This window comes from Enterobacter soli ATCC BAA-2102, assembly GCF_001654845.1.
Taxonomy (GTDB): domain Bacteria; phylum Pseudomonadota; class Gammaproteobacteria; order Enterobacterales; family Enterobacteriaceae; genus Enterobacter; species Enterobacter soli.
On sequence record NZ_LXES01000003.1, the window covers coordinates 1 to 57671 of the forward strand.

General features: G+C 54.2%; 45 protein-coding genes, 3 tRNA genes and 1 pseudogene (1 of these 49 running past the window's edge). 17 read left to right on the top strand and 32 right to left on the bottom strand.

Annotation, left to right across the window (positions count from 1 at the left end; all coding sequences use genetic code 11):
* Together relA and rlmD are read right to left on the bottom strand one after the other, a co-directional pair.
* On the bottom strand, positions 1–1126 hold a 1126-nt coding region (relA, locus tag M987_RS00915; RefSeq protein WP_074392697.1), incomplete at its 3' end, for a GTP diphosphokinase.
* 134 nt (positions 1127–1260) lie between these two features.
* On the bottom strand, positions 1261–2601 hold the full coding sequence (gene rlmD / locus M987_RS00920) for a 23S rRNA (uracil(1939)-C(5))-methyltransferase RlmD (protein ID WP_014071565.1): 1341 nt from the start codon (positions 2599–2601) through the stop codon (positions 1261–1263).
* A 57-nt stretch (positions 2602–2658) separates the two neighbouring features.
* Here rlmD and barA point away from each other — a divergent pair, with 57 nt between their 5' ends.
* Positions 2659–5418 (top strand): two-component sensor histidine kinase BarA, encoded by a 2760-nt coding sequence (gene barA / locus M987_RS00925; RefSeq protein WP_014071566.1) that lies wholly within the window; start codon positions 2659–2661, stop codon positions 5416–5418.
* Positions 5419–5507: 89 nt separating this feature from the next.
* Here the strand turns inward: barA and M987_RS00930 are convergent, their stop codons facing one another.
* From M987_RS00930 to syd, 8 genes are all read right to left on the bottom strand, one after another.
* On the bottom strand, positions 5508–6647 hold the full coding sequence (locus tag M987_RS00930; protein ID WP_014071567.1) for a glycerate kinase: 1140 nt from the start codon (positions 6645–6647) through the stop codon (positions 5508–5510).
* 87 nt (positions 6648–6734) lie between these two features.
* Positions 6735–8072, bottom strand: a complete 1338-nt coding sequence (gudD, locus tag M987_RS00935) for a glucarate dehydratase (protein ID WP_014071568.1) — start codon at positions 8070–8072, stop codon at positions 6735–6737.
* A 3-nt stretch (positions 8073–8075) separates the two neighbouring features.
* On the bottom strand, positions 8076–9428 hold the full coding sequence (locus tag M987_RS00940) for an enolase C-terminal domain-like protein (RefSeq protein WP_014071569.1): 1353 nt from the start codon (positions 9426–9428) through the stop codon (positions 8076–8078).
* Positions 9428–10783: a galactarate/glucarate/glycerate transporter GudP gene (gudP, locus tag M987_RS00945; RefSeq protein WP_014071570.1), complete on the bottom strand. Its 1356-nt coding sequence runs from the start codon at positions 10781–10783 to the stop codon at positions 9428–9430. The genes M987_RS00940 and gudP overlap by 1 nt, the downstream gene beginning before the upstream one ends.
* Before the next feature lie 338 nt (positions 10784–11121).
* On the bottom strand, positions 11122–11571 hold the full coding sequence (locus M987_RS00950) for a flavodoxin (RefSeq protein WP_014071571.1): 450 nt from the start codon (positions 11569–11571) through the stop codon (positions 11122–11124).
* A gap of 21 nt (positions 11572–11592) precedes the next feature.
* On the bottom strand, positions 11593–12372 hold the full coding sequence (gene truC / locus M987_RS00955; RefSeq protein ID WP_014071572.1) for a tRNA pseudouridine(65) synthase TruC: 780 nt from the start codon (positions 12370–12372) through the stop codon (positions 11593–11595).
* Positions 12369–12698, bottom strand: coding sequence for a YqcC family protein (locus M987_RS00960; protein WP_014071573.1), 330 nt, complete (start codon positions 12696–12698; stop codon positions 12369–12371). Before M987_RS00960 ends, truC begins: the two co-directional genes overlap by 4 nt.
* Positions 12699–13317: 619 nt before the next feature.
* The gene (syd, locus tag M987_RS00965; protein WP_014071574.1) at positions 13318–13863 is read right to left on the bottom strand and encodes a SecY-interacting protein; all 546 of its coding nucleotides are present in this window, start codon (positions 13861–13863) and stop codon (positions 13318–13320) included.
* A gap of 69 nt (positions 13864–13932) precedes the next feature.
* On the opposite strand from syd, the gene queF reads away from it, so the two are divergent.
* The 5 genes from queF to xni all read left to right on the top strand — a co-directional run bounded on the left by queF (position 13933) and on the right by xni (position 20360).
* Positions 13933–14775, top strand: a complete 843-nt coding sequence (gene queF / locus M987_RS00970; protein WP_014071575.1) for an NADPH-dependent 7-cyano-7-deazaguanine reductase QueF — start codon at positions 13933–13935, stop codon at positions 14773–14775.
* 116 nt (positions 14776–14891) lie between these two features.
* Positions 14892–16256 carry a nucleotide 5'-monophosphate nucleosidase PpnN gene (gene ppnN, locus M987_RS00975; RefSeq protein ID WP_014071576.1) on the top strand — a complete coding sequence of 455 codons (1365 nt, stop codon included), beginning with the start codon at positions 14892–14894 and terminating at the stop codon, positions 16254–16256.
* A gap of 515 nt (positions 16257–16771) precedes the next feature.
* The gene (locus M987_RS00980; protein WP_014071577.1) at positions 16772–18061 is read left to right on the top strand and encodes an HAAAP family serine/threonine permease; all 1290 of its coding nucleotides are present in this window, start codon (positions 16772–16774) and stop codon (positions 18059–18061) included.
* A 63-nt stretch (positions 18062–18124) separates the two neighbouring features.
* Positions 18125–19492, top strand: coding sequence for an L-serine ammonia-lyase (locus M987_RS00985; RefSeq protein ID WP_014071578.1), 1368 nt, complete (start codon positions 18125–18127; stop codon positions 19490–19492).
* Between the two features lie 112 nt (positions 19493–19604).
* The gene (xni, locus tag M987_RS00990; protein WP_014071579.1) at positions 19605–20360 is read left to right on the top strand and encodes a flap endonuclease Xni; all 756 of its coding nucleotides are present in this window, start codon (positions 19605–19607) and stop codon (positions 20358–20360) included.
* Positions 20361–20458: 98 nt separating this feature from the next.
* On the opposite strand, the gene rlmM is transcribed toward xni, so the two are convergent.
* Genes rlmM through gcvA form a run of 3 tightly spaced genes read right to left on the bottom strand, consistent with a single transcriptional unit; the run spans position 20459 to position 22905 of the window.
* Positions 20459–21559 carry a 23S rRNA (cytidine(2498)-2'-O)-methyltransferase RlmM gene (gene rlmM / locus M987_RS00995; RefSeq protein WP_014071580.1) on the bottom strand — a complete coding sequence of 367 codons (1101 nt, stop codon included), beginning with the start codon at positions 21557–21559 and terminating at the stop codon, positions 20459–20461.
* The gene (locus M987_RS01000) at positions 21552–21947 is read right to left on the bottom strand and encodes a DUF423 domain-containing protein (RefSeq protein WP_014071581.1); all 396 of its coding nucleotides are present in this window, start codon (positions 21945–21947) and stop codon (positions 21552–21554) included. The genes rlmM and M987_RS01000 overlap by 8 nt, the downstream gene beginning before the upstream one ends.
* Before the next feature lie 40 nt (positions 21948–21987).
* Positions 21988–22905, bottom strand: coding sequence for a glycine cleavage system transcriptional regulator GcvA (gcvA, locus tag M987_RS01005; protein ID WP_014071582.1), 918 nt, complete (start codon positions 22903–22905; stop codon positions 21988–21990).
* Positions 22906–23346: 441 nt separating this feature from the next.
* Between gcvA and csdA the strand changes: the two genes are divergently transcribed.
* Positions 23347–24552, top strand: coding sequence for a cysteine desulfurase CsdA (gene csdA / locus M987_RS01010; protein ID WP_014071583.1), 1206 nt, complete (start codon positions 23347–23349; stop codon positions 24550–24552).
* The gene (gene csdE / locus M987_RS01015; protein ID WP_014071584.1) at positions 24552–24998 is read left to right on the top strand and encodes a cysteine desulfurase sulfur acceptor subunit CsdE; all 447 of its coding nucleotides are present in this window, start codon (positions 24552–24554) and stop codon (positions 24996–24998) included. Before csdA ends, csdE begins: the two co-directional genes overlap by 1 nt.
* Here the strand turns inward: csdE and tcdA are convergent.
* Together tcdA and mltA are read right to left on the bottom strand one after the other, a co-directional pair.
* On the bottom strand, positions 24989–25795 hold the full coding sequence (gene tcdA / locus M987_RS01020) for a tRNA cyclic N6-threonylcarbamoyladenosine(37) synthase TcdA (protein WP_014071585.1): 807 nt from the start codon (positions 25793–25795) through the stop codon (positions 24989–24991). The two genes, csdE and tcdA, sit on opposite strands and share 10 nt — an antisense overlap.
* A 76-nt stretch (positions 25796–25871) precedes the next feature.
* Positions 25872–26969 (bottom strand): murein transglycosylase A, encoded by a 1098-nt coding sequence (mltA, locus tag M987_RS01025; protein WP_014071586.1) that lies wholly within the window; start codon positions 26967–26969, stop codon positions 25872–25874.
* A 208-nt stretch (positions 26970–27177) separates the two neighbouring features.
* Between mltA and M987_RS01030 the strand changes: the two genes are divergently transcribed.
* The 3 genes from M987_RS01030 (at position 27178) to M987_RS01040 (ending at position 27562) form a co-directional block, all read left to right on the top strand.
* A tRNA-Met gene (locus M987_RS01030) sits at positions 27178–27254 on the top strand.
* A gap of 112 nt (positions 27255–27366) precedes the next feature.
* Positions 27367–27443: transfer RNA gene (locus tag M987_RS01035), tRNA-Met, on the top strand.
* A gap of 42 nt (positions 27444–27485) precedes the next feature.
* Positions 27486–27562 (top strand) — tRNA-Met (locus tag M987_RS01040).
* 86 nt (positions 27563–27648) lie between these two features.
* Here the strand turns inward: M987_RS01040 and amiC are convergent.
* On the bottom strand, positions 27649–28902 hold the full coding sequence (gene amiC / locus M987_RS01045) for an N-acetylmuramoyl-L-alanine amidase AmiC (protein ID WP_014071587.1): 1254 nt from the start codon (positions 28900–28902) through the stop codon (positions 27649–27651).
* Positions 28903–29128: 226 nt separating this feature from the next.
* On the opposite strand from amiC, the gene argA reads away from it, so the two are divergent.
* A complete protein-coding gene (gene argA / locus M987_RS01050; RefSeq protein WP_014071588.1) occupies positions 29129–30460 on the top strand; it encodes an amino-acid N-acetyltransferase in 1332 nt (443 codons plus the stop codon).
* 36 nt (positions 30461–30496) lie between these two features.
* Here the strand turns inward: argA and recD are convergent, their stop codons facing one another.
* The 12 genes from recD to rppH all read right to left on the bottom strand — a co-directional run bounded on the left by recD (position 30497) and on the right by rppH (position 48821).
* On the bottom strand, positions 30497–32317 hold the full coding sequence (recD, locus tag M987_RS01055; protein WP_014071589.1) for an exodeoxyribonuclease V subunit alpha: 1821 nt from the start codon (positions 32315–32317) through the stop codon (positions 30497–30499).
* A complete protein-coding gene (gene recB, locus M987_RS01060) occupies positions 32314–35856 on the bottom strand; it encodes an exodeoxyribonuclease V subunit beta (RefSeq protein WP_014071590.1) in 3543 nt (1180 codons plus the stop codon). Before recB ends, recD begins: the two co-directional genes overlap by 4 nt.
* Positions 35853–38735 carry a pitrilysin gene (gene ptrA / locus M987_RS01065; RefSeq protein WP_014071591.1) on the bottom strand — a complete coding sequence of 961 codons (2883 nt, stop codon included), beginning with the start codon at positions 38733–38735 and terminating at the stop codon, positions 35853–35855. Before ptrA ends, recB begins: the two co-directional genes overlap by 4 nt.
* 140 nt (positions 38736–38875) lie before the next feature.
* Positions 38876–42250 carry an exodeoxyribonuclease V subunit gamma gene (gene recC / locus M987_RS01070; protein ID WP_014071592.1) on the bottom strand — a complete coding sequence of 1125 codons (3375 nt, stop codon included), beginning with the start codon at positions 42248–42250 and terminating at the stop codon, positions 38876–38878.
* A gap of 12 nt (positions 42251–42262) precedes the next feature.
* Entirely contained in the window at positions 42263–42586 is a 324-nt protein-coding gene (locus M987_RS01075; protein WP_014071593.1) for a prepilin-type N-terminal cleavage/methylation domain-containing protein, read from the bottom strand.
* Positions 42571–42975, bottom strand: coding sequence for a DUF2509 family protein (locus M987_RS01080; RefSeq protein ID WP_041162116.1), 405 nt, complete (start codon positions 42973–42975; stop codon positions 42571–42573). The genes M987_RS01075 and M987_RS01080 overlap by 16 nt, the downstream gene beginning before the upstream one ends.
* Positions 42972–43532 carry a prepilin peptidase-dependent protein gene (locus tag M987_RS01085; protein WP_014071595.1) on the bottom strand — a complete coding sequence of 187 codons (561 nt, stop codon included), beginning with the start codon at positions 43530–43532 and terminating at the stop codon, positions 42972–42974. The genes M987_RS01080 and M987_RS01085 overlap by 4 nt, the downstream gene beginning before the upstream one ends.
* Positions 43523–43987 carry a prepilin peptidase-dependent protein gene (locus M987_RS01090; RefSeq protein WP_014071596.1) on the bottom strand — a complete coding sequence of 155 codons (465 nt, stop codon included), beginning with the start codon at positions 43985–43987 and terminating at the stop codon, positions 43523–43525. Before M987_RS01090 ends, M987_RS01085 begins: the two co-directional genes overlap by 10 nt.
* Before the next feature lie 183 nt (positions 43988–44170).
* Positions 44171–44965 carry a thymidylate synthase gene (thyA, locus tag M987_RS01095; RefSeq protein ID WP_014071597.1) on the bottom strand — a complete coding sequence of 265 codons (795 nt, stop codon included), beginning with the start codon at positions 44963–44965 and terminating at the stop codon, positions 44171–44173.
* A gap of 6 nt (positions 44966–44971) precedes the next feature.
* Positions 44972–45847 carry a prolipoprotein diacylglyceryl transferase gene (lgt, locus tag M987_RS01100; protein WP_014071598.1) on the bottom strand — a complete coding sequence of 292 codons (876 nt, stop codon included), beginning with the start codon at positions 45845–45847 and terminating at the stop codon, positions 44972–44974.
* Positions 45848–46031: 184 nt separating this feature from the next.
* Positions 46032–48278, bottom strand: coding sequence for a phosphoenolpyruvate--protein phosphotransferase (gene ptsP, locus M987_RS01105; protein WP_014071599.1), 2247 nt, complete (start codon positions 48276–48278; stop codon positions 46032–46034).
* A 12-nt stretch (positions 48279–48290) separates the two neighbouring features.
* Complete coding sequence (rppH, locus tag M987_RS01110; protein WP_014071600.1) at positions 48291–48821, bottom strand: RNA pyrophosphohydrolase; 531 nt, start codon at positions 48819–48821, stop codon at positions 48291–48293.
* 442 nt (positions 48822–49263) lie between these two features.
* On the opposite strand from rppH, the pseudogene M987_RS24965 reads away from it, so the two are divergent.
* From M987_RS24965 to M987_RS01125, 4 genes and pseudogenes are all read left to right on the top strand, one after another.
* Positions 49264–49350, top strand: a pseudogene (locus M987_RS24965) (hypothetical protein); the annotation flags it as partial.
* A 154-nt stretch (positions 49351–49504) separates the two neighbouring features.
* Positions 49505–50197: a DNA mismatch repair endonuclease MutH gene (gene mutH / locus M987_RS01115; protein WP_014071601.1), complete on the top strand. Its 693-nt coding sequence runs from the start codon at positions 49505–49507 to the stop codon at positions 50195–50197.
* 129 nt (positions 50198–50326) lie between these two features.
* Complete coding sequence (locus M987_RS01120; protein ID WP_014071602.1) at positions 50327–50545, top strand: YgdI/YgdR family lipoprotein; 219 nt, start codon at positions 50327–50329, stop codon at positions 50543–50545.
* A gap of 123 nt (positions 50546–50668) precedes the next feature.
* Complete coding sequence (locus tag M987_RS01125; RefSeq protein ID WP_014071603.1) at positions 50669–51709, top strand: NADP(H)-dependent aldo-keto reductase; 1041 nt, start codon at positions 50669–50671, stop codon at positions 51707–51709.
* A gap of 162 nt (positions 51710–51871) precedes the next feature.
* On the opposite strand, the gene lplT is transcribed toward M987_RS01125, so the two are convergent.
* Positions 51872–53065 (bottom strand): lysophospholipid transporter LplT, encoded by a 1194-nt coding sequence (gene lplT / locus M987_RS01130; protein WP_014071604.1) that lies wholly within the window; start codon positions 53063–53065, stop codon positions 51872–51874.
* A complete protein-coding gene (aas, locus tag M987_RS01135) occupies positions 53058–55217 on the bottom strand; it encodes a bifunctional acyl-ACP--phospholipid O-acyltransferase/long-chain-fatty-acid--ACP ligase (protein WP_014071605.1) in 2160 nt (719 codons plus the stop codon). The genes lplT and aas overlap by 8 nt, the downstream gene beginning before the upstream one ends.
* Before the next feature lie 623 nt (positions 55218–55840).
* On the opposite strand from aas, the gene galR reads away from it, so the two are divergent.
* Entirely contained in the window at positions 55841–56857 is a 1017-nt protein-coding gene (galR, locus tag M987_RS01140; RefSeq protein ID WP_014071606.1) for an HTH-type transcriptional regulator GalR, read from the top strand.
* Here galR and M987_RS01145 read toward each other — a convergent pair.
* Positions 56818–57294, bottom strand: a complete 477-nt coding sequence (locus M987_RS01145) for a GNAT family N-acetyltransferase (protein WP_014071607.1) — start codon at positions 57292–57294, stop codon at positions 56818–56820. The two genes, galR and M987_RS01145, sit on opposite strands and share 40 nt — an antisense overlap.
* On the bottom strand, positions 57291–57671 hold the 3' portion of the coding sequence (locus tag M987_RS01150; protein WP_014071608.1) for a GntR family transcriptional regulator. The gene runs 393 nt beyond the window's last position; the window shows 381 of its 774 coding nt (coding positions 394–774); its start codon lies off the right edge, out of view; it ends in the stop codon at positions 57291–57293. The genes M987_RS01145 and M987_RS01150 overlap by 4 nt, the downstream gene beginning before the upstream one ends.

Consider the following 57671-nt stretch of genomic DNA (forward strand, 5'->3'; position numbering starts at 1 on the left):
GCCAGGCAATGCGATCTTCATGGCCAGAACGTGCGCCACCGGTTGTGCCCTCTTTATATTTCCAGTGCGCGGCAACGCCCAGCTCGGCGTCTTCATGCATCTGTTTGGTTCGGATCTGGATTTCAACCGTTTTGCCGCCAGGGCCAAGTACCACGGTATGAATAGACTGGTAGCCATTCGGCTTTGGGTTCGCGACATAGTCATCAAACTCATCCGGCAGATGGCGGAAGTGGGTGTGCACTATCCCCAGCGCGGCATAGCAGTCCTGCAAGCGCTCGGCCACGATACGCACCGCACGCACGTCAAACAACTCGTCAAAGGCGAGGTGCTTCTTCTGCATTTTGCGCCAGATGCTGTAGATGTGTTTTGGCCGACCGTACACTTCAGCACGCACATTCTCTTCTTTCATCGACTGGCGCAACCCGCCGACAAACTCATCGATATAGTGTTCACGGTCAATGCGACGTTCATGCAGAAGCTTGGCAATACGCTTATATTCCGCCGGATGCAGGTAGCGGAAGCAGTAATCTTCCAGCTCCCATTTCAGCTGCCCGATACCCAGACGGTTCGCCAGCGGCGCATAGATGTTTGTACACTCTTTGGCCGCCAGCACGCGTTCATCTTCCGGCGCATCCTTCACTTCGCGCAGATGGGCAATACGCTCGGCAAGCTTGATGACCACGCAGCGGAAGTCATCCACCATGGCCAGCAGCATCCGACGGACGTTATCGACCTGTTCAGAGGAGACAGAATCAGTATGGGCAGCTTTCAGTTGGCGGATTGCCGCCATATCACGTACGCCATGAATCAACGCCACAACGGGTTTGCCGACGCTCTCAACCAGTACATCCTCAGAAACCACGTCTGCATCTGCCAGTGGGAACAGGAGCGCCGCCTGTAGCGTTTCGATATCCATGTTGAGCATGGAGAGGATTTCGACCATCTCAATACCGCGCCACAGCAGCAGCTCAGCATCAGAATGCCCTTGCGTGGTGCGCAGACAATAAGCCCAGGTTTCGGTTAAGCGTTCACACGATTGCTGGCTGGAAATCCCCAGACTTGCTATCCATTTTTGTGGGTCAAACTCACCAGCTTTATTGAGATGTGCACTTCTTACCGCAACCATTGTCCTCTCCTTTAGGGACCAGGGCCTGTCGAAGTCGACAAGCCAAACTAATTATACCCGTCATACTTCAAGCTGCATGTGCGTTGGCTGCGCTCGCTCACCCCAGTCACTTACTTATGTAAGCTCCTGGGGATTCACTCTCTTGCCGCCTTCCTGCAACTCGAATTATTAAGGGTATCGATATGTTCGAACAACACCATTGATTCCAGATGCCCAGTGTGCGGGAACATGTCCAGCATTGCCAGACGCTGAATTTGGTAACCCGCCTGGGTTAATGTCTCGCTATCTCTGGCAAGCGTGGCCGGGTTACAGGAAACATAGACCACGCGCTTGGGTGCGAGTTTAATAATATGCTGCATCACGCCCGGTGCGCCAGCGCGCGCCGGGTCGAGTAAAATCTTGTCAAAACCCTGCTTAGCCCACGGCTGCCGGGTGACATCTTCCTCCAGATTTTGATGAAAGAATGTCACATTTTGCAACCCATTCAGTTGAGCGTTCTCCTGCCCTTTTGCCACCAGCGCGTCGACACCTTCCACGCCCACGACGTTTAACGCTTTCTGGGCCAGCGGCAGCGTGAAATTACCCATACCGCAGAACAGATCAAGCACCCGGTCAGTGGGTTGAACATCCAGCCACGCCAGCGCTTTTTCTATCATTTGCTGGTTCACGCCGTCGTTTACCTGAATGAAATCACGCGGACTGAACGTTAAGCGTAGCCCGTTTGACGCATACCAGGGAGCCTCTCCTGTAACCTGCTCAAGTATCTCGCTTTGTGGCGCGAGGAAAAGCGCAAGCTCGTGAGAATGCGAAAAGCGTTCCAGTTTTTCACGGTCTTTTTTCGACAGTGGTGCGGTATGGCGCAGCACCATGAGCGGCCCGTTGTTTGCCAGCACCAGTTCAACGTGCCCCAGATGGCGAATACCATCCAGCTCAGACAGGCAGGAACGTACTTCCGGGAGCAATGCCTCAAGTTGGGGCACCAAAATGGGGCACTGCCGGATATTCACGATATCGCTGGACCCCGCCTTGCGAAACCCCATTTCCAGCCGTTCTGTTTTGGGCTGATAGCTGAGGCTCAGGCGCGCACGACGGCGGTAACCCCAGGGCATACCGGCAATGATGTCATTAACCTCATGCCTGATAAGACGCGCCAGCGCGTGACTTTTACTTTTTTGCTGCAGGGCGACGCTGGCGTGCTGCTGCTGGCAACCGCCACATACGCCATAATGAGGGCAACGGGGTGCAACACGTTCAGGGCTTTCACTCAGGCGACGTTTGACCTGGCCACGGGCATACTGGCGTTTATCTTCCGTCAGGGTAATTTCTGCTCGTTCATCAGGCAGCAAACCTGTTATAAACAAGGCTTTACCATTGTGACGAGCGACCCCCTGACCAAAGGGATCGAGGTCAGTGGCTTCAACAGTTATGATCTGACGCGTCGTCACGCGTCGCTTTGCAGAGTAGAATTGCGCCATCGCCGAGATTGTTCTCACATAAACATAATTAGCTTAATTGTCCCATAACGGAACTCCATGACCAACTACAGCCTGCGTGCGCGCATGATGATTTTGATCCTCGCCCCCACCGTTCTCATCGGTTTGCTGCTGAGTATCTTCTTTGTGGTGCACCGCTATAACGATTTGCAGAGACAGCTGGAAGATGCCGGTGCCAGCATTATCGAGCCGCTGGCGGTGTCCAGTGAATACGGCATGAACCTGCAAAACCGTGAGTCTATTGGTCAGCTCATCAGCGTGCTCCACCGGCGTCACTCCGAGATTGTGCGCGCGATATCGGTCTACGATGAACACAACCGCTTGTTCGTCACCTCTAACTTTCACCTCGATCCGGCCGAGCTGAAAATCCCGGATGGTACGCCGTTCCCGCGCCATCTCAGCGTGCTGCGCCGGGGGGATATCATGATCCTGCGCACGCCTATCATTTCGGAAAGTTATTCGCCTGATGAATCCGCTATGTCAGATGCCAAATCCAGCAGCAATATGCTGGGATATGTGGCGCTGGAGCTGGATCTCAAGTCGGTGCGTCTACAGCAGTACAAAGAAATCTTCATTTCTGGCGTGATGATGCTGTTCTGTATCGGCATTGCGCTGATATTTGGCTGGCGCCTGATGCGCGACGTCACGGGGCCTATCCGCAATATGGTGAATACCGTCGACCGCATTCGTCGCGGGCAGCTCGACAGCCGCGTGGAAGGCTTTATGCTGGGCGAGTTAGATATGCTGAAAAACGGCATTAACTCGATGGCAATGTCGCTGGCAGCCTATCACGAAGAGATGCAGCATAACGTTGACCAGGCGACCTCCGATCTGCGCGAAACGCTGGAACAGATGGAAATTCAAAACGTAGAGCTGGATCTGGCGAAAAAACGCGCCCAGGAAGCGGCACGTATCAAATCAGAATTCCTGGCGAACATGTCGCACGAGCTGCGTACGCCGCTGAATGGCGTTATCGGCTTCACCCGCCTGACGCTGAAAAGCGAGCTGAATCCAACCCAGCGCGATCACCTGCACACCATTGAGCGCTCCGCCAACAACCTGCTGGCAATCATTAACGACGTGCTGGACTTCTCCAAGCTGGAAGCCGGGAAACTGATTCTGGAGAGCATTCCTTTCCCGCTGCGCAGCACGCTGGACGAAGTGGTGACGCTGCTTGCCCACTCCTCGCATGATAAGGGGCTGGAGTTAACGCTTAACATTAAGAATGACGTGCCGGATAACGTGATTGGCGATCCCCTGCGTTTGCAGCAGGTGATCACGAACCTGGTGGGTAACGCCATTAAATTCACCGAAAGCGGTAACATTGATGTGCTGGTGGAAAAGCGGGCGCTCAGTAACAACAAGGTGCAGATTGAAGTTCAGATCCGCGATACGGGCATTGGTATCCCGGAACGTGACCAGTCGCGCCTGTTCCAGGCCTTCCGTCAGGCGGATGCCAGCATTTCCCGCCGTCATGGCGGCACAGGGCTTGGGCTGGTTATCACGCAAAAACTGGTGAAAGAGATGGGCGGGGATATCTCCTTCCATAGCCAGCCAAACCGCGGTTCAACCTTCTGGTTCCATATTAGCCTCGATCTCAATCCAAACGTGCTCACGGATGGCCCGGTCACTGACTGCCTGAAAGGGATGCGTCTGGCCTATGTTGAGCCTAACGCCGCAGCGGCCCAGAGCACGCTGGACGTTTTAAGCTCTACGCCGCTGGAGATAATCTACAGCCCGACTTTCTCCGCCCTGGCGGTGGAGCATTACGATATCCTGCTGATGGGTATTCCGGTTACCTTTACCGGCGAGCTGACCATGCAGCAGGAGCGCCTGGCGAAAGCCGCATCGATGACCGATTACCTGCTGCTGGCGCTTCCGTGCCACGCCCAGATTAATGCCGAAGAGCTGAAAAACGACGGCGCGGCCGCCTGCCTGCTTAAACCGCTCACCGCCACGCGACTCCTGCCGGCGTTGACGGAATACTGCCGCCTGAGCCAGCACGCTCTGCCGCTGGTTAATGATGAACAGAAGCTGCCAATGAGCGTCATGGCGGTGGACGATAACCCGGCGAACCTGAAGCTCATCGGCGTATTGCTCGGGGATCAGGTTCAGCATGTTGAGCTCTGTACCAGTGGTGCACAGGCGGTTGAGCAGGCGAAACAAATGCAGTTCGATCTGATCCTGATGGATATTCAGATGCCGGGCATGGACGGCATTCGCGCCTGTGAATTAATTCGTCAGCTTCCGCACCAGCAGCAGACCCCGGTGATTGCCGTTACGGCGCATGCGATGGCGGGCCAGAAAGAAAAACTACTGAGCGCCGGAATGAATGATTATCTGGCAAAACCTATCGATGAAGAGAAGCTGCACAACCTGCTATTGCGCTATAAACCGGGCCATATCGGCGGAACGTACACACCATCAGCAGAAACCGTTGAGAGCACAATAAACCAGAACGCCACGTTCGACTGGCAGCTGGCGCTGCGCCAGGCGGCGGGCAAACCCGATTTGGCACGCGAAATGCTGCAAATGCTGGTGGCGTTTTTGCCGGAAATCCGCAACAAGATCGAAGAACAACTGGTGGGCGAACATCCCGAAGAGTTGCTGGAAGCTATCCACAAACTCCACGGCAGCTGTGGTTATAGCGGCGTACCACGGCTGAAAAACCTGTGTCAGCTGGTGGAGCAACAGCTGCGCGCCGGAACACCGGAATCAGAGCTTGAACCTGAGTTTCTGGAACTGCTGGATGAGATGGATAACGTGACGCGGGAAGCAAGGAAGATGCTGGGAAGCTAACGCAAAAGCCCGGTGGCACTATGCTTACCGGGCCTACAGGAGCAAGAACGTAAGCCGGGTAAGGTGAAGCCACCACCCGGCAATCAGAGTTAAAAACCCTGCCCCACTTTCAGTACCGCGGCAATGTTTCTTGCTGCCATGCGGACGTTCTCACCCGCATTTTCCAGCGCATCTTCCAGCGAGCAGATGGTATAAATCACGCTGAATACCGCGTCGATGCCGTGATCATGTACCACACCCACATCCGCAGTCAGGCTTCCCGCAATCCCGATAACCGGTTTGTTAAAGCGTTTCGCGACCTTCGCCACGCCAACGGGCACTTTACCGTGTATGGTCTGGCTATCGATACGACCTTCACCGGTGATAACCAGATCCGCATCGGCAACCTGCTCATCGAGGTGCAAGGCATCAGTTACAATCTCGATACCCTGGCGCAGCTGCGCGCCGCAAAATGCGTACAGGGCGGCTCCCATTCCGCCCGCGGCACCACCGCCAGCCAGATGTAAGACATCGATATCCAGATCCCGGGCGATCACTTTCGCATAGTGAGCAAGCGCATTATCCAGCATGACGATCATCTCTGGCGTGGCGCCTTTCTGTGGCCCAAACACCGCCGATGCCCCCTCTTCACCGGTTAACGGATTGGTGACATCGCAGGCGACTTCTATCCGGCAATCAGCAAGGCGTCTGTCCAGGCTGCTTCTGTCTATTTTCGCCAGCCGCTCCAGCTCGCTGCCGCCAGGACCAATAACGTGGCCCTCAGCATCAAGCAATCTGGCACCCAGCGCCTGCACCATGCCAGCACCGCCGTCGTTGGTCGCGCTGCCGCCAATGCCAATAATAATATGTTTAACCCCCACATCCAGCGCATGACGGATGAGTTCACCGGTTCCCCAGGAGGTTGTTTTTAATGGGTTGCGTTGAAAAGGGGCGACCAGCTCCAGGCCGCTTGCCGCCGCCATTTCAATAAACGCGCTTTGTTCGTCGCCGGATAACCCGTAGAACCCTTCCACGCGTTCACCCAACGGGCCGGTGACGGGTACGTGAACAATTCGCCCACCGGTGGCTGCAACCATCGCCTCGACGGTACCTTCGCCGCCATCGGCGACCGGCAGTTTGACGTACTGCGCCGACGGGAAGATCTCGCGAAAACCCTGCTCTATCGCTGTCGCTACCTCAAGAGCACTCAAACTTTCCTTATACGAGTCCGGTGCGATAACTATTTTCATAAGCCATCCTTACGCATGTTAACTACGCTAAGCATACACCCGCCAGGTTGTCGAAAATGCCGATTCCCTCAGGAACCGGCGATACGCTTAACGCACCATGCAAGGGCGTTTGTTGTTGAAGGTCCAGTTCGGGATCAGATACTGCATCGACATGGCGTCATCACGCGCGCCCAGTCCGTGCTGCTGGTACAGCTCATGCGCTTTCATCACCTGATCCATATCCAGCTCAACGCCCAGACCTGGCGTTGAAGGCACTTGCACCATACCGCCTTTGATTTCGAACGGCTGTTTGGTCAGACGCTGGTTACCTTCCTGCCAGATCCAGTGGGTATCGATCGCGGTAATATTACCCGGTGCGGCGGCAGCGACATGGGTAAACATCGCCAGCGACACGTCGAAGTGGTTATTGGAGTGTGAGCCCCAGGTCAGGCCAAACTCATGGCACATCTGTGCGACGCGCACAGAGCCCTGCATCGTCCAGAAGTGCGGGTCAGCCAGCGGAATATCGACAGATTGCAGAGAGAGCGTATGCCCCATCTGACGCCAGTCGGTCGCAATCATGTTAGTTGCCGTTGGCAAGCCGGTGGCGCGACGGAATTCCGCCATCACTTCACGACCGGAGAACCCTTGCTCAGCGCCGCACGGGTCTTCTGCATAGGCCAGCACGCCTTTCAGCTGCTTGCCAATTTTAATGGCTTCGTCGAGCGACCATGCCCCGTTTGGATCCAGCGTCACACGCGCCTGCGGGAAACGTTTTGCCAGGGCAGAAATAGCTTCAGCCTCTTCCTCTCCCGCCAGTACGCCGCCTTTCAGTTTGAAATCGTTGAAGCCATATTTTTCGTAAGCGGCTTCTGCCAGGCGTACAACCGCATCCGGGGTCATTGCCTCATCATGGCGGACGCGATACCAGTCGCATTTTTCATCCGGCTGGCTCTGGTACGGCAGTGGCGTCAGCTTACGGTCACCGACAAAGAACAGATAGCCAAGCATTTCTACTTCACTACGCTGTTGCCCCTCGCCCAGCAGTGACGCCACGTTCACGCCCAGATGCTGACCAAGCAGATCCAGCATCGCCGCCTCAATACCCGTGACAACGTGAATAGTGGTGCGCAGATCAAAGGTTTGCAGACCGCGCCCGCCGGCATCCCGATCGGCGAAGGTGCTACGCACCGCGTTCAGCACGTTTTTATACTCGCCCAGGGTTTTACCCACGACCAGAGGAATGGCATCTTCCAGCGTCTTACGGATCTTCTCACCGCCCGGAATTTCGCCCACTCCAGTGTGGCCGGAGTTATCTTTAATAATCACAATATTGCGGGTGAAGAATGGGGCATGTGCGCCACTCAGGTTCATCAACATGCTGTCATAACCCGCAACCGGAATGATCTGCATGGAGGTAACTACAGGGGTAGAAAATGTGCTCATCGTTCAATCCTTTTCATTGTGACGTCCAAAAACAGGGCGTTTGCGGTCAAATGTCCAGCCAGGGATAAGGTATTGCATTGGGCCTGCGTCATTACGCGCGCCGCCCGGCAGTTTTTTATACGCTTCATGCGCTTTGTGGATCTGATCCCAGTCAAGCTCCACACCCAATCCTGGCGCATCGGGTACCGCGATTTTGCCATTTTTGATTTCCAGCGGGTTTTTCGTCAGACGGGCTTCACCCTCCTGCCAGATCCAGTGAGTATCAATCGCGGTCGGGTTGCCCGGAGCCGCTGCGCCCACGTGGGTAAACATCGCCAGGGAAATATCGAAATGGTTGTTAGAGTGGCAACCCCATGTCAGGCCCCAGTCATCGCAAAGCTGCGCAACCCGCACCGCACCGGACAGCGTCCAGAAATGCGGATCTGCCAGAGGAATATCGACTGAATTCAGCATGACCGCATGGCCCATTTCGCGCCAGTTGGTCGCAATCATGTTGGTCGCCACCGGCAACCCAGTGGCACGCCGGAATTCCGCCATGACTTCACGACCGGAGAAACCCTGTTCTGCGCCGCACGGATCTTCCGCGTAGGTCAGCACATCACCCAGGCCTTTGCACAAGGCGATAGCTTCATCGAGCAGCCACGCGCCGTTTGGATCGACGGTGATACGGGCATCCGGGAAGCGTTTTTTCAGCGCGCGGGCGCTTTCAATCTCTTGCTCGCCCGGCAATACGCCGCCTTTCAGTTTGAAATCTTTAAAACCGTAGCGATCCTGCGCTGCTTCAGCCAGGCGAACCACAGCCTCACTGGAAAGCGCCTCCTGATGACGCAGGTGATACCAGTCGTGGTTACCCGGCGAACGCGCCAGATAAGGTAAGTCCGTTTTGTTTCGGTCGCCGACATAGAACAGATAACCCAGAACCGTTACCGCATCGCGCTGCTTGCCTGGCCCTAACAGTTCGCACACCGGAACATTCAGCGCCTTGCCCAGCAGGTCCAGAAGCGCGGCTTCCAGGGCGGCCACCGCATTTACACGCAGTTCAAATGTCCAGGCACCTTTGCCGAAGGTATCAAAATCGGCAGACTGGTTACCCTTATGCACTCGTTGAACCACTTTATTCAGACGGGCCACTTCCTGCCCCACAACCTGTGGAATAGCATCGACCAGCGTCTGGTAAATCACTTCACCACCCGGCGCTTCACCGACACCTGTATTACCAGCGCTGTCGGTCAGCACCACGATGTTGCGGGTAAACCAGGCATTATGCGCGCCGCCGATATTGAGCAGCATACTGTCTTGCCCCGCCACCGGGATGACCTGCATTTCCGTGACGATTGGGCTTGATTGCGTTGTCATTATCCACGCTCCGCAACAGGTTTCAGTTCGATACGTTTGATATCACCCACCAGCACCAGATAACTCAGTACGGCAACCAGCGCATGGACACCCACGTAAATCAGCGCACCGTTAAAGGAGCCCGTAGTACCGACGATGTAACCGATGGCGATAGGGGTAACAATGCCGGAAATGTTGCCGAACATGTTGAACAGACCGCCACTCAGGCCGCTGATCTCTTTTGGCGCCGTATCCGCCATCACCGCCCAGCCCAGCGCACCGATGCCTTTGCCGAAGAATGCCATCGCCATAAAGCCGATAATCATCCATTCCGCACTCACGTAGTTACAGAACACCATGGTCATCGAGAGCAACATACCGAGCACGATGGGTGTTTTACGGGCGATATTCAGTGAACCGGTACGACGCATCAGCCAGTCAGAAATCACGCCCCCCAGCACGCCGCCGACAAATCCGCAGACCGCCGGGATTGAGGCAACAAACCCCGCTTTGAGGATAGTCATCCCACGCGCCTGAACCAGATAAACCGGGAACCAGGTGATGAAGAAGTAGGTTAAGGCGTTGATGCAGTACTGGCCCAGATAGATGCCGATCATCATGCGCGAGCCAACCAGCTGCTTGATCTGCCCCCACTTCTGGCTGAACGGCACTTTTGTTTGTGTGTTCTTCTGATCCATGTTGATCAGCGCACCGCCTTCGGCAATGTACTCCAGCTCTTTCTTGTTCACGCCGGGATGCTGATTTGGTTCGTGGATGACTTTCAGCCAGATGAAACTGATGATGATCCCAAGCCCGCCCATAAAGAAGAAGACGTGCGACCAGCCCACCTCCTGCGTCAACCAGCCCATAATCGGGGCGAAGATCACCGTGGCGAAGTACTGTGCGGAGTTAAAAATGGCTACCGCCGTTCCCCTCTCCTGCGCCGGGAACCAGGCCGCGACTATACGGCTGTTACCGGGGAAGGAAGGTGCTTCGGCTAACCCTACCAGGAAACGCAGGGTGAAGAGCGCAACGATAATGCCAAAGCCGCTGAAGATATCGACGAAACCCTGCAACAGGGTAAACATCGACCAGATAAAGATGGACCAGAAATAGACACGCTTGGAGCCAAAGCGATCAAGCAACCAGCCGCCCGGAATCTGACCTATAACATAGGCCCATGAAAATGCAGAGAAAACGTAACCCATGCCAACCGGATCAAGCCCGATATCTTTTGCCATTTCAGACCCGGCAATCGACAGCGTGGCGCGGTCACCATAGTTAAAGGACGTGACGATAAACAACATCACCACAATCCAGTAGCGAGCATTCGTGCGCTTCTCAGCGCTGCTGGCAGCCTGGCTTAATGTACTCATAGTTGCACTCCTGAATCCTGGCTTTCGCCGGTTCATTCTGTACAGCACCTGTAGGGTAATCAGAATGAGGTTAGTGTTTAGCAGTTTTGGTACGGCTTAACGCCGTTTTATAGTGAAGCACTGCCTTTTTAGTAACTGACGGGGAAAGTATATGAAGGAGTCACGCGTTCCCTCACCGTGCATGAACACAACATTGACGACATGGTAAGAGGTTGTTTGTGGCATAAGCCCAAACCACTGGAAGGTACTTCACGGAAATGAGGATTTTGAGAGGTGGGTCTCGCCGGGTGGCGGTAGCGCCTTACCCGGCCTACAAAACCTGTCGGCCAGGCAGGGTATTATTTTAACAGTGTCGCCCAGTGTTCAACCCACGGGTTTGATTCGCTTTCCGGCTCCGGATGTTCACCGGCGTCAATCAGCAGCATCTCACCCACGCGCTGAGCGCTTTGCTCCTGCAACAGGGCGTCGAACTGCTTACCGCCGCCGCAGAAATTGGCGTAGGAGCTGTCGCCCAGGGCAATGATGCCGTAGTGAACGTCAGGCTGATAGCCAAGCTGATCTTTGATCCCCTGGAAAAGCGGAACGATACTGTCCGGCAGATCGCCCTGCCCGGTGGTCGAGGTTACCACCAGGATGTATTTATCCTGGTACTTTTTCCAGTCGTCCAGCTCCGGGTCTTCATACACGGTGGCCTTATGGCCCTGGTTTGCGAGGATCGCTTCGGCTTCTTCCGCCACCAGCAGTGAGTTACCGTACATCGTGCCAACAAAAATGCCGACTTCAGCCATGTGTTACTCCGTTAATTTTTGCTATTGCTGCTCATCCTGAACGCTGCCTGACACAAACTCAACCCTTTCATTTTCGGGGAGTTGCCCTATCCAGCCAAACTGTGACAATGCCTGCATCCAGACCTCGTCCAGCCCAGCACGTATTGTCAGCGGTTCACCCGTAAACGGGTGTGTAAGGCTCAGTTCGCTTGCGTGCAACATCAGACGATGGCAACCAAAGTGCTCAGCCGCGCTGCGGTTCTGGCGCAAATCACCGTGCTTGCTGTCGCCAATAATCGGATGACGCAGATGCGCAAGATGGCGGCGCAGCTGGTGTTTGCGCCCGGTTTTGGGCAACAGCTCAACCAGGCTGTATCGCGTGGTCGGAAACTTGCTGGTGGCCACCGGCATTTCCGTGGTCGCCATGCCGCGATAATCCGTCACCGCGGGCTGTGGGCCTTTGTCATCACGGGCAAATTTATCGGCAATTTTGTCCAGTTCTTCCACCAGCGGATAATCCAGCCGGGCGGCATCTGTCAGCCAGCCGCGCACGATAGCGTGGTAACGTTTCTGGATCTGATGCTGTTCAAACTGCTGCGACAGCAGACGCCCTGCCTCGCTGGAAAGCCCCATCAGCAACACGCCGGATGTCGGCCTGTCCAGGCGATGCGCGGTAAACACATGTTGACCAATCTGGTCACGCACGGTCTGCATCACCACCACTTTTTCGTCGCGATCGAGCCAGCTACGGTGAACCAGCCAGCCTGAAGGTTTATTCACCGCCACCAGCCATTCATCCTGATACAGGATTTCAAGCGTCATTCAGCATCACCTGCAAACAGCGTATCCAGACGTTCCAGCTCAATCAGGAGTATTTCGCGCGCCGGGTGTGTGGCATCCAGCGCCATTTCAAAATACGGCGACACGGCAAAAGCCTGAGGGAGCGAATGACCACCGTCCAGCAAAGCGTGCATACGCGGAACAAGAACCCATTGCAGCCATTCGAAAGGCTCAAGCGTATCCAGGCAAAAAGGCTGTGTACTTGCGAATGCTTCCGGCTGCGGAGAGACCGCCTGCCAGAGCTGATGCTGACGTAATACTGCTTCGATGGCGTGCAGCTGGGCACGCACGTTGTCGTGACGCGTCATGAAAACCTCGACCGAAAAACACAATGGCGCGAAGCATAACACTGCCGAAGGGGGAAATAAAAAAAGGGAGCACTGTATAAACAGTGCTCCCGGTTCGTTTCGCAGCATTCCAGCTACAATTCGTGCTCCCTGCTCATCCGTGACAACTTTTCCTGAAGCCCGAAGGCCTGGTCATCCGTAAACCTTTGCATCCTGCTCACATCATCCTGACGTGAATGTTTCATCCTGAAACGTCCCGGTATTCCTGACCCACCGCCCATCCTGACCGGCTCTCATTCTCCTTCCTGGAGGTGTCCCTTACGCGTCCTGCGTGATCCTTTTGCTTCATCCTGAAGCCTTCCTGAAGCGCCATCCTGACGTGTCCTGTGTGAGAAACGCCATCATCCTGATGTTCGTTTCTCGTGTCGGCATCCTGTCGACAGAGATAGAATCCGCTATTCCGCTTCGTCTTACAACCCACTCTGTAGGCGCTGTAAGACTCACCTCAACACGAAAAATTAAGCATCTTATTGAAAATAATGAAGTTAACAGCAAAAGGTGGATGAGATTTAACTTAACGACGCGCCGATCTCTCACAAACCTTGTAAGAGATCTCTCACACGCGCTATAGCAAGATGGATTACAGAAGAGGCTCAAGCCGGGTAAGGAAATCCGCAAGTGAAGGGGCGAGAACGTCGCGATTGCGGGTGCCGAGTGTCTCTTTAATCACTTCACCAGACAGATTGCAGACGGAGATAACGTCCAGTTCACTGTCGAGCGTGGCAATAAAAAGTGTCGGAGAAAGTTTAAGGCGCTTTTGCGTGACCAGATGACCAATCAGGTTTTCCTGAACGCGCTGGAGATCGTCTTCGCTCCAGGTTTGCAGCAATGTTAGCGATATGTCGGCAAAGCGCGCGGTCATATCCCCTGCAAATTGCGTGGTGTAAAACGCATGAGCCGCTGGTTGTACCACAAGGTCCATTGCGCGTTCAACCGCATTTACATTTGGCTCCCCACTGAACGGCTTCGGCTGCCAGATAACGCAATCGTCCAGAGTCGAGATGACGCATGGTGAAGGAACACCATATAAGTCAGCGCTTTGCGGCCATGTTCCTTTCGCTTCTTGCCATGCATCGCAGTAGCGAGTTGTCAATGTGGTCAGGGCATTTGCAGTTTCGATATCCACCGATTTCTCTCTTCTCGTAAGACAGGATAAACTCAGCCCTTAAGTGTACCTGCAAAGTGGCAATGAAACATGTCTTACGAAAATCATCAGGCGTTAACGGGCTTAACGCTGGGGAAATCGACCGATTACCGCGACACCTACGATGCAACCCTGTTGCAGGGTGTGCCGCGCAGTTTGAACCGCGACCCGCTCGGACTGCACGCCGATGCACTGCCATTCGTGGGCGGTGATATCTGGACACTGTACGAACTCTCCTGGCTGAATGCGCGCGGCCTGCCACAGGTGGCAGTAGGCCATGTGGAGCTGGATTACGCCAGCCTTAATCTGGTGGAGTCCAAAAGCTTCAAGCTGTACCTCAACAGCTTTAACCAGACCCGTTTCGACAGCTGGGACGATGTTCTGCACACGCTGGAGCGCGATTTACGCGCCTGCGCAAAAGGCGACGTCATGGTATCGTTGTATCGTCTGCATGAGCTGGAAGGCCAGCCCATTGCCCATTTCAATGGAACCTGTATCGACGAACAGGATATTGACATTGATAACTACGAGTTCAGCACCGACTACCTGGAAAACGCAGCCGGTGGCAAAGTGGTGGAAGAGACGCTGGTCAGCCATCTGCTGAAATCCAACTGCCTAATCACCCATCAGCCAGACTGGGGCTCGGTGCAGATCCAGTATAGCGGGCCGAAGATCGACCGGGAAAAGTTGCTGCGCTACCTGGTGTCATTCCGCCATCACAACGAATTCCACGAACAGTGCGTAGAGCGCATCTTCAATGACATTCAGCGTTTCTGTCAGCCCGAGAAGCTGAGCGTTTATGCGCGCTATACCCGCCGTGGCGGCCTGGACATTAACCCGTGGCGCACCAATACCGATTTTGTGCCTGCTACCGGTCGTCTGGTGCGTCAGTAATATAAATATTTTCACAATATGCGGGCGGTATTCCGCCCAAACTGTTGTGAAACTTCATAAGCCAGGGCTATTGTAATCAACAGGGAAAGACGATAATCGTCCCGTAAGGAGCTCACTTGATTACACATATTAGCCCGCTTGGCTCAATGGATATGTTGTCGCAGCTGGAAGTGGACATGCTTAAACGCACGGCCAGTAGCGATCTTTATCAACTGTTTCGTAATTGTTCACTTGCTGTACTGAACTCCGGAAGCCTGACAGACAACAGTAAAGAACTGCTGTCCCGTTTCGAAAGCTTTGATATCAACGTGCTGCGCCGTGAGCGCGGTGTAAAACTTGAAGTCATCAATCCGCCGGAAGAGGCCTTTGTCGACGGGCGAATTATTCGCTCACTGCAGGCCAACCTGTTCGCGGTGTTGCGCGATATCCTGTTTGTTAACGGGCAAATCCACAACGCGGGCCGTTTCCAGCACCTCGACCTGGAAAGCTCTGTTCACATCACTAACCTGGTCTTCTCTATCCTGCGTAACGCCCGTGCCCTGCACGTGGGTGAAGCGCCGAATATGGTCGTTTGCTGGGGTGGTCACTCAATTAACGAAACCGAATACCTCTACGCCCGTCGTGTAGGGACCCAGCTCGGTCTGCGTGAACTGAACATCTGTACCGGTTGCGGCCCGGGCGCCATGGAAGCGCCAATGAAAGGGGCGGCGGTCGGCCACGCTCAACAACGCTATAAAGAGGGGCGCTTTATCGGGATGACCGAGCCGTCCATCATTGCGGCCGAGCCACCGAACCCGCTGGTCAATGAACTGATTATCATGCCGGATATCGAAAAACGTCTTGAGGCGTTTGTCCGTATCGCCCACGGGATAATCATCTTCCCTGGCGGTGTGGGTACGGCGGAAGAGCTGCTTTATCTGCTGGGTATACTGATGAACCCGGCCAACAAAGATCAGGTATTGCCGTTGATCCTGACCGGGCCAAAAGAGAGCGCCGATTACTTCCGCGTTCTGGACGAATTCATTGTGCATACGCTGGGCGAATCTGCCCGCCGTCACTATCGCATTATCATTGATGATGCGGCGGAAGTGGCGCGTCAGATGAAGAAAGCCATGCCGCTGGTCAAAGAGAACCGTCGCGATACCGGTGATGCTTACAGCTTCAACTGGTCAATCCGTATTGCGCCGGATCTGCAAATTCCGTTCGAACCTTCTCACGAGAATATGGCCAACCTGAAACTGTACCCGGATCAGCCGGTTGAAGTTCTGGCGGCCGATTTACGACGCGCCTTCTCAGGTATCGTTGCGGGTAACGTGAAAGAGGTGGGCATCCGCGCTATCGAAGAGTTTGGCCCGTATAAAATTCACGGTGACCGCGAGATGATGCGCCGCATGGATGACATGCTACAGGGCTTTGTTGCTCAGCATCGTATGAAGCTGCCGGGTTCCGCCTATATTCCTTGCTACGAGATTTGCACCTAACCCCCGCAAGTCACCTCTATCGAGCCGGAGAGTGCTGAAGCGCTATCCGGCTTTTTTATTACCTTTACAACTCATACTTATCTCTTATGTGATTTACATAATTGAACCGTACGCAAACGATTACCTCAATTTTCAGACCGTAAATTATCAGCCTTAATCCAAATTACTCGTCAGAAAACACTAAAAAGCCTCTTCTTTACAGCGTAAGACTCCTATCTTACTGGTCAGCCTTTCAGGATACATGTTGTTAATGCTAGCCTTCGCGCCCGTAAATTCTCTTTGATGTTTTTTTAACAGATAAATGGTCTAAACATACCCACATAGAGAGTGGATTATTGCATTTGGGATCAGGATCACTGAAGGATTCATAACTAGAATGTATCTTTCCGCCCGCCAATAGTTACGGGCAAAAATTATTAAAAAACCGTCACTGAACGAATTTCATATTACCGTCAGGCACTTTTTCATCGGATTTGACTAAAAACCTGACAATTTGCTTCCTCCAGGAGATACAGATGGAAACCACTCAAACCAGCACCGTTGCTTCGATTGAATCCCGAAGTGGTTGGCGCAAAACGGATACCATGTGGATGCTTGGCCTTTACGGCACAGCAATCGGCGCTGGTGTACTGTTCCTTCCTATCAACGCAGGTGTCGGCGGTCTGATCCCGCTAATCATCATGGCCATCATCGCTTTCCCGATGACCTTCTTCGCACACCGCGGCCTGACCCGTTTTGTGCTGTCCGGTAAAAATCCGGGCGAAGACATCACTGAAGTGGTTGAAGAGCACTTCGGTGTTGGCGCAGGTAAACTGATTACCCTGCTCTACTTCTTCGCGATCTACCCAATTCTGCTGGTGTATAGCGTGGCAATCACCAACACCGTTGAAAGCTTCATGACGCACCAGTTGCACCTGACGCCACCACCGCGCGCCATTCTGTCGCTGATCCTGATCGTTGGTATGATGACCATCGTGCGTTTCGGTGAGCAGATGATTGTTAAAGCGATGAGCATTCTGGTGTTCCCGTTTGTGATTGCACTGATGGTGCTGGCCTGTTACCTGATCCCACAGTGGAACGGTGCGGCGCTGGAAACCCTGTCCCTGAGCAGCGCATCTGCAACCGGTAACGGCCTGCTGTTAACCTTGTGGCTGGCAATTCCTGTGATGGTGTTCTCGTTCAACCACTCGCCAATCATCTCCTCCTTTGCGGTGGCGAAGCGTGAAGAGTACGGCAATGGCGCAGAGAAAAAATGCTCCAGCATCCTGGCTCGCGCTCACGTGATGATGGTTCTGACTGTGATGTTCTTTGTCTTCAGCTGCGTGCTGAGCCTCTCCCCGATGGATCTGGCGGCGGCAAAAGAGCAGAACATCTCTATCCTGTCTTACCTGGCAAACCACTTTAACGCACCGGTTATCGCCTGGATGGCGCCAATCATCGCGATTATCGCTATCACCAAATCCTTCCTGGGCCACTACCTGGGCGCACGTGAAGGCTTCAACGGTATGGTGATTAAATCTCTGCGCGGTAAAGGCAAGAGCATTGAAATTAACAAGCTGAACAAAATCACTGCACTGTTCATGTTGATCACCACCTGGGCGGTAGCAACCCTGAACCCAAGCATTCTGGGCATGATTGAGACCCTGGGCGGCCCGGTTATCGCGATGATTCTGTTCCTGATGCCGATGTACGCGATTCAGAAAGTGCCTGCGATGCGTAAATACAGCGGCCATATCAGCAACGTATTCGTTGTGATTATGGGTCTGATTGCCATCTCTGCCATCTTCTACTCGCTGTTCAGCTAATACCTCCTGCGCCGTCCTCGGGCGGCGCACTCCTCCCTCCTGACTGATAGCAATGGACGCATCATGATTAGCGTATTCGATATCTTCAAAATCGGTATTGGTCCTTCCAGCTCTCACACCGTCGGACCAATGAAAGCCGGTAAACAATTCACGGATGACTTGATTGCACGCGGCATTTTGCACGACATCACCCGCGTGGTTGTCGATGTATACGGTTCCCTTTCCCTGACGGGTAAAGGCCACCATACCGATATTGCCATTATCATGGGCCTGGCGGGAAACCTGCCGGATACCGTTGATATTGACGCGATCCCTGGTTTTATCCAGGACGTAAATACCCACGGTCGTTTGCTGTTGGCAAATGGCGAGCACGAAGTGGAATTCCCGGTTGATCGGTGCATGAACTTCCATGCCGACAACCTCTCCCTGCACGAAAACGGGATGCGTATTACCGCACTGGCCGGCGATAGCGCCGTCTATAGCCAGACTTATTACTCTATCGGCGGCGGTTTTATCGTCGATGAAGACCATTTTGGTCAGACCAACAATTCTGCTGTTGAAGTGCCGTATCCGTACAAAAACGCGGCGGATTTACAGCGCCACTGCCAGGAGACGGGTCTGTCGCTCTCTGGCCTGATGATGAAAAACGAACTGGCACTGCACAGCAAAGAAGAGCTGGAGCAACACTTCGCTAACGTCTGGGAAGTGATGCGCGGCGGTATCGAGCGCGGGATCACCACCGAAGGCGTTTTGCCGGGCAAACTGCGCGTACCGCGCCGTGCGGCAGCGCTGCGCCGGATGCTGGTCAGCACCGACAAAACCACCACAGACCCGATGGCGGTTGTTGACTGGATTAACATGTTCGCGCTGGCGGTAAACGAAGAGAACGCCGCAGGTGGCCGCGTGGTTACAGCACCGACTAACGGTGCGTGTGGTATTGTTCCGGCCGTGCTTGCCTACTACGACAAGTTCATCCGTGAAGTTAACGCCAACTCTCTGGCGCGCTACATGCTGGTTGCCAGTGCCATCGGCTCGCTCTACAAGATGAACGCCTCCATTTCCGGTGCGGAAGTGGGCTGTCAGGGGGAAGTCGGTGTGGCGTGTTCAATGGCTGCTGCGGGCCTGGCTGAACTGCTGGGCGCGAGTCCGACACAGGTATGCATCGCCGCCGAAATCGGCATGGAGCATAACCTGGGGCTGACCTGTGACCCTGTCGCCGGGCAAGTTCAGGTACCGTGCATCGAGCGTAACGCGATTGCGTCCGTTAAGGCAGTCAATGCGGCACGTATGGCGCTGCGTCGCACCAGCGAGCCGCGCGTGTGTCTCGATAAAGTTATCGAAACCATGTACGAAACGGGTAAAGATATGAACGCCAAATACCGTGAAACCTCTCGCGGTGGTCTGGCAATGAAGATCGTGACCTGCGATTAAGCCGCTTAAGAAGCCTCGTTTTGCGAGGCTTCTTCCTGTTTTCCCCCACACTATTCGTTTCATCCTGCCGACAGTGTTACCCTTTACCCAGTAGATTTAAGGGAGATTATCTGTGGCTGTTCATTTGCTTATCGTCGACGCACTTAACCTGATTCGCCGTATCCATGCGGTGCAGGGCACCCCCTGTAAAGACACCTGCCTGCACGCTCTTGAGCTGCTTATCCGCCACAGTGAGCCAACCCATGTGGTTGCAGTGTTTGACGACGAAGCCCGAAATACAGGCTGGCGCCACCAGCGGTTGCCGGACTACAAAGCCGGACGCGCGCCGATGCCGGACGATCTGCACGCCGAAATGCCCGCAATCCGCGCCGCCTTTGAACAGCGTGGCGTGCCGTGCTGGGGTGCTGAAGGCAGTGAAGCCGACGACCTGGCGGCGACGCTTGCGGTGAAAGTCGCCAGCGCCGGGCATCAGGCGACAATTGTCTCAACCGACAAAGGCTACTGTCAGCTGCTCTCCCCTACGATCCGCATTCGTGACTACTTTCAAAAGCGCTGGCTTGATGCGCCGTTTATCGCCAGCGAGTTCGGCGTCTCGCCTGAACAACTTCCTGATTACTGGGGTCTTGCGGGGATCAGCAGCTCGAAGGTGCCCGGCGTTGCCGGTATCGGGCCAAAGAGTGCCGCACAGCTACTGAATGATTTTCAGGATCTGGAGGGGATTTACGCCCGGCTGGAAGACGTACCAGAAAAATGGCGTAAGAAGCTGGAAGCGCATAAAGAGATGGCATTTATCTGCCGGGATGTGGCGACATTACAGACGGATTTGCAGCTGGACGGGAATTTGCAGCAGTTAAGGTTAGAGCGGTAACCCCCTCACCCTAACCCTCTCCCCATAGGGGAGAGGGGATTGTTCGGTGCTGTCTTTTCTCCCCCGCCCCTTTGGGGAGAGAGCCGGGGTGAGGGGAACTATCGCTCGTCGCGACGCCCGCCCACAGCCGCCCACCAGCGACGAATGTGCACCGTCACCTCTTCGCGGTCGTGATACAGCTGACGCGCCTGAATGACCACGTTAATACCGTGCTCATCCATCTGCTCCTGAATGTACGCCAGGTTCTGAGAAACTTCCTCATAGCGCTTTTTCATCGGCAATTTGAGGTTAAAAATCGTTTCGCGACACCAGCCGTTCACCAGCCAGGATGCCATCAGCGCAGCGACTTTCGCTGGCTTCTCCACCATATCGCACACCATCCAGGAGATGTTGTTACGGGTTGGACGATAGCGGAAACCGTCTTCGCGCAGCCAGGTTACCTGCCCGGTATCCATCAGGCTTTGCGCCATCGGGCCGTTATCGACAGAAGCAACCCACATGTTGCGTTTCACCAGCTGATAGGTCCAGCCACCCGGACACGCGCCGAGATCGACGGCGTGCATCCCGTTTGCCAGACGCTCGTCCCACTCATCCGCCGGAATAAAGACGTGAAACGCCTCTTCCAGTTTCAGCGTCGAACGGCTTGGAGCGTCGGACGGGAACTTCAGACGCGGGATGCCCATAAAGAACGGCGAATTGTTCGTGGTGTAGGAATAGCCCGTATAGCAACAGCCCGGCGCAATAAAGAAGATATGCACCACCGGGCGTTTCGGGGTCTCGTAGTTCGTCAGGATCCCGGCCTCGCGAAGTGCAGCGCGCAGCGGAACGGTGAACTTGCGGCAGAACTTCATCAGCTCTTTGCTTTCGTTAGTGTCTGCCATTTCAACGCGCAGGTCACCGCCCTTCTCGACGACGCCCTGCAACATCCCCACAACCGGTGTAATGCGGTCTTCAGGCGGAAGATCTTTAAGCAACTCACCCGCAACAAACATCTGACGCGCAAAGATAAGTGAACTGAACGGCAGCTCACGTGCCAGCTTGTCGGCATCTTCAGGCTGATAGCATTCAAACACCACGTAGCCCGCGTTCTCTTTTACGCGAGCAAAACCGAACACTTCGCGGCGTGCAGCCTTATCAGTAATTTCCGCGGCGCACTCTTTCTCAAACCCCGGGCGACAATATAAAACAACCTTATTCATGAACAACGCCCTTGCGTTTCAGACGGATAGCTCCGATAAACATTAATACCCAACCGGCCAGGAAGCATACGCCGCCGACAGGTGTAACAAACGCCCACAGGCGTAAATGCGAGAGCGCCAGGCAATACAGGCTGCCACTGAACAGCACCGTGCCCAGCGCCAGAAAGACGCTGCTCCAGTAAAACCAGATACTAATCCGGCGCTGCATCGCCACGGCCAGTCCGAAGATAGCCAGCGTGTGGAACGCCTGATATTCGAGGCCGGTCTGGATCCAGCCCATTTCTACAACCCCTAAGGATTTACTTAACACATGCGCGCCAAAGGCGCCCAGTGCGACAAAAATAAAGCCACTCACCGCGGCAAAAATCAGCATGAATCGGCTGGTCATGTTTTGGTCCTAAAGTTATGCGTGCCCTGCACACAAAAAGTTATTGTTCATATCTGAAGCGGAATTTTTCTTGCTCGCTCGCCGCTTTCGCCAGGATCCACTGCCGGAAGGCGGCTATTTTACCCAGTTCTGCCTGGCTGTCATGGCAAACCAGATAAAACGCATTCTTGCTGACCAGAACATCATTAAAAGGGCAGACCAGACGGCCTGCCTCAATTTCGGACTGAGACATGACGTTGTTTGCCAACGCCACACCCTGCCCGTGAATCGCAGCCTGTAACACCATCGCACTGTGGCTAAAAATGGGGCCTTGCTGCACGTTTATATGATTAAGACCTAACTGGCGGGTATAAGTTTGCCAGTCCCGACGAGAAGCATCGTGTAAAAGGGTGTGTTGCGCCAAATCTGCTGGCGTTTTCAATGCCTTATCGCCGGTAAGTAAAATTGGGGAACATACCGGAAGCAGATATTCTGCGTATAATTTCTCGACGCGTAAACCCGGCCAGTTACCACGACCATAAAAAATCGCCACATCGACATCATCCGCCAGTTTATCCTCCTGACGGTCGACAGCCTGGATTCGGACATCAATTCCCGGATAAGCTGAGTTAAAGCTTGAGAGCCTGGGCACCAGCCATTGAATCGCAAAACTGGGCAATAAACTTACGGTTAGCGCGCCTTTTGCGCTCCTTGCCTGTAGCTTGCGAGTGGCTTCGGTGAGCTGGGAGAAAATCTCTTTAATATCCTGAAAATAGCTCTGCCCCTCTTCCGTCAGAAGCAACGAACGGTTGCGTCGACGAAATAGCTTAAGCCCCAGGAAATCCTCCAGAGACTTGATTTGGTGACTTACTGCGGCCTGTGTCACAAAAAGCTCATCTGCTGCGCGGGTGAAACTCAGGTGACGTGCTGCTGCATCAAAAACACGTAATGCATTTAGGGGTGGCAATCGCTTCGACATGGTTATCTGGCTTAGATGTTAACGAGATTTAACATATAGGAAACAACGTTTAACCTATTAGTTTTTTTTATCTGAGACATTATAATTTGTCCGTTGAGGAACTACCAGCAAATACCTATAGTGGCGGCACTTCCTGAGCCGGAACGAAAAGCTTTTTTTGGAATGCGTGTTCTAAAAGGCTTTTGGCTTACGGTTGTGATGTTGTGTTGTTGTGTTTGCAATTGGTCTGCGATTCAGACCACGGTAGCAACGCTACCAATTTTTCACTTCCTGTACATTTACCCTGTCTGTCCATAGTGATTAATGTAGCACCGCCGATTTGCGGTGCTTTTTTTTGTCCATTTTTTACCTCCCTGCTTTCTCAACCCCTGCGTTTCCTCTAACGACCTTGCCCTGCCGCCAAAATTGCGCGACGATCTAAGGACAGAAATGAGGAATACCATGAACGCTTTCAGTCCCGCACATTTTCGCGAACAGTTTCCGGCGCTGGCCGATGCCGGTGTCTACCTTGATAGTGCTGCAACTGCACTCAAACCGCTGGCGGTTATCGAGGCAACAGAGCAGTTCTATAGCCTGAGTGCCGGTAATGTCCACCGCAGTCAGTTTGCCGAAGCACAACGCTTAACCGCGCGCTATGAAGCCGCCCGCGATCAGGTGGCGCGCCTGCTGAATGCCGAAAGCGGTAAAAGTATCGTCTGGACGCGCGGAACCACTGAAGCCATCAACATGGTTGCACAGTGTTACGCCAGGCCACTTCTGCAACCCGGCGACGAGATTATCGTCAGTGAAGCCGAACACCACGCCAACCTGGTTCCCTGGTTAATGGTTGCCGGGCAAACCGGGGCTCGCATCATCAAGCTGCCGCTGGGTGCCGATAACCTGCCCGATGTGGCACGTTTACCTGAGCTTATCACCTCCCGCAGCCGGATCCTGGCGCTGGGGCAGATGTCTAATGTCACAGGTGGCTGCCCGGATTTAGCCCGTGCCATATCAACCGCCCATGCCAGCGGCATGGTGGTAATGGTGGATGGCGCGCAGGGTGTGGTGCACTTTCCGGCAGACGTCCAAAAACTTGATATCGACTTCTACGCGTTTTCCGGCCACAAACTCTACGGGCCGACCGGCATTGGTGCCCTGTATGGCAAACCTGAACTGCTGGCGCAGATGACGCCGTGGCTTGGCGGCGGAAAGATGATTACTGAAGTCACGTTCGATGGTTTTAAAACTCAGGATATCCCTTACCGTCTGGAAGCTGGCACCCCCAATGTGGCGGGAGTCATTGGGCTGAGCGCAGCGCTGGAGTGGCTTGGCGAAACGGACATCGTCCAGGCTGAAAGCTGGAGCCGTGGGCTGGCTACCCTTGCGGAAGAAGAACTCAAAAAGCGCCCGGGATTCCGATCGTTTCGCGTTCAGGACTCAAGCCTGTTAGCCTTTGATTTTGAGGGTGTTCATCACAGCGATATGGTGACACTGCTTGCCGAATATGGCATTGCCTTACGCGCCGGACAGCATTGCGCACAACCCTTACTGGCCGCTCTGGGCGTTAGTGGTACGCTGCGTACCTCTTTTGCTCCGTACAATACAAAAAGCGATGTCGACGCGCTGGTTGCAGCCGTCGACCGCGCCCTTGAATTACTGGTGGATTAATGACTAGCCCCGCTTTAGCCGGACACCCGTTTGGCACCATCATCACAGAAGAGACGCTGAAACAAACCTTCGCCCCGCTCACCCAGTGGGAAGATAAATACCGTCAGCTGATTATGCTGGGCAAGCAGTTACCTGCGCTTTCTGATGCGCTTCGGGCACAGGCAAAAGAGATTGCCGGGTGTGAAAATCGAGTCTGGCTGGGGTTTAGCGTCTCAGGCGAAACGCTGCATTTCTTTGGTGACAGCGAAGGCCGCATTGTTCGTGGCCTGCTGGCAGTACTGCTGACCGCAGTTGAAGGTAAAAGCGCCGCGCAGCTGCTGGCGCACTCTCCCTTAACGCTGTTTGATGAGCTGGGCCTGCGTGCGCAGCTTAGCGCTTCGCGCAGTCAGGGGTTGACCGCGCTTAGCGAAGCGGTGCTGGACGCGGCGCGACAGGCTCAGGCCTGACGTTCCGCCTTCGCCATCATTTTCTTCAGCGCGTGTGACACCGCAATAAAGCCGAAGGACGCGGTCACCATGGTGGCCGCACCAAATCCGGAGGCACAATCCATCCGTTTTGGCCCTTCTGCTGTGCTTTTCATGGCACAAACAGACCCGTCAGCCTGCGGGTAAACCAGTGCTTCTGTCGAAAACACACAATCCACGCCCAGCTTACCTTTGCTGTTTTTCACCACGTTAAAGTCGCTTTTTAATCTTTCGCGCAGTTTGGCCGCAAGAGGATCCTGAATCGTTTTCGCCAGATCGACCACCTGGATCTGCGTCGGGTCGATTTGCCCGCCCGCGCCACCGGTGGTCACCAGCGGAACCTTGTAGCGACGGCAGTAAGCAATCAACGCCGCCTTTGGACGTACGCTGTCGATGGCATCAATCACGTAGCTATAGCCTTTGCTCATGTACTCGGCAACGTTATCTGCCGTCACGAAATCATCAATCACCGTGACCTGACACTCAGGGTTGATCAGTCGAATGCGCTCGGCCATCACCTCAGATTTGGCAAGACCGACGTTATCCCGCAGCGCGTGGATTTGTCTGTTGGTGTTGGTGACGCAGACATCATCCATATCAATCAATGTGATGGCACCAATACCGGTTCTGGCCAACGCTTCTGCCGCCCAGGAGCCGACACCACCGATCCCCACCACGCACACGTGCGCCTCTGCAAACAGTTGCAGGGCTTTTTCGCCATATAAACGTGCCGTACCGCCAAAACGCTGGCGCCACGCATCGCTGATTACCACAGACATAACACCTCAGATGTAAAAAGGGTGAGGTTATCCCTCACCCTGAACAGTAATCCGTATTCCGCTCAGAATACCATAATCAGCCGCTGAATACGTTGCCGCCCGGTGCTGCCGCTTTCAGCACCCAGACGCGTCCATAGTGGTTATACCAGCCAGCACGGTGACCAGCATCCGGGCCAATACCCTGATAAATATCGAAATGCTGGCCTTTGATCGCGCCACCGACATCCAGGGCAACCATCAGGCGTAATTCATACTGGCCGCTGAATTTCCCGTTGTTATCCAGCAGAGGCACTTCAGCCAGTAGCGTGGTACCCGCCGGAATAATAGAACGATCTGATGCCACAGAGGCGCGGCCAATCAACGGTACCGCACTTGCCCCTTTCACCGGCGCATAGTTTTGTGGTTTGAAGAAGACGAAGGATGGGTTTTGCTCCAGCAGCTCGCGCACTTCGGCTTCGCTGTGTTTTTCGCCCCACTCGCGGATCGCCTGCATCGACATATCTTCTTTCTTCACTTCACCACGATCGATCAGCACTTTGCCGATACTGCGGTAGGCATGTCCGTTTTTGCCGGAGTAGCTGAAGAAGTTAAGCGGAGAACCATCACCAAAATCGATATAACCGCTGCCCTGCACGTCCATGATGAAGTTGTCCATCAGGGAGTTACTGTAGGCCAGCACATAGCTGTCACTTAAGCCACCTGAGTAGATCTCTGCGCGGGATGGTAAACGCCCGCGTTTTGGCGGCATCCGGTAAATTGGGTACTGGAATTCACCCTGACGGGTGTGTCGCGCCTGGATGACTGGCGTGTAGTAGCCGGTAAACTGGACGTTGCCGTAGTTGTCTGCACCTTCCATCTGCCAGGCATCAATACCAAACTGGCGCATATTGCGCGTATCGCCGCCCGAGCGCAGCCAGTCCTGTACTGCGCTGTAAACGTTATTCTGTGAGCCATACAGGCGCGGCGACGCACTGCGGATCTGATAGACCTGCTCGGAGAAATCCCCGGCATTAATCGGTGCGCCTACGGCATCAGGTTGGTTAACTAAAGAGAAAGGCTGGGACAATTTCCCGTCTTTATACTGTTGACCGCGATCGGTCGGTTTAGAGGAGCACGCAGCAAGAATGGCTACCATCGCCCCTGTCATCAGATACTTCGCCCAACGTCCTTTCATTATGTCTCGTCTTTAAGTTGCTCGTTTCCGCGAGATGAAGATAACAAACCGCCCGTTCTAAAGAAATGCAATCGCACACCCTTTGGCAAATTTTGCGCAAAAAATAGTCCACAGGATGCGATGTCGTTCAATTTACATACAAATTTCATCAATTGTGTAAAAAGGGGTTGCATCACAAAGCTATCCGCGTATAGTGCGCATCCACGGACGCGGGGTGGAGCAGCCTGGTAGCTCGTCGGGCTCATAACCCGAAGGTCGTCGGTTCAAATCCGGCCCCCGCAACCAATTAAAATTTGATGAAGTATCTTCTACGATAGAAGAGATTTTTGTTAAGTAGTTCGAATCACAGCAAGGCGGCGACGCAGATGTGATTTGAAATACGAAGCAAAAAGACGGACGCGGGGTGGAGCAGCCTGGTAGCTCGTCGGGCTCATAACCCGAAGGTCGTCGGTTCAAATCCGGCCCCCGCAACCAATCAAATTTGAAGAAGTAAGTTCTGCAAAAGCAGAAGACGGACGCGGGGTGGAGCAGCCTGGTAGCTCGTCGGGCTCATAACCCGAAGGTCGTCGGTTCAAATCCGGCCCCCGCAACCAACACTTCTAAAACAATAAACACCCTTATGGGTGTTTTTTTGTATCTGCGATAAGTGAATTTGCCGGGTAGCGCCCCGGCATCATCACTACCCTCTTCTGGCGAGCGTTGCGCTGTCAGAGAAATAGGCTTTAATTCCCGACAATATCGATTCCGCCACTTCCTGCTGGAACTTCGCTGTTTTGAGCTTACGCTCCTCTTCAACGTTACTGATAAACGCCGTTTCAACCAGAATAGACGGTATTTCGGGTGCCTTCAGCACCGCGAACCCTGCCTGCTCCACGCTGTTTTTATGCAGTTTGTTGACGTTGCCAAGCTTGCCGAGTACCGCTTTACCAAATTTCAGGCTGTCGGTAATGGTCAGGGATTGCACCATGTCGAACATGGTGTGATCGACATAGCGATCGCCGCTTTTGCTCACGCCGCCAATCAGGTCAGAGGCGTTCTGCGTGTCGGCCAGGTATCGCGCTGCGGTACTGGTTGCCCCTTTGGTCGACAACGCAAATACAGAGGAACCACTGGGCTGACGGCTGGTAAAGGCATCGGCGTGGATAGACACAAACAGATCCGCACGCTGTTTTTGCGCTTTGGCTACACGCACCTTCAGCGGAATAAAGATATCTTCATTACGCGTCATGTACGCGCGCATGTTGCCCTCTTTGTCGATCAGGGCCTTCAGACGACGCGCAATTTGCAGCACCACATCTTTTTCACGGGTGCGATACTTCCCGACCGCACCGGAGTCCTCTCCACCGTGCCCCGGATCAAGCATGATCACAATCGGACGATCGCGCCCGGCTTTACCCGGTTGCGGCCCGCTTTGCGCAGGCGGAACCTGACGCTGGAGATCGCCTTTATTGTAATCTTCCAGCAGTGCCAGCAGCGGATCCTGGATATCCGTGGCATTTGACGGATAGAGATCCATCACCAGGCGCTCTTTAAATGCCGCAACCGGCGCCAGAGCAAAGAGCTGCGGTTTAACGTTCTGTTTAAGCTCAAACACCATACGCACGGTCTGCGGATCAAACTGCCCCACTCGCGCAGATTTAATAAAGGGATCGTCACCGCGGATCTGCGCGCTCATCCCTTTCAGGACGGAGTTCAGGTTAACGCCTTCGAGATCCACCACGACACGTTCAGGGTTGCTTAACGCAAACTGCTTATACTTCAGCACCTGATTAGATTCGACTGTCACACGTGTATAGGTTGACGACGGCCAGACACGTACCGCCACCACCTGACTGACAGCAGCAAACGCGACCTGACTGACGCTAAGCAACCACATCGCCCCGGCCCCTTGTAACAAGCGGCGGCGGCTTATTGTTGATTTGGATCCCGACATGCTTCTCCCGAGCAAGAAATCAAATTGATAAATAAACGCCCAAATTGACCGAAAACTTTAACGAATGACGCATAAACTGTCATCTATAAAAGGGTAAACAATCATACGTTAACGCACGCATTACTTATAAATTTCTATGCTTCGCGGAAAATTTAGGCTTGCGCGCGCGGTCACAATCGAATAAAAATACAGAAATTACGAATAAACATTCATTAAGGGTTGTGTCATGGTGAAGGAACGTAGAACCGAACTGGTCCAGGGATTCCGCCATTCTGTTCCCTATATCAATGCCCATCGGGGAAAAACGTTTGTCATCATGCTGGGCGGTGAAGCCATCGAGCATGAAAACTTTTCCAGTATTGTCAATGACATTGGCTTACTGCACAGCCTCGGCATTCGTCTGGTTGTGGTCTATGGCGCGCGTCCGCAAATCGACGCCAATCTGGCCGCGCATCATCATGAGCCAATTTACCATAAACACACCCGCGTAACGGATGCGAAAACCCTCGAGCTGGTCAAACAGGCCGCCGGGCTGTTGCAGCTGGATATCACTGCGCGTTTATCCATGAGCCTCAACAACACGCCATTGCAGGGCGCACATATTAACGTTGTCAGCGGCAATTTTATCATCGCGCAGCCGCTTGGCGTGGACGATGGCGTGGATTATTGCCACAGCGGTCGTATTCGTCGTATCGATGAAGAGGCCATTCACCGGCAGCTGGACAGCGGCGCTATCGTGCTGATGGGGCCGGTGGCAGTTTCCGTGACCGGTGAAAGTTTTAACCTTACGTCAGAAGAAATTGCCACTCAGTTGGCTATCAAACTGAAAGCGGAAAAAATGATTGGTTTTTGCTCCTCACAGGGAGTTGTTAACGATGAAGGCGTGATTGTGCCGGAATTATTCCCGAACGAAGCGCAGGCCCGGGTCGAAGAGCTGGAAGCGAAAGGTGATTACCATTCCGGTACAGTGCGTTTTCTGCGTGGGGCTGTAAAAGCCTGCCGCAGCGGCGTGCGTCGTAGCCATCTCATCAGCTACCAGGAAGACGGAGCCCTGTTGCAGGAACTGTTCTCCCGCGACGGTATCGGGACACAGATTGTCATGGAGAGCGCCGAGCAAATTCGTCGCGCCACTATCAACGATATTGGCGGCATTCTGGAGCTGATCCGCCCGCTGGAGCAGCAAGGCATTCTGGTGCGTCGCTCTCGCGAGCAGCTGGAAATGGAGATCGACAAATTTACTATTATTCAGCGCGACAACCTGACCATCGCCTGCGCCGCGCTCTATCCCTTCCCGGAAGAGAAGATCGGTGAAATGGCCTGTGTTGCCGTGCATCCTGACTACCGCAGCTCATCACGCGGTGAAATGCTGCTGGAGCGCATTGCGGTGCAGGCACGCCAGATTGGGCTGAGTAAATTGTTTGTCCTCACCACCCGCAGCATCCACTGGTTCCAGGAGCGTGGTTTTACGCCTGTGGATATTGATTCCCTGCCGGAAAGTAAGAAAGAGATGTACAACTATCAGCGCCGTTCAAAAGTGCTGATGGCCGATCTGGGATAGCCCATGTAGCCCTCACCCGAAAGTGAGGGCCAGCCTTTAGCTTGCCTCAAATATTGCGCTTAACCCACTACGACGCTCTGTGCGGGTAGCAATTGCCTGCACCAGTACACGCTCATCGGTATACAGCGACAGGCGCTTACGCGCACGGGTGATCGCGGTATAAATCAGTTCACGGGTCACCACCGGCGAAAGCTGCGAAGGCAAGATCAGCGCTGCGTGGTTGAACTCAGAGCCTTGCGATTTATGCACCGTCATCGCCCAGGCCGTTTCATGTTCGGGTAAACGGCTTGGCTGCACCGACTTTACGCTGCCATCGGGCATCAGGAACCACACGCGCAGCCCCTGCCCCCGGTCAAGCGCAATACCAATGTCACCGTTAAACAGCCCCAGCGCGCTATCATTACGGGAGATCATCACCGGACGCCCTTCATACCAGCGCGAATGCGGTAAACGGGTAATTTTGCGCTTCTGCGCCAGCACCTGCTCCAGCCTCTCGTTCAGACCAGCCACGCCAAACGGCCCTTCCCTCAGGGCACACAGAAGCTGGTATTCACCAAAGGCGGCTATCACCTGCTCTGGAGGACGTTGCTGCTGCACGCTGGCAAGGAAAAGCTGATACCCCTGCAAAGCCTCGTCAAGCATGGCCTGGTACTCTTCGCCATTTTGCAGCGATTTCTTTTCAATATCGCCAAACTCGCCGCTAAAGACCGCGCGTGTTGCGTTGCGATCTCCACGGTTTACCGCCGCCGCAAGCTGACCAATGCCCGAATGGCTACCAAAGCGGTAGCTTTTTTGCAGCAGACAGAGGCTGTCGCGTAATGCGCCTGCGAGCGGGTTGTCGTTGCCATCCAGCGCGCATCCGGTCAGACGTGCCAGCTCCTGCGCACGTGCCGTTGTGTAGCCCAGGCTTGCATAGGTGCAAATATCCCCCAGCACCGCGCCGGCCTCCACGGAGGCAAGCTGGTCACGATCGCCAAGGAAAATAACGCGTGCATGGGCAGGCAATGCCTCAATCAGGCGAGACATCATCGTGAGGTCAATCATGGACGCTTCGTCCACCACCAGCACATCAAGATGCAGTGGGTTACCCGCATGGTAACGCAGACGCTGGCTACCCGGCTGTGCGCCGAGCAAGCGGTGCAGCGTGCTGGCCTCATTGGGGAACAGCGCTAACTGTTCTTGCGTGAGCGGCAGTTTTTGCAGAGCGCCGCCTAATGATTCCGTCAGACGCGCCGCCGCTTTTCCGGTAGGTGCCGCCAGACGAATACGGCATTTTTGTTCACCAGAAAGCTGGATAAGCGCTGCAAGTAATTTTGCCACCGTGGTGGTTTTGCCCGTACCTGGCCCACCAGAAATCACCGAAATCCGACGCGTCAGCGCCACGGCAGCGGCCACTTTTTGCCAGTCAATCGGCTCCTGAGAGGTAAACAAGCCATCCAGCGTTTGACGAAGCACTACCTCATCGCAGGGGAGAGGCGCGTTGGCCTCGCTAAAATATCGGGCGACGGTCAGCTCATAGCGCCACAGGCGATTCAGGTACAAACGCCCCCCGGTGAGGATCAGCGGAGCAGGTGTCGAACCGTCACTCACGGCAGATGAATTTCGCAACACGCTGTTCCAGTCCACGGTGTCACCCAGCAGAGCAAAGCAGGATTGCAACGCGGGCGGGGTTTTATCATCACAGACCAGTCGTGAAAGCGGCAGACACACATGGCCCTCGCCAGCATCCCGGCTCAGGATGGCGGCTGCAAGCATCACGGCTGGCTGCTCGCCTGCCACCATAATGGCGAATTGCACATCGAGTTGACGCAGCAGGCGCTGTTCTGTGGCCTCAAGCAATAATTCCTGCATTGTCATGCTACATCCTCCGTGATTGCTGCAAACAGGCTATCCATTTTTTCAATCAAACCCGCATCCGGGCGGGTGCGATAGACACCCGACTGCGGATCGGCGGCATCAACCCCGCGCAGGAACAGGTAGATAACGCCGCCAAAATGTTCTTCATAACTGTAGTCAGCAATGCGGTGATGCAGATAGCGATGCAACGCCAGGGTATAAAGTTGATACTGCAAATCGTAGCGGTGAGACTGCATTGCAGCGGCCATCGCTTGCTGCGTATAAGCTTCACTGTTCTCACCCAGCCAGTTCGATTTGTAATCCAGCAGGTAATAGCGCCCTTCATGGCGGAAAATAAGGTCGATAAAGCCTTTCAGCATTCCCTGTACCTGGCGGAAATCCAGCGGCGGGCAGCCCGCAGACAACGGATCATGCGCGCGAATAATCGCATCAAGCTCGTTCGCGTTAAGCGGGCTGGCGATAGGGAGATAAAACTCCATCTCCACCTGTTTGTCTTTGGCGGTGAGCTGGTTCAGGGAGATGCCGTTTTCCGTCAGCGGCGCTTGTAAGATTGCACTCACCCAGGTTGTCAGCACCGGTTGCCAGGCGGCATCGTAACCGCCCTTCTGCAACATTTCCTGCACCCATTCCGGGGAAACAGGTTGCGTAAAATCAAGCTCTTCAAACAGACTGTGTAAAAACGTTCCCGGTGATGCACCGCGCGGGAACTGGTGCGGCGTAAGCACCGGCTCAGCCTGAACGTCACCCACCCCTGCGGCATCCACATCCAGCTTCGGCATCAAATCTTGCGCGATGCTCTGGCCATGCTGCTGCAAACCGGAGTAGCTCGTTACGCGCCAGTTATCCGCAACGGTTCTCGTTATTTTTCGGGCATCCAGGTCGGGGTCACGTTGTTCCGGCATTTCCCAACGATTATTATCGGGCAGGCCTGGAACACGCAGCGCGATATTCTCGCCACAAATGGACTCAAGGCACTGGCGTAACCCCGCTGCATCTTTTGGCTCGCCCTGCTGGATAAGTCGCCCCACCGCGCTGAGATGGAAATCGGACTCTCCCGCTTTCTCGCCACGTCGACGGAACAGCGGTGCAATACCCAGGCTGCAATGCCAGACCGAGCGGGTCAGGGCCACATAGAGCAGTCGCAAATCTTCTGCCAGACGTTCGGCTTCCGCCAGCTCAACGCTTGCATCAGCCTTGCTGAGGTCGAGTACGGCTTCAAAAGAATCCCGATCGTGGTAAAACGCCTGATCCTGTGCCCGGTAATTGGCAATAAAAGGCAGCCAGACCAGTGGATATTCCAGACCTTTCGATTTGTGGATAGTCACGATCTGCACCAGATGTTTATCGCTCTCGAGGCGCATTTGCTGGCTTGAAGAGTTACTGTTGGGATCGGCTATTTGCTGCCCCAACCAGCGCACCAGAGCGTGTTCGCTCTCAAGCTGTGTGCCAGCCTCCTGCAAGAGCTCGCTGATATGCAAGATATCCGTCAGGCGGCGTTCTCCTCCCGGCGTCGCCAGCATATTCTCGGCAATATGACGCTGGGTCATCAGCTCTCGCAGCATCGCCATAACGCCACGTTTTTGCCAGCGCTCACGATAACGAACAAACTCTTCAACCACCGCATCCCAGGCGATTTCATCGTTGTTAAGCGCATCGATATCCCGGGCATTCAACCCCAGCATTGAGCTTGCCAGCGCACTGCGAAGCGTACTTTCCCGCTCCGGTGACAGCACCGCCTGCAACAGCCAGAGCAACTCCTGAGCCTCAAGGGTTTCGAACACGCTATCGCGATTCGACAGGTAGACCGAGGGGATATTCAGGATGGTCAGCGCGTCGCGGATAAGCGCTGCTTCCTGGCGGCTACGCACCAGCACCGTGATGTCGGATGCCTTCACCGGTAAGGCGGTTTCACCTTTCCACAGCAGCGCCTCACCCCGCACACCAGCACTGAGCCAGTCGCGAATTTGAGCCGCACAGTGCTGGGCCATGGCGTTCTGGTAGTCGCTTATCCCAAAGCCTTCCCCCTCCAGCAACCAGAAGCTCATCGCTGGCTGAAGTTCACCATTGAACTCAAAACGCAGGGCGGCGTTTTTAGGTGCGGATTTGACCGGTAAAAACGGGATTTCCCGGAACATGAATGCGGCATCCATGCGCTCAAACAGCGTATTTACGCTCTCGACCATGCCGGGTGATGAACGCCAGTTGGTGTCCAGCGTATAGTGCGCCTCTACCTCACTACGGGCTTTCATGTAGGTAAAAATATCCGCGCCGCGGAAAGCATAAATAGCCTGTTTCGGATCGCCAATCAGCAGCAGCGCCGTGTCCGGCTGCTGCCGCCAGATACGGCGGAAGATACGGTATTGTTGCGGATCGGTGTCCTGAAATTCGTCGATCATCGCCACCGGGAAACGGGCACGAATGGCGGCGGCCAGGGCTTCACCGTTTTCACTGCGCAGCGCGGCATCGAGCCGGCTCAGCATATCGTCAAACCCAAGCTCACCGCGACGCTGCTTTTCACGAGCCACGGTTTCGCGGATCTCAGCCATTGCACGGATGATCATCAGGTCATTAAGGGTTAATGGCTCAGCCAGCAAAGCCTCAATGGCAACAAAAAGAGGATGCTCAGGGACGATACCGTCAGCCTTCGTTCGTTCAATCAGGAACCGCTGCGAAAATTTTTCCAGCGCGTCCGGAAGCTGATAGCTCCGGGATTCTTCCCGTGCCCAGATGCTGATTTTTTCAATCCACTTTACCTGGTTACCGCGATTGAACTTGCGTCTGTCGATACCTGAATTTTCGACGATGGCCTCAATGTCCCCGACCGACTCGTTCCATTTCTGCTTCAGGGCGGCAATTTGCGACACGATTTTTTCATGACGGGATGCCAGCGTTTCATCTGCCGGAGGGGGCGATTTAATCACCGGCGCTTCGCCCTGCAAATAACGGTCGATAGAGCGCAGAAGCTCTTCCGGCCCTTTCCATAACGCATGAACCGCTTCGGCAATATCGCGGGGCAATGGATAGCAATGACGACGCCAGAAATCCGCGCAGGCCTGATAGCGCAGCTCAGATTCGTCTTCGATAAGCTGTTGTTCAAACAACATGCCGGATTCAAACGCATTCAGGCTCAGCATTCGCTGGCAGAAACCGTGAATGGTGAAGACGGCGGCTTCATCCATTTGTCGCTCTGCTAACAGCAGCCACTGGGCTGCTTGCTGCTTATCGACAATCTCGTCCAGAAGACGCGCGTACAGCGGGTTATCCGTACTCTGGCGCAAACAGGCAATGCGCAGTTCGTGGATGTTGGAACGAATACGCCCGCGCAGCTCAGCGGTGGCGGCTTCGGTAAAGGTCACAACCAGCAGCTCTTCCACACTCAGCGGGCGTGAAAAAGCCGCGTTTCCTCCAAGCCCGAGCAGCAGGCGCAGATAAAGCGCAGCAATGGTGAAGGTTTTTCCCGTTCCCGCTGAGGCTTCAATCAACCGTTCACCCTGTAGAGGCAAACGTAAGGGATCAAGGGACTCAGCGGCATCGGTCATTCTTTCTTACTCCAGGGCATAGATTGCTGCAATGCGCTGACGCTCTTCCAGACTTTCCAGCCTTTCGGATTCACGTATTCCGTTTTTCCGTTCTGGCTGCCGGAAACCTGAGACAAGATGGCCATTCCCTGCGGTTTCACTACCGCCTGATGGAAGAAATCGGCAACCTTTTGAGGTGTCAGCTGTTTTATCTCTGCCACTACTTTATCACGCGAATCGAAACTGAGATTACCGCGATCGAAATCTTTGCTCAGTTGCGAGGCTTCTTCGCCCAGCGTTTGCGGCGGCTGCATCACTTGCGCGATAACCGCCTGCTGGATCTGGGCAAATTCTTCCGGCTTCATTGCACGCAGTTTTTTTTCTGCCTGCGGGAAGAAGGCCTGATAGCGCTTCCAGAGATAGGCTGGCTGTTTATCACTGCTTTGCAGCAAGAAACCTAACCCCCACTGGCGCCCCACGTTCATTGAGAACGCAAAGACCGCGTAACCAAGCTGTTCTTCAGTGCGCAGCTGATTATAGAACCAGGGTTGAATAATCTGGCCCAGCACCGCACTTTGCGCCGAACTGGCGAATTCGTCATACCCGGTTGGGACAAATACCGCAGCCAGAGCGGAATCGGTGCTGGTGCTCGGCTTTTCAAAAATCACATTCTGTTTTTTCTCAACCAGCACATCCTGGTTACGACACCAGACTTCACCTTTCGAACCCAGCTGAGTACGTACATTTTGCGCCAGCGTTTTGGCCTGTTCTTCACTCATATTCCCGACAATCAGGAATTCAGGGCGGGTGTTCGTTTTCAGGGAATCACGGTAGTCCAGCACATCTTTCAGCGAAACAGACGGCAGCAGCGCACGGCGATCTTCACGCTGGAAATACGGGATCTGCGACAGCATCTGCGCCGGCATAATCGCCTGGTCGTAGGCTTTACCTTTCTCCGCTGAGTCCATCATCTGTGCATACCAGGACTTCGCCTGCTCAAGCTGCTCTTCCGTTGGCGTGTAGCTGAAATACCCTTCAAGCAAGGCCTGGAACAGCTGAGGTAAACGCTGGGTATAACCGTTGGCATTAACCATCAGCCCGTTATTGGCATTGGTGGAGAAGCTAATCCCCCCAACCGCAGCCTGGTTGCTGAGCTGATCCAGCGCGATACCTGCCAGATAATCGTTAAGCGCAAACAGCACCTGGTTTTTTGCGCTGTCCATCGCTTTTGGATTACGCAACACCACGCTGACATCCGCTTTTGGCTCGCTCGCAAAATAACGGCTCGGCGCGTAGACCACACGCAGCGTTGGCTCATCAACGATAAGCTCCGGGTGCGGGTACGCTTTTGTGGTTTTAATCAGCGAGAAATCATCCGGGATGTAGGGGTTCAGCTCCGGTAATTTAAGCGCGATCTCTCCGGCTTTTTTCTGCCAGTCAGAGAAAGTCTGTTCGCTGATTTTATCCACCTGATAAGGGGCTTCAACGAAATAAGCCGTTTTATTGTGCGGCTCGTTCGGGCTGATATACCAGATACGTGCATTTTGCGGGGTCATCATGGCCAGACGGGCTTTTACCGCCGCGGCATCGTACTGGTCGGCAATATTGACCGCATCCAGCGTGTGCTCCACCGGCACGCGGATCATGGTGTCGGCGAGCCATTCCACATAGTCCATATCACGCGTGATAGATGGATAGCGGAAATCGAGATCCAGCACGTGCGCCAGTTCATCGAAATAGCGTTTATCGATGCCTTTATCACGTAACAGTGAGAGGTAGCTGAAAATGGCGGCTACCACTTCATCACGGTTGGCAAGACCTTTGTCCGTGAGGGTTGCAGAAATGGCCAGAACACCGCTGTTACCGTTCACTACGGGATCGGAATCCGCGCGGATACCTTCCACCAACCCCTGTTTTTGCAACCAGTCGGAAAGCGTTCCCGGGCTACGGTTGCCAATAAGGTAGGTGACGAGTTCATCCGTTTTGCTGCGGAACTGCGCCGTATTGTTATCGATACGGAATTCAACGCGTAACACTTTGCGAGGAAGCGCGGGTACGTAATGGATCACAATACCTTTCTGCGCGTCCGTGACTACCGGCACGTTAATCTGCGGTAACTCAATGTTCTTATTCGGCACCCGGCCAAAAGTTTGCGCGGCGATACCTGCCAGCTCTGGCAACGGTTTATTGCTGTAGATAACCGCTTTCATCAGGTTGGCTGAGTAGTATTTATCACGAAACTCATGCAGGGCATCGAGCACCGGGCTGTTGGGTTTGTCGCTCAGGGTTTCCAGGTTACCGCCCGAGAAGCGCGAACCCGGGTGCGCCGGATTGATCGTTTCGGCGCTAACCTGCGCCATTCGCATCCCGTCTCTCGTACGAGCCAGAGTCAGCTCCGCATTGACGGCATTGCGTTCGCGGTCGGCATATTTTTTGTCCAGCAGCGGTGCCGCTATTGAATCCGCAAGGCGATCGACCGCCCCTTCCAGCGCATCGTTTTCAACTTCGAGATAAAAAGCGGTACGGTAAGGTGCAGTACTGGCATTATGGCTACCGCCATGCATTTTCAGGAATTCAGACAGGCTATCTGGCTGCGGGTATTTTTTAGACCCCATCAGCGTCATGTGCTCAAGGTAGTGTGCAAGACCCGGATGGGCTTCAGGATCTTCAAGCGATCCCACCGGCACAACCAACGCAGAAAGAGATTTCACCGCTTGCGGATCGGACACCAACAGCACAGTCATCCCGTTATCAAGACGAATAGCCTGATACTGGCGGGTATCTTTTTCGCTCTTACGGATAGTTTCCTGAACGGGTTGCCAACCGGAATCTGCCTGAGTGATGGGAGCCCAAAGGGCGACAAACAAAACAAACGCTTTGAACAAGGTGCTGCCTGGCATTAACGGACCTCTTTATCACGGCTACATCATTAACAAACTACGTGCTGGACACGCCAACATCTCTTTATCTGATACATCAGTCCGTGACAGGAATTGCATAATAAATGAACAGTCAAATATGCGCAATTTTTATACGGCCATCAGGACTGATTAAATTTGAACAAAGGTAACAGGTACCGCTGTGCCTCTTCCGTGATAGCGCCGAAGTATTCTGGCTCAAGCGTTCGCCATAAACGTTGATACCAGACATCTTCCCCTTCGCCGCGCACGATCATGTTTCCTTCGTACGCCTGAATAAATTTACTACGGGCTTTTTGCAGCGAAATGTCATCCGTTAACATGGCATCATTCTGCGCGTCATAACAGGCTTTTATCCACGCCCCACCACTTTCTGGCAGCAGTAGCAGAGGTTTGGTCATCCCCTGTCGATACCCTTCGATGAATATCGAGAGATATTCCATTGCCTGCCCGGCAGCCATTGGCGGGAAGCGCCATTCCCCTTCTTTACGCACAAATAACCGGCTTTCACCTTCGTTACCACCCGCACTGTAGACAAGGTGTTCGAGCCAGAGTTGCAATCCTTGTGAAACACTGAGCATCGAAGGTCGCCAGCGTAACAGCCCATCTTGCTGAACCTGAGGCAGCCACCCCGTAAGCTGGACACCGTTACAGTTGAGATCGATTTCAATACTTTTACCCGGCTGGCGGCATTCAATGACGCGCTCAGCAAGGGCCTGCATCTCCTGACACTGCGCATCCCAGGCGATTTCGCCAAACGCACCATAAGGCAACTGCCCCGCCGCACGATAGCGGCGGAAAAGTTTGTGCGCATCTTCCTGCTCTACCAGCGCATTCAAAAGCTGCAGGTTGAGCTGATAGCGCTCAAGCCCATCCAGCGTAAAGGGTTCTGAGTCCGGAATATCGTTCTCTTCAGAACGGAAGTTGACCTGCAATCGTTGCTGGAAGAATGCCCGCACCGGATGGGCCCAGAATCGCTGGAGCTGCTCAAAGGTCAGCGTGTCAAAAGGTCGAGGTTCAAGTTCCTGAATAAAATCAGTGTGCGCGTCGCCCTCTTTCTTCGCCGCAGGCAGCCACTCACGAGCATAGCTTCTGTACTCATTTTCCCCGTAGTTCACCGGGTCAAACGGCATACGAGTATGGCTACAGGTAATATGCGCTTTAACCCGCTGCTCGCTTTCATCACAATTGCGCTTTTCATCACCGGGCAGATAGTGGCTCTGCCCGATGTAGTCCACCAGTTCCTGCACCAGTACGGACGGGAAGCGCTCACTGTTGTCCTGAATGGAACGCCCGATGTAGCTGATGTACAGCTTACTCTGGGCGGAAATCAGTGCTTCGAGGAACAGGTAGCGGTCATCATCACGGCGGCTACGGTCACCACGTTTTGGCTGCGGGCTCATCAGATCAAAGCCGAGCGGCGCTAATGCCCGCGGATAGATACCGTCGTTCATACCCAACAGGCAAACCACTTTGAAGGGGATCGAACGCATAGGCATTAAGGTACAAATGTTGACCGGCCCCGCGAGGAAGCGCTGGCTGATACGTTCCTGGTCAAGCCGTTGTGTCAGTTCATCACGTAACAGCGATAACGGAACCGCTTCCGTGTAGTGCGAGCCGACGCCCTCATCCACGATGGTCTGCCACTGCTTTTCAATCAGCGCCATCGCCGCTTCGGTTTCACTGTCAGGCAGGAAGAAATCACTGAGCATCTCACGGCATACCGGCAGCCACTCTTCCAGCGGACGAGGCTGCATCAGCTCACGGCGCCAGCGGTTGAGCTGCATCAGGAGTGAAGCAAGATGTCCCACCAGCCCGGCAATTAAGCCGCTGGATTCGTCATAAGGGAGCACCTCATTCCACTCACCCTGGCTGCTTTCCATGGCATAGCCAAGCAGCATTCGCGTCAGCCCAAACTGCCAGGTATGTTGACCTGTCGGCGGGAGTTCGAATTCCTGAACGTTATCGTCGTCGATTCCCCAACGCACACCGGATTCATTAACCCACTGGCGAAGGTAGCGCAGCCCCTCTTCGTCAATGTCAAAGCGCGCAGCCAGTACGGGGACATCCAGTAGGGCCAGCACATCTTCAGATATGAATCGGCTATCCGGTAGCGACAGCAGGCTCACAAAAGCCTGCAATGCGGGGTGAGACTGACGCGCACGGCGGTCGGAAATCGCATACGGCAGATAGCGTTCTCCCGTTGCACTGCCAAATACCGCCTGAATGAATGGGCTGTAGCTGTCGATATCCGCCACCATCACCACAATATCCCGCGGCGTAAGGGTTGGATCGTCCTGCAACATCGCCAGTAAGCGGTCGTGCAGGATCTCGACCTCACGCTGCGGGCTATGGCAAACGTGGACCGTGATACTGCGATCGTCAGGATCCAGCCGTCTTTTATTGTCGCTGCGTGCAAATTCTTCCGCGGTGATACCCATGACCGCGCGATTTTCCAAATCCAGAATATCTAACTGAATGTTGTGCAGCAGGCTATCCGGCGTTATTTCCGCAAAGGCATCCACGTCACCTTCACCCGACGAGGTGATATCAGAAAGCATGTGGATATAGTCGCGCCCCAGTTTCCCCCAGGAAGCCAGCAGAGGGTTAGGCAGGTTTTGAATCCCCTCTTCATCGAAAAGCTGCGAGGCGGTTGCACTGTCTTTAAACAAAGGAACGGTACGCTCCTCAAAGATGCGTCGTCTTTGGCGGGTAACGAGCCGTGAGAGCCAGCGCGAATCCTGGATGTCGCCCCAGTAATGGCGGCACGGATTGGTAAAGAGAATATGGATATCAACATGCTTACCTAACGCTTTCAGGGCGTCCAGGTAAACCGGTGGTAAGGCCGATATGCCGCAGATAAACACCCGCGATGGCAAGCCGGACGGGGTTTCAGAAGCTGTTTCCAGTATGGAAATAAACTTGTCATATAAGTTGGCACGGTGCCATTTCGGCTGACCCAGCGCCTCAGTATGCTCTACCAGGGCTTTCCACAGCGGTGCCTGCCAGATTTGCGCTTCGGGCAAACCGTCCACAAGTTCACCCGCTTCCCAGCGAATTAACCAGTCGGAACGGTAAACCAGGTACTGGTCATAGAGATCGGCGGTACGCGACGCCAGCTGGAATAATTTGCGCTTGTCGGTGTCATCGGTGAGGTAGTGGCGCAGCATGGCAAACTCATCGCGCGGCAGCATTCCAGGCAGCAGCGACATCAGCTTCCAGCTCATGCTTTGCTTGTTAAAGGCGCTCTGCTTTGGAATATCAGGCAACACGCGAACAAACATGTCCCAGATAAAGCTCGCGGGCAGAGGGAACTCAATGTTGGCCGCGATACCAAACTTCTGTGACAAGGACATTTGCAGCCACTGTGCCATGCCGGTGCTTTGCACCAGCACCATTTCAGGCTCAAAGGGATCGTCAAGACGCTCTCGCTCTACGATATATTCCATCAGCGCTTCCAGCACATCCAGACGATTTGAGTGATAGACCCTTAACATAGACGCTCCCGACTACTGGCTAACCGGACAGTGCAGGCGTGTCATCTCACCGCGCTGCCCCAGAGGAGAAATAATAATAGCTGTGATGCTGACACATCCGGACTGCAATGTCTGCACCCGGCTCACCTGCCAGCCCGCTGGTAACGCGTTGACATCGACCTGAGACTGATTCCAACCGTTATGCCAGAGCTGACGATACTGATTTAGCGTCACGAACCGGGAAGCCAGAGCCCGATAATAACCGGACAATGCGGTGACGGTCGTCACCAGAAGTACCATTGCCAGCAAGACTTCAACCAGACTAAACCCCTGCTGTCTGTTCAGGGCAACTGACATAGTGCATTCTCCTTCAGTGGGCAAAAATCACTCCAGCCATGGGGTGAAAAGCGTATGCGCCCTTCGGTAATGCCCCCCAACCGCCACAACAGCAGGTCATGGCTTCCTGCGATCAGTAGCACCTGATTGTCATTCAGCAGCCGCAAACAGACTCGTGACTGTTGCGCTGGCTGCCTGCACTGAACATCAGGCTGTAGCGCCCATTGCTGGACCTTTCCCCATTCCAGCGCAGATTGTACGCCCGCCTGATGGCGAATGGCGTTGCTCTCGCCACTGACCAGTGAGCTAAAGGTTTCAAGCTGTTGGTTTAGTCCCGTCAGGATCAGACTGCCGAGCACCAGCAAAAGCAGAACCATAGCCAGTGAAGATACCCCAGATTGTCGGTTCACAGATTAAACCCCGTCACGCCATAGCGCGCCAGATAAGCGTCGCCTTGCCCGTTTTTCCGGCTGGCGGTCAGCTCAATATTCAGCTCCGGAGCGAAACCTGAACGCTCACGCTTGCTTACCACGAATGACTGGATAAGGAGCCTGTCCGGGTCGGTCAGTTTGTCCCAGCCTTTACTTTCACAGGATGTCGCACCGCGCAGGGTTTCCAGTGAACCGGACTCCAGGCGAAACCCCGTGCTGTCGTTTTCCGATGCCGACACATCCCAGGTACCATTGCTGTTCGCATCCCATTGCACTATTACGCAACGCCCTTGTCTGCCAATGACCAGCCCTTCTCCCTGACAATTCCCCGCGCAGTATCCCGCTCGCTGAAGATGCTTACCTATTGAAAAAAGCCGTTGCCAGACCTCCTCTTCAAGCTCCTGTCGACCCGATTGCAGCAGAACAGCCCGCTGCATCCCGGGTAAAAACCGGGCAGTGCTCAACAGCAAAATACTGCCGATCAGCATGGCAATAAGCACTTCTGTCAACGAGAAACCGCGTTGCTTTAACGACATACATTCCCTCCGGCGGTGTTACACATCCTGATTCGGCCTGTGTTGGAAACCATCACCAGCCATTCGCCTGCACCACTGCTCACCCGAACATGCCCGGCCCATGCCGTATCTCGTAGCCCATAGAACCCGAGCGCAGGAGTCAACTCACGGATAGTGACCTCCGGCCAGAGTGGTTTGAGGACAAAGACACCACCCGCTTCACAGGCCGGGACAACTGAGCTGAAAAGACACCCGCTTTCCCCGTTATCCTGAAGGGCAATTTTATGTTCGCGGTTATGCCTGTTGGCATCGTTGCGCAGGAACACAAGGTAGTCGCGCACCTGGCTGGCGGTTTGCCACAAACGCTGTTGCTGTTGCCAGCTGTTCCAGCTGTAAAGCCCGGTGGCGCTAAGAATGACAACCAGTGAAATAGCGACCAGGGTTTCGATTAGCGTAAAGCCCGTCTGTTTTTTCATGGCGGTAGTGTGGTGCAGCGCAGTGAAGCAGACGAGTCAGAAATGAGGGCATTACGAGGCGCTTTCCAGTGAATTCACCTTGTTGCAGGGCGTTGCAAAATCGCTGGATACCAGCTCGAAAAACAGAACGGAGGCAAAAAAAACCGGCGCTAATAAGCACCGGTTGTGTCAGGATTTGCGCTATCAGATAGCGACAGGGGCTTTGATGCCTGGATGCGGGTCGTAACCCTCAATCTCGAAATCGTCAAAGCGATAGTCAAAGATTGATTCTGGTTTACGTTTGATAACCAGTTTCGGCAGTGCGCGCGGCTCACGGGTGAGCTGAAGATGCGTCTGTTCCATATGGTTGCTGTACAGATGGGTATCACCACCTGTCCAGACGAAATCACCCACTTCCAGGTCGCACTGTTGCGCCACCATGTGCACCAGCAGCGCATAGCTTGCAATGTTAAACGGCAGGCCGAGGAACACATCGCAGGAACGCTGATAGAGCTGACAAGACAGTTTTCCGTCTGCGACATAGAACTGGAAGAACGCATGGCAAGGCGCCAGTGCCATTTTGTCCAGCTCGCCAACGTTCCACGCCGAAACGATAATACGGCGCGAATCCGGGTCGTTTTTCAGCTGGTTCACTACGGTCGTGATTTGGTCAATATGACGGCCATCAGGCGTTGGCCATGCACGCCATTGCTTACCGTAAACCGGGCCGAGGTTACCGTTCTCATCTGCCCATTCGTCCCAGATAGAAACGTTGTTTTCGTGCAGATAGGCAACGTTGGTATCGCCTTGCAGGAACCAAAGCAGTTCATGAATGATCGAGCGCAGGTGGCAGCGCTTAGTCGTCACCAGTGGAAAGCCTTCTTGCAGATTGAAGCGCATCTGGTGGCCAAAAATGGAGAGCGTGCCAGTTCCGGTACGGTCATTTTTCGGCGTGCCCTCATCGAGCACTTTTTTCATCAATTCAAGATACTGTTTCATGGTTCCTCAGGAAAGTTGTTGCTGTGGACGACGACGATACGCCCAAATCATCATAATGGCACCCGCGACAATCATCGGAATGGAGAGGATCTGCCCCATACTGATGTACTGTACCCACTCGCCGGTAAACTGCGCATCCGGCTGGCGGAAGAACTCGACGATGATACGGAACGCGCCGTAGCCAATCAGGAACAGGCCAGAAACAGCCCCCATCGGGCGCGGTTTGCGGATAAACAGATTCAGGATGATAAACAGTACCACGCCTTCCAGCGCCAGCTCATAAAGCTGAGACATGTGACGCGGCAGAACGCCGTAGGTATCGAAAACAGATTGCCATTCAGGGTGAGATGGCAGCAGCGCCACATCTTCTGCACGAGAGCCCGGGAACAGCATGGTCCAGGAGACACTCGGGTCGACACGGCCCCACAGCTCACCGTTGATGAAATTACCAAGACGCCCGGCACCCAGACCAAACGGGATCAGAGGTGCAATAAAATCAGCCACCTGGAAGAAGTTGCGCTTGGTGCGTTTAGCGAAGATCACCATCACCAGGATCACACCAATCAGGCCGCCGTGGAACGACATGCCACCGTCCCAGACGCGGAACAGATACAGCGGATCGCTCAGGAATACCGGCAGGTTATAGAACAGGACATAGCCGATACGGCCACCCAGGAATACACCGAGGAAGCCTGCATACAGCAGGTTTTCCACTTCGTTCTTCGTCCAGCCACTGCCAGGACGGCTGGCGCGACGGCCCGCAAGCCACATGGCAAAGACAAAGCCCACCAGGTACATCAGTCCGTACCAGTGAAGCGCTACAGGTCCTACTGAGAAAATGACCGGATCAAATTCCGGAAAATGCAGATAACCACTGTTCATCTGTCACCACAAGATGTTGTTATTCCGCTGAAAGTGGACAGCGGTAAAAATGCGTCCCCGCCGTTGGCAGGTGCTCCAAGGTTGCGAATCATAGCATAAGCCTGAAGCTGAGGATGCGCCTGAGATGTAAAAGATGTGTATAGAGTTTTGTGCCCTCTTCCAGATAGAGAGGGCGAGAAGAGGTTTAACGACCGCCGCGGATCAGCCCCCCCATACCACGGCGCTCCATAAAGGCAGCCACCTGATGACGCACCTCGGTTGCCAGTTGCGCTTCGAGGCTTCGCGCGGCAAGTTCACGGGCATCGTCAAATTCGATATGACGTAGCAGGTATTTTACGCGCGCCACGGAGCGTCCGTTCATCGACAAATGGCGGAATCCCAGTCCGATGAGGATTGCCACACACATGGAATCACCGGCCATTTCACCGCACAAACGCAGATCGAGCCCGTACTGGTCAGCTTCGCGGGCAATCATAGACAAAGCTCGCAGCATGGCGGGATGCAGGCTGTCATAGATGCTGGCGACGCGGGTGTTGTTACGATCGACGGCCAGAATATACTGAGTCAGATCGTTGGTGCCGACAGAGATAAAATCAACGCGATTAGCCAGTTGCGGCAGCATAAAGACCATTGACGGGACTTCAAGCATCACGCCGATACGCGGTTTAGGGATCGCGTAACCGATCATCTCTTCGACTTCACGCCCGGCGCGTTCGATCAAACGCCGTGCTTCGTCGATCTCATCAATACTGGTGACCATCGGCAGCAGGATACTGAGATTACCGGTAGCAGCGTTTGCACGCAGCATGGCGCGTACCTGGATCAGGAAGATCTCTGGCTGATCGAGCGTAATGCGTATCCCTCGCCAGCCGAGGCACGGGTTTTCTTCACTGATTGGCATGTAGGGCAGTTGTTTATCTGCCCCGACATCCAGGGTGCGCAGCGTAACGGGCTTGTCGTTAAACATCTGCAACATACCCTGATACTGAGCAACTTGCTCTTCTTCCGACGGGAAGCCGCTTTGCAGCATGAACGGGATTTCAGTGCGATATAAACCAATGCCGTCTATCCGGCTGCCGAGCTTTTCTTCATGCTCGGGGCTTAAGCCAGCATTGAGCATCACTTTGACCCGCTCGCCGCTTTTCAGCTGTGCAGGCAAATTAACGTCATCTTCTGCCAGCTTGCTTAATTCATTCTCTTCGCTGATAAGACGCTGGTATTCCTGAAGCAGAACGGGTTCAGGATCAACCAACAGCTCACCACGATAACCATCCACCACCAGCGTACGTCGGTGCAGCACCGATGGCTGGATATCGGCCCCCATAACCGTCGGGATGCCGAGTGCACGCACCATGATGGCGGCATGAGAGTTGGCGGCACCATCGCGCACCACCACACCGGCCAGCCGGTCTTGCGGCAGCTCTGCGAGTGTCGTGGCCGAGAGCTCATCGGCAACCAGCACAAAGCGTTTTGGCCAGGCATTGGCCCCCTGAATGGTGTCGTCGAGATGGAACAGCAGGCGCTGCCCCAGGGAACGTAAATCCCCTGCACGCTCTTTCAGATAACCGTCAGTCAGCGCAGCAAACTGTTCGGCAAATTTCTCGATAACCTTTTTAACAGCCCACTCAGCAACAAAGCCTTTATCCACCTCGGCAAACAGCTCCCGGCGCAAACGTGCATCGGAAAGCAGGTGTGAATAAAGGTCAAAGATTGCAGCCGTCTCTTTTTGCGCCCCCGCAGCAAAACGCTTGCTGTAGCGACGAAACTCGTTTGCCGCCTCTTCCAGTGCCGCGGTGAGGCGCTCACGTTCAAGAGCTTCATCCAGCGTCGAGGCTTCGTACACCTGCTCCATCAGCGGCAGCGTGGCATCCATCCAGCCTTCTGCAATGGCAACGCCCGGTGAAGCAGGGAGCGCGCGGATACGGGTATGACGATACTGCCCGAAAAGTGCGGTGAGCTGAGACTGTGAAAGAATGGCCGCCATCTGCGTGGCCAGCGTGACGAGGAAAGACTCTTCGCTTTCATCGTACTGACGCAATTCGCGCTGCTGAACAACCAGCACGCCGAGAAGCTGACGGCGCTGAATGATAGGCACACCCAGAAACGCGCGGAAGCGCTCTTCTTTCACGGAAGGAATGTATTTAAAGCTTGGGTGTTTTTGCGCATCGGCCAGGTTGATGGGTTCGGCAAGCCGACCTACCAGGCCGACAATACCTTCATCAAATGCGAGCGTAACGGTGCGTCCGCGTGGTTTTTTCAAACCACGGGTCGCCATCAGGTAATAGCAACGCCGGTCATGGTCGGCCAGATACACCGAACAAACCTCGGTCTCCATCGCAAGACAGATGTCAGTCACCAGAATGTTGAGCGCCTCGTTAAGACGAGGCGCACTGGCCACCTTTTCGACTATTTCTCGCAAGCGGGTGAGCATGATTTGCGTAGCTTAACCTCTTTTACGTCGCCAGGCAGGTGCGCTTTGCGGCTTAGGAGGTGTCTCCTGAAGCGACATCACCACACTTGCGAACTCTTTCATCACCCTACGGTAAACATCGCGCTTAAAGGACACGACCTGACGAACAGGATACCAGTAGCTCACCCAGCGCCAGCCATCAAATTCCGGCGTACTGCTGGTTTGCATATTGATATCTGAATCGTTGCCCACCAACTGCAATAGAAACCACTTCTGTTTCTGGCCGATACAAACCGGCTTTGTGTCCCATCGCACCAAACGTTTCGGTAACTTGTAACGCAACCAGTTGCGGGTTGAAGCCAGGATGCGAACATCTTTCCGGCTTAAACCGACCTCTTCAAACAGCTCCCGGTACATCGCTTGTTCTGGGGACTCTCCCGGATTGATCCCGCCTTGCGGGAACTGCCAGGAGTGCTGACCATATCGCCGGGCCCACATGACCTGGCCCTGACGATTACAAATTACAATTCCTACGTTTGGGCGGTAGCCATCGTCATCTATCACCGGACTACCCCAAACTAAACCTTATATATGAATGATTGTTTCACACTCCAGGGAGGCGGTAAACCACTCTCTTACAGGCCTGCAACCTAATAACATTTGAATAACCCACAATTATGAGTGGAGTTATAAACAGATGAGGTGCCATAAGGCCAATTTTATTCACCTTTTCTGTGGATATAGTTGTGAAGAAGTACGGAATTACCGATGAACAACCTGATCGGACGTTGAAATCACCTGCAAAGCGAAATAAATATACTCCTTGTTTTTCATATGATTAATGCTGTTTTTATGCAATAAAACCTCAATAACGTGATGATCATCACACGAGAGATCATCGTACTGATGAAAGATCGAACAGAGTCGGTTTTATCCACAGATTGTGCCAATAAGTTAGACACAATTTGTGTGAAAATTCGATTTTCGTCGCACGTCAAGGCTGTAAATTGAAACAGTAGTAGGGGTTATTCCCAGTTATCCCACTTTTCTGTGGATAACATGGTGTAAGATCCTGTTTATTGTCAGTGACCAGATTTGAACAACCTGTTTTTCGCACTCATTTGATTTCTAAACAAAAGATAAAACAACATAAAAATCATATACATGGCATATTCGTACAGAAAAAGTTAAACTCTATCCACAGGGCACAAAAACTTAGTTCATTTTTTAATCAAAAGGTTATCTTCATGCATTCGCTTACGCCGTTGCTCTCTCCTCCCACCAGCGAAGACCAATTGCTGCATCAGGCACAGCGCCTGGCGGGTTTTTCGCTTGGCGAGCTGGCCGCGATGGCAGGCTTACCCATTCCCAACGATCTCAAACGTGACAAAGGCTGGATTGGCATGTTGCTTGAGCTGTGGCTGGGGGCTAGTGCGGGCAGTAAACCCGAACAGGATTTCGCGGCACTTGGCGTTGAACTGAAAACGATCCCGGTGGATAGCCAGGGAAAGCCGCTGGAAACCACTTTTGTGTGCGTAGCGCCGTTAACCGGCAATACTGGCGTAACGTGGGAAACCAGCCATGTACGCCATAAACTGAAACGAGTGCTGTGGGTTCCTGTGGAAGGCGACAGACAAATTCCGCTCGCTGAGCGCCGCGTCGGTGCACCGCTGCTGTGGAGCCCCGATGAAGATGAAGAGAGACAACTGTGCCTGGACTGGGAAGAGTTGATGGATATGATCGTGCTCGGGCACGTTGAGCGCATTACCGCCCGGCATGGCGAAGTTTTGCAGCTACGTCCAAAAGCTGCCAACAGTAAAGCGCTCACAGAAGCTATCGGCGCTCATGGCGAACCGATCCTGACGCTACCTCGGGGCTTTTATCTCAAAAAGAATTTCACCGGTGCTCTGCTTGCTCGCCATTTCTTACTCAAAACATAGATTTTTCACGAAATTTGCGATGTATCAAACACAATCACCTGGTTTTTAAGATTTTACCGCTTTCTCCTGTCGCATTATCGGGTTATTACTACACTATGATTTGATACGAGCCAGGTGAGGACGATAACGATGAAAAAATGGGCAGTGTTAATTTCAGCAGTTGGTTTAGCGTTTGCAGTATCAGGCTGTAGCAGTGATTACGTTATGTCGACCAAAGATGGCCGGATGATCCTGACTGACGGCAAACCCGAAGTTGATGACGATACCGGGCTGGTCAGCTATCGCGACCAGGAAGGCAACAAAATGCAAATCAACCGCGACGAAGTTTCGCAAATCATCGAACGGTAAACAGATAAAGGTCAGTAGGTTGCTGGCCTTTTTGATTTTTCTCTTCCCCTTTTGTCTCCCCTCTGCCATGTTTATATTCCTTCGTCGGGGAGTTCCTGACGCCCATTGTAAAGGAAGCCGGCTATGCATTATCACCGTATCCCCCACAGCTCTCTGGAGATAAGCCAACTGGGGTTGGGCACGATGACATTTGGTGAACAAAACAGCGAAGCCGATGCCCATGCGCAACTCGATTATGCCGTGAGTCAGGGGATTAACCTGATTGACGTTGCAGAGATGTACCCTGTTCCTCCGCGCCCGGAAACACAGGGCTTAACAGAAACTTACGTCGGGAACTGGCTGGCAAAACGCGGAAATCGTGAAAAGCTGATTGTCGCCTCTAAAGTCAGCGGCCCGTCGCGTAACAATGATGCCGGGATCCGTCCAAACCAGATCCTCGATCGCAAAAACATCCGCGCTGCGCTGGATGCCAGCCTTCAGCGCCTGCAAACCGACTATCTCGATCTTTACCAGGTGCACTGGCCACAGCGCCCGACCAACTGTTTCGGTAAGCTCGGCTATAGCTGGAACGAAAGCGCGCCAGTCGTCACTCTGCTAGAAACGCTGGAAGCCCTGGCAGAATGCCAGCGTGCAGGCAAAATCCGCTACATTGGCGTCTCTAACGAAACGGCATTTGGCGTGATGCGCTATCTGCATCTGGCGGATAAACACGATCTGCCGCGTATCGTCACTATCCAGAACCCATACAGCCTGCTGAACCGCAGTTATGAAGTGGGTCTGGCTGAAGTGACACAATATGAAGAGGTTGAGCTGCTCGCCTACTCATGCCTGGGCTTTGGCACGCTTACCGGTAAATATCTGAATGGCGCGAAACCTGCCGGCGCGCGTAACACCCTGTTCAGCCGCTTTACCCGCTACAGTGGCGAGCAGACGCAAAAAGCCGTTGCGGCATATGTTGATATCGCTAAACGACACGGGCTGGATCCGGCACAGATGGCACTGGCCTTCGTGCGTCGTCAGCCGTTTGTTGCCAGCACCCTGCTGGGCGCAACCACCATGGAACAGCTGAAGACCAACATTGAGAGTTTCCATCTTAACCTCAGCGAAGAGGTGTTAGCGGAAATTGAAGCGGTGCATCAGATTTATACCTACCCGGCACCGTAATAAACGCAAAACGGCAACACAGGTTGCCGTTTTTTTGCGCCGCTGAGTACCGTAGGCCGGGTAAGGCGTAGCCGCCACCCGGCTTTTTGCCGGTGTCAGTGCCTGCCATTGCCCGGTGGCGCTACGCTTACCTGGCCAACAACACCAGCAGATGCACTGATATCAACGCCGACGCTGCCAGACCCACAACCCGGCAATTGCCAGCGCGAAGATAGCGCCGAACCCAACCCCAATCGCCACTGCCGGTGTACCCACTTTCACCGCCAGCGAGTAAAGCCCAAGCATCAGCAGCATCGCCGCGTTCTCACCCAGGTTTTGCACCGCAATAGCATTTCCCGAGCCAACGGTCTGCTTACCGCGATCCTGAAGCAGCGCATTAAGCGGCACCACGAAGAAACCGCCGAGAATACCAATCAGAACAAGCAAAACATACGCCGGAAGTAATGCATGTTGCAGAGAGAAGATCAGCACAACAACGCCTATCAGTATCCCCGCCGGCATACAGCGCGCAACGGTGTCGAGCGTCACCAGTTTCGCCGCAGCGCCTGCGCCAACCACAATCCCAATCGCCACCATCGCGTTAAGATAGGTTGGTGTGGCATTGTCAGTGATCCCCAACGCCACCGGAACCCACAGCACCAGCAGGAAGCGCAACGTAACGCCCGCGCCCCAGAACATGCTGGTTCCAGTTAAAGAAAAACGCGTTTCGCCGTTACGCCACAGCACGCGGCAGGCATTAAAGAAGCTGGCAGTCATTGGCGTAAAGCGCCAGGATTGCCCGGGTCTTGCCACGGCCAGTTTCGGGATAAACAGGTTCGCCACTACCGCGCCACCGTATACCACCGCGCAAATGCCCAGCGCTGCCAGCACATGCCAGTCGGCCAGCACACCGCCCGCTACAGAGCCGAGCAGAATAGCGGCTATCGTTGAGGACTCCATCAGGCCGTTGGCTTTCACCAGCTTGTCGCCGGTGGTCAGTTCACCCAGGATGCCATACTTCGCCGGAGAATAGGCCGCCGCGCCAATGCCCACCAGCGTATAGCCGATAAACGGGTTGAAACCAAAACAGATACTGGCTGCGCCCAGCAGCTTGAGGCTGTTGGCGAACATCATGACCCGGCCTTTTGGGAAACTGTCCGCCACTTGTCCCACAAAGGGGGCAAAAACAATGTAAGCACCCACAAACACCATCTGGAGGATCGGCTGGCTCCAGTCGGGGTAGAACTCCGCTTTCAGCAGTGCCAGGGTGGCAAACAGCAAGGCGTTATCGCCAAAAGCTGACAGGAACTGGGCAGCAATCACTGCCATCATGCCTTTAGACCAGATTGAGGTGTTAGTGTGCACTGACTCACGCATTCTGCTGTTCCGCCTCTTCAAGCATCCCTTTCAGGGTGACAAAATCGGGTTTACCGCTGCCCAGTACCGGCAATTGTTTCAGATAACGGATATCGCGTGGCACAGCCAGTTCAGGAATGCCGTGTTCACGGGCATGGCGTAGCAACTGTTCGCGCTTAAGTTCGCTATCCGTCGTGAACAGCACCAGCGCTTCACCTTTGCTGGCATCGCTTTTCACGACCGTCGCGTGAAGTTTGTCGGCAGAAACCGCCGTCGCCAGCTGTTCGACCATCTCCAGAGAGATCATCTCACCTGCTATCTTGGCAAAGCGTTTTGCCCGTCCCTGGATTTGCACAAAGCCTTGTTCGTCAAAACGAACGATATCGCCGGTGTCGTACCAGCCTGATTCAACAACGCCGTCGATGTTTTCCGCCATTGGCACTTCCAGCACGCCCGGGTTTTCGACTCGCAGATATCCGTTCATCACGTTTGGCCCTTTCAGCTGTAAGCGACCACCGTCTTCAATCCCCGGCACAGCCAGCAAACGTGCGTCCATGCCTGGCAGGATACGTCCAACGGTGGCGGGTTTTGAGGCCATCGGCACGTTGATGGACACCACAGGCGCGCACTCCGTCACCCCGTAGCCTTCCAGGATGCGCAGACCAAATTTGTCCTGCCAAATCTGACGGGTGCTGTCCTGGAGTTTTTCCGCCCCGGCAACCACATAACGCACGCGATAGAAGTCATAAGGATTGGCAAAACGGGCGTAGTTTCCGAGGAAAGTGGATGTCCCGAAAATCACCGTGCAGTTACGGTCATACACCAGTTCCGGCACAATGCGATAATGCAACGGGCTTGGATAGAGGAAGACCTCGGCACCAGTCAGCAGCGGCGTAAACAACCCGACCGTCAGACCAAAAGAGTGGAACAGCGGCAGCGCCGACATAAAGCGGTCATTGGCCGTAAAGTCTGCAATGGTTTTGATCTGCTCGACGTTGGCCAGAATGCTTTTGTGGCTGTGAACGACCCCTTTCGGGTTCCCTTCAGAGCCAGAGGTAAAGAGGATAATCGCCGCATCTTCCGGCTGCTGTTTTACCTGCGCCAGGCGCGGCATCAGCAGGTGGGCAAAGATCCACAGCTTGTCGCCCGTCGTCACATCTGCTTTGAGATCTTCCAGGAATACCCAGCGAACCTGAGTCAGCTGTTCCGGCAGATGCCATAACTTGCCTTTATCGAGGAACTGACGCGAGGTAAAGACGGTTTTAAGTTGCGCCGCCGTGATGGCGCTGGTCAGCCCTTTAACGCCCGCCGTATAGTTCATCATTGCCGGAATGCGGCCGCGGGAGACAGCGCCAAAAATCACCGCCGCACTGATACCGGCGTTAGGCAACATCAGGCCAATTTTTTCGCCTTTCTGACTGTATTTTTCAAGAATACGGCCAACAAACAGCGTTTTGGTCAACAGCTTGCGGTAGGTATCTGGCGTAAAGTTGATGTCTTCAATGCAGTTTTTCTTCGCACCATAACGATGTTGCGCCGACAACAGCGATTCGTAGAGCGTTTCGCGTGGGCGGATCGCCATGCGCGCTTCCATCATTATCTGGTGCAGCATTTCACCCGCAATTTTACGGCGATCACGCGCACGTGGTGCATCCGGCATCGGCAACGTGGTCGGCGGCAGAATATGCAGGGTAATCTTCGGGAACAGACGCTGCTTTACCAACCCTTTCAGGCGGCTGAAGTGGCTCAGTTCCGCCCCTTCAATACGCAGCGGGACAACGGTTGCTTTCGATTTTGCGGCCACAAAACCTGCGCCATCGTAGATTTTCATCAGTGACCCGGTCACTGAGATGCGCCCTTCCGGGAAAATCACCACCGGCCGCCCCTGCTCAACCAGGCGTACCAGATGTTTAATCATCATCGGTTTTGTCGGGTCGAGTGGAACGAAATCAATCAGTGGCGCCAGCCAGCGCATAAACCACTGCTGGCTGATAGAGGTATAAACGGCAAAAACCGGACGCACGGGCAAAAACAGCGCCAGCAAAATGCCATCAATAAAGGAAACGTGGTTTGGGGTGATAAGAACGCGCTCGCCTTTTAGCGCCTGGGTATCACCGGTGACGCGAATGCGAAAGAGGATACGAAAGAGTGTACGGAAGAACCCAAAAAGCATTTCAACTCCCTTTGCCAGCCAGAGTGGGATGTTCTTTAAATGGTGGCAGATTACACGAGAAGTGCAGCAGGAGCGATAGCTAAAACCGGGCAAAAAAAAACCTGCGCATCCGCGCAGGTTGGTGCAAGTGATGAGTACGAGATGCGTACTAAGAATTCTCACCAATCAATACCTCTGGGATCTTGATTGTGGATGTTCGACATGTGCTTCGCCAGTGAGAAAACGCAAGGGAATGAGCCGAAGTGCAACCAGTTGTGAATATTCTCTGTTGCTGTTACAGGTTGAACTGTGAGGCAAAAAAAAACCTGCGTAGAAACGCAGGTTGGTGTAAATCGTGTTAATCAACCGGAGTTGATTTCACCTATCAATACCTCTGGGATCTCGACTCTATCAATCTGCTAACAGTCCCGACTATCAGACAATCGCAACAGCCTGAGGCAAAGTGTAACTAAAGGTTCAGATTGACATTATTTTGACATGTCTTGCTGTGTAACGATTACACCGTAAGGGTATGTTCTGCGTCACGTTTGTGGATTGCGAAAACCCTCTCCCCTTGTATGCGCGCTACTTTTCCGCAACACTAGTTCGTGTGTAAACGCTTACCCCTACTAAGAAGGTATTAAATGGCGACAATTAAGGATGTGGCTCGTCTGGCTGGTGTTTCCGTCGCGACCGTCTCGCGCGTGATCAACAATTCACCAAAAGCCAGTGACGCATCACGCCAGGCAGTACAAAGCGCCATGGAAACGCTGAATTACCACCCTAACGCTAACGCCCGCGCACTGGCTCAGCAGTCGACAGAAACCATTGGTCTGGTCGTAGGTGATGTGTCAGATCCCTTTTTCGGCGCGATGGTTAAAGCCGTCGAACAGGTTTCTTACCAGACAGGCAATTTCCTGCTGATTGGCAACGGCTACCATAGCGAACAAAAAGAACGTCAGGCCATCGAACAGCTGATCCGCCACCGCTGCGCTGCGCTGGTCGTCCATGCCAAAATGTTGCCCGATGCAGAACTCATCAGCCTGATGAAACAAATTCCCGGGATGGTAATCATCAACCGCATTATTGCCGGATATGAAAAACGCTGCGTTGCGCTCGATGACCGTTACGGCGCCTGGCTGGCAACCCGTCATCTGATCCAGCAGGGTCATACCCGCATTGGTTATCTCTGTTCTAACCACCCCATTTCGGATGCGGATGACCGCCTGCAAGGCTACTACGACGCACTGCGCGAAAACGGTCTGCCGTGTAACGACCGTCTGGTTGCCTACGGTGAGCCTGACGAAAGTGGCGGCGAGCAGGCCATGACGGAGCTGTTAGGTCGCGGGAGGACTTTCACCGCCGTTGCCAGCTATAACGACTCAATGGCCGCAGGTGCGATGGGGGTGTTAAATGACAACGGAATTGACGTGCCGGCAGAAATTTCGCTGATTGGCTTTGATGATGTGCTGGTGTCTCGCTACGTGCGTCCACGTCTGACCACCGTGCGTTATCCTATTGTGACGATGGCAACGCAGGCGGCAGAGCTGGCATTAGCGCTGGCAGATAAACGCCAGCCGCCAGAGATTACGCATCTGTTCAGCCCAACGCTGGTGCGCCGTCACTCCGTGGTGCCACCCGCTGAAGGACAAAGCGAATAACGATACAGATGGACCGTTTTGTTCGGGTATTCCAGACCATCGCCGATATAGCGCCAGCCGTAACGTTCGTAAAAGTCGCGGCAGGCAGACCAGAGATGTAATTCGGAATACCCGGCCTGTGCGGTGAAGGCGATGACATGTTCCTGCAACAGCCCCGCCAGCCCCTTGCCGCGAGCCGCCTCATCAACGTACAACGCGGCAAGCCAGGGATAAAGATCCTGACGGCTGATCAAATCACAGCGCCATAACCCCACCGTCCCCAGCAGTTGCTCCCCTTCCACGGCAATAAACGTCAGCGGCAGCGCGCCCGGGGTCTGGCTGTGGTCAATCACGCTCTGGAAAAACTCACGAGGCAGGCCGTCGCCGAAAGCCTTCCAGATCCAGTCGATAACCTGTTCTGCAAACTGCGGTGCGGCATAAAGCGGCAGAATATTCACACCAGCTTCCCCTGAAAAACAGGCACGGATTCAAAAAGATAACCGTCAAAATCTGGCGCATCTTCATCAGACAGCTCCAGCAGGCTCTTTTTCACATTTTCGAGATGCTGGAACATGGCCTGCCACGCGCCCATCACATCGCGCCGACGCAGTGCCGCGAGGATAGTTTGACGATCGCCGAGCCATTTCAGACGCCAGGCACGGCTGCCGATATGCACGTTGAACTGCTGCCAAAGCGGGCTGCTGTCCATGTGATGCCAGATGCTTTCTACCGTTGCCAGCAGCATCTGATTTTGCGTTGCCCCCGCCAGCACCAGGTGGAACATTTTGTTGTTATCCTGGCTTTTATCGTCGGCGGCAATGGCCCGCTGCTCCTG

Excerpts from the sequence above, each read along its gene's own strand:
- mutH (WP_014071601.1), top strand. The coding sequence starts at position 49,505 with ATGCATTCGCTTACGCCGTTGCTCTCTCCTCCCACCAGCGAAGACCAA.
- barA (WP_014071566.1), top strand. The coding sequence starts at position 2,659 with ATGACCAACTACAGCCTGCGTGCGCGCATGATGATTTTGATCCTCGCC.
- gcvA (WP_014071582.1), bottom strand. The coding sequence starts at position 22,905 with ATGTCGAAGCGATTGCCACCCCTAAATGCATTACGTGTTTTTGATGCA.
- recD (WP_014071589.1), bottom strand. The coding sequence starts at position 32,317 with ATGACAATGCAGGAATTATTGCTTGAGGCCACAGAACAGCGCCTGCTG.
- gudD (WP_014071568.1), bottom strand. The coding sequence starts at position 8,072 with ATGAGCACATTTTCTACCCCTGTAGTTACCTCCATGCAGATCATTCCG.
- thyA (WP_014071597.1), bottom strand. The coding sequence starts at position 44,965 with ATGAAACAGTATCTTGAATTGATGAAAAAAGTGCTCGATGAGGGCACG.
- mltA (WP_014071586.1), bottom strand. The coding sequence starts at position 26,969 with ATGAAAGGACGTTGGGCGAAGTATCTGATGACAGGGGCGATGGTAGCC.
- M987_RS01000 (WP_014071581.1), bottom strand. The coding sequence starts at position 21,947 with ATGACCAGCCGATTCATGCTGATTTTTGCCGCGGTGAGTGGCTTTATT.
- aas (WP_014071605.1), bottom strand. The coding sequence starts at position 55,217 with ATGCTTTTTGGGTTCTTCCGTACACTCTTTCGTATCCTCTTTCGCATT.
- rlmM (WP_014071580.1), bottom strand. The coding sequence starts at position 21,559 with ATGAATAAGGTTGTTTTATATTGTCGCCCGGGGTTTGAGAAAGAGTGC.
- M987_RS01125 (WP_014071603.1), top strand. The coding sequence starts at position 50,669 with ATGCATTATCACCGTATCCCCCACAGCTCTCTGGAGATAAGCCAACTG.
- galR (WP_014071606.1), top strand. The coding sequence starts at position 55,841 with ATGGCGACAATTAAGGATGTGGCTCGTCTGGCTGGTGTTTCCGTCGCG.
- M987_RS01075 (WP_014071593.1), bottom strand. The coding sequence starts at position 42,586 with ATGTCAGTTGCCCTGAACAGACAGCAGGGGTTTAGTCTGGTTGAAGTC.
- recB (WP_014071590.1), bottom strand. The coding sequence starts at position 35,856 with ATGACCGATGCCGCTGAGTCCCTTGATCCCTTACGTTTGCCTCTACAG.
- ptsP (WP_014071599.1), bottom strand. The coding sequence starts at position 48,278 with ATGCTCACCCGCTTGCGAGAAATAGTCGAAAAGGTGGCCAGTGCGCCT.
- lgt (WP_014071598.1), bottom strand. The coding sequence starts at position 45,847 with ATGAACAGTGGTTATCTGCATTTTCCGGAATTTGATCCGGTCATTTTC.
- M987_RS01120 (WP_014071602.1), top strand. The coding sequence starts at position 50,327 with ATGAAAAAATGGGCAGTGTTAATTTCAGCAGTTGGTTTAGCGTTTGCA.
- lplT (WP_014071604.1), bottom strand. The coding sequence starts at position 53,065 with ATGCGTGAGTCAGTGCACACTAACACCTCAATCTGGTCTAAAGGCATG.
- M987_RS01085 (WP_014071595.1), bottom strand. The coding sequence starts at position 43,532 with ATGTCGTTAAAGCAACGCGGTTTCTCGTTGACAGAAGTGCTTATTGCC.
- M987_RS00930 (WP_014071567.1), bottom strand. The coding sequence starts at position 6,647 with ATGAAAATAGTTATCGCACCGGACTCGTATAAGGAAAGTTTGAGTGCT.
- ptrA (WP_014071591.1), bottom strand. The coding sequence starts at position 38,735 with ATGCCAGGCAGCACCTTGTTCAAAGCGTTTGTTTTGTTTGTCGCCCTT.
- gudP (WP_014071570.1), bottom strand. The coding sequence starts at position 10,783 with ATGAGTACATTAAGCCAGGCTGCCAGCAGCGCTGAGAAGCGCACGAAT.
- queF (WP_014071575.1), top strand. The coding sequence starts at position 13,933 with ATGTCTTACGAAAATCATCAGGCGTTAACGGGCTTAACGCTGGGGAAA.
- amiC (WP_014071587.1), bottom strand. The coding sequence starts at position 28,902 with ATGTCGGGATCCAAATCAACAATAAGCCGCCGCCGCTTGTTACAAGGG.
- M987_RS00985 (WP_014071578.1), top strand. The coding sequence starts at position 18,125 with ATGATTAGCGTATTCGATATCTTCAAAATCGGTATTGGTCCTTCCAGC.
- rlmD (WP_014071565.1), bottom strand. The coding sequence starts at position 2,601 with ATGGCGCAATTCTACTCTGCAAAGCGACGCGTGACGACGCGTCAGATC.
- M987_RS00960 (WP_014071573.1), bottom strand. The coding sequence starts at position 12,698 with ATGACGCGTCACGACAACGTGCGTGCCCAGCTGCACGCCATCGAAGCA.
- csdA (WP_014071583.1), top strand. The coding sequence starts at position 23,347 with ATGAACGCTTTCAGTCCCGCACATTTTCGCGAACAGTTTCCGGCGCTG.
- truC (WP_014071572.1), bottom strand. The coding sequence starts at position 12,372 with ATGACGCTTGAAATCCTGTATCAGGATGAATGGCTGGTGGCGGTGAAT.
- M987_RS01090 (WP_014071596.1), bottom strand. The coding sequence starts at position 43,987 with ATGAAAAAACAGACGGGCTTTACGCTAATCGAAACCCTGGTCGCTATT.
- M987_RS00940 (WP_014071569.1), bottom strand. The coding sequence starts at position 9,428 with ATGACAACGCAATCAAGCCCAATCGTCACGGAAATGCAGGTCATCCCG.
- argA (WP_014071588.1), top strand. The coding sequence starts at position 29,129 with ATGGTGAAGGAACGTAGAACCGAACTGGTCCAGGGATTCCGCCATTCT.
- recC (WP_014071592.1), bottom strand. The coding sequence starts at position 42,250 with ATGTTAAGGGTCTATCACTCAAATCGTCTGGATGTGCTGGAAGCGCTG.
- M987_RS00980 (WP_014071577.1), top strand. The coding sequence starts at position 16,772 with ATGGAAACCACTCAAACCAGCACCGTTGCTTCGATTGAATCCCGAAGT.
- M987_RS00950 (WP_014071571.1), bottom strand. The coding sequence starts at position 11,571 with ATGGCTGAAGTCGGCATTTTTGTTGGCACGATGTACGGTAACTCACTG.
- csdE (WP_014071584.1), top strand. The coding sequence starts at position 24,552 with ATGACTAGCCCCGCTTTAGCCGGACACCCGTTTGGCACCATCATCACA.
- tcdA (WP_014071585.1), bottom strand. The coding sequence starts at position 25,795 with ATGTCTGTGGTAATCAGCGATGCGTGGCGCCAGCGTTTTGGCGGTACG.